Raw genomic sequence first — 57,671 nt, forward strand, 5'->3', positions numbered from 1 at the left:
ACCCAGGAATCTGGCGTGCCGGCGAGATGTTTGACGCATGTTTCCAAATGACGGCATTGCACGCATGTGCTCAACAAATGCCGAGGTGTTTACAATATGGCAATCAGGCAATAGGGGGCATTGCTGCCAATGCGTATGTGGGTTATCAGAAGCGGAGTGTATGGTTGATGTCGGGCATAGAAGCGTCATTTTTTATTTCTGTCATCATGCCTGCATATAACATGGCCCAATACATTGCGCGTGCAATTGATTCTGTGCAGGCGCAAACCCATGAGAACTGGGAGTTGCTGATCATTGATGACGGGTCGACCGATACGACAGTTGCAGTCGCACAGAGCTACGCCCAAAATGATGCACGCATTCGGATCATTTGCCAGGAAAACCAGGGCGTGGCGGCGGCCAGAAACACGGGGCTGGATCATGCCGCGGGCGACTATATCGCTTTCATTGACAGCGATGATTACTATGAACCCACGATTTTGGAAAAGCTGGCGGCCAGAATGGCGCAGGGAAACTGTGACCTGGTTTACTGCGGTACGCTGCATGAAAAGGAAAACAAGATTCAGGGGGCGCCTTATCCCGAGATGAATCTGCTGGAGTGTTATGCGTCGGGCCTGGTTGACTACATTGGCCTTTATTCGACGTTGACGAAAAAGTCATTTCTGGCCGAACATGGCATCCGCTTTACAGCGGGGTGTTCTGTGGGCGAAGACCAGGAATTCCTGATGCATTGTGGTATTTATGCGCGGGTCAAAAGCGTACCCGAAGTGCTTTACCATTACTGTTGGAATCAGGAATCCGTGATGAGCACGATGACGCCACAGAAAGTGCATATTGACCTGGCCAGCCGGCAGCGCTCAACCGCGCTGGTAGAGCGCGAATACGATGGCCCGCACAAAAAGAAAATCGTTCAGTTTCTGCAAAGCTGGGAAGACCGGATTGTGATTATCTTTACCAATCTGGTGGTCCAAAGAATCAAGCGTGGCGATCTGGCAGGCGCGGTGCAGGAGGTGCACGAATTCGGTGCTATTCCTTATTGTCTGCGCAGCCGGAATTTTAAGCACCTGAAAAGGGCACTGATTTTGAATTCAGGCAGTCAAAAACTGTGGCTGTTTTTCTGGGCCAAAAAGCGAGCATAAGGCGGGTATGCCCTTGGGAAGCATTACGCAGGGCCGGTACGGCTTAACAACTGGTCGCAGGCTTCAAAAATAGCTTCCGCCGGTATTTCCGAGAGTCTGTGGGTATAGTTTTTCAACTGGATGGCGTTCTTGTTATTCGGGCCAAAGGAGTTTTCCACCAGCAGCAGCTTGCCTTTGGGCCTGGTTCCGGCGCGCACGTTGGGCCCATCAAAAAATCGGGCCCGCGCTTCATCCACCTGCTCATGGTATTTTTCTTTGATATGGGTTTTAACGTCAGAAAGTGAGCGCGGCGTTCTGCGGCCCGATGCATACAACCCAACCAAAGGCTTCTGGAAAGCTGCGACCACGTGGATGATGGAGGTATCAGGGCTGATGACCAGATCCGCGCGTTGAATCAGCGGTACCACATCCAGTATGCTTTTTGAGTTGTAGTAAACCAGGCGCTCTATTTTGAGGGTGTCGATGAGTTTTTCCACACGTGTTTTGACACCGATAGCAATGAAATGCGCTTGAGGGTATTTGGACAAAAGCAGTTCAATGGACTGGCGGATCTGCTCATTGGTCATGTCGCGGCGCGGGTGGCCGGAAAAAGGGTTGAGCACAATGACTTTGCCGTGATCGGTGCGCAATGCGTCGATAAAGGAGCCGGCAGCGGCTTCAGCCGCCGGGTCAATGAAAAACTCGTAGGAAAGATCCGCATTGTGGATGTCTAAAAAGGCCAGAAACTTTTGAACCAGTGTGATGTAATGGCCGCGGCGGGTGTAGTGATTGATAGAGGCGTCATAGCATTTGAGCGCGCTTTTGTTCCAGCCCAGAGTGTATTTGCCGCCAAGGTAGTATGGCAGCATGATACGGTGCGGCGAGTGTTTGAAGTACACCGGGTAGCGCATGTCAATAATCAGGTCAAAGTGCTGCTCACGCACCTGTTGCTCAACCTGGCGCATTTCACCGGATGAGTAGTTGTCGCGCCAGACAAATGTGTGCGCGACATGCGGATTGTTTTGAATGATCTCCAAAGCGCTTTTTTGTGACATGACGCTGACCTGATAGCCATGCTGCGCCAGCACACGGATCAGAGCGGTGGTGATGACCATGTCGCCAATGCCATCGTTTCTAAGCAGCAGAATAGTTTTGATTGCAGTCTTGTCAATCTGCCGGCGCTGGTGTTTTCTCAGGCGCCAGTTGATCACGGCCTTGTCCAGCCACATGGAAACCTGGTAATCAATCCGTTTAAAAAAATAGAGCGCTTTATAAAGAAACATGGTCACTTTCGAAAATAAAAACGGGCGCTTTGATGTAAACCGGCTTTTATTGTAACTGTACTTGGTGGACCCATTTGAAATGTGCAGGCTGCCGATATGCGTTTGGCGTGTGCCAGACTGTTTTTCAGGATTGATGAAACTGAAAAGCGGTCTGAAGAACAGATCCAAATCTGTAGGCGTTACAAAAAAGCGGCATTCTACGGAAATATGTCACAAATTGCGTCATTAGCCAGGATGTTTATGGATAAAGTACGGCTTTTTATGATAAACATGAAGGGCCGGTAGGTATAGCAGCAATGCAGATTTTTATTTAGGGCAATAAAAATATTGACGCTTTATCTCCAAAAATTACATAGGTATCTCATGGCACATAAAAAAAGCAGCATTCATAAAAAATGTTTCAGGCTGACTCCCATCACAGCAGCCGTTATGTTTGGGGCATTGAATATAGGCGCACAGGCCGATGTCCTCATTGACGGGGCCGGCGTGATTGGCGTTTACGGGCAGGAGCCGGATTCTTTGGTGTCCACACCCACAGTCCTGTCCAATTCCGCAGACGATATTCACATTCAGAACACTTTGAATCAGGGGGCAAGCCGCGGTAGCTATGGTATCCGGCTGGATACGGCATCTTCCCAGGGCGGAATATTGACTTACAGCAAGGTGGGGGGCGTCATCACGGTTGACAGGTCAAGCGTTTACAGTTCTCTGGCTGGAACCATGGGCACGCCTTCTGTTTCTCCGCCTGGCTCAGGGACTTATTCGAGCACTGGCGCTTCTGCTGGTGTGTACGGGCTGAGTACCAATGGCGGATTGCTCAGGCTGAATATTGAAAATATCGACAGTATCAATTTGAATGCTTCCAATGCGATAGGTATTGGCGCATATGCCACAGGAAGCAATACCGGTGATATAGAGATCAATTTTTTAGGCGCAGACAGCAAAATCATTGCGCATGGATCTAAAACAGACGGGATCAATGCCCAAAATGATACGCCAAATGGCAACATTACGATTCGCCAGGAAGGCAGCATTTCGTTGACGCATCTGATACAGCATGGTGTGACAACTTCCTCACCGATGACAGGTATCAATGCGGTTACCAACAACAGTGCAGGCGGCAATGTGACGGTTTATGCCAGCGGGAGCATTACGGTTGATACCGGGGGCACAGATAACATACAGGGCGGCTCCGGCATTCTGGCAACCGCCAATGCAGGCAATGTGCTGGTGGAGTTTGACAATGCAAATGGGTCTATCATTGTAGGCGGTGCCAATGACCAGGGGCAGACGGGTATCAGGGTTTCCGCCAACAGTGCTGGCTATACGGCGGCCGTTAATATTGTGCGCGCGGATACGATTCATGTGTATGGCGATGGTACCAGTCTCAGTGCAATTGCCAGTCAGGCCGCAAATGGCGCGCATGCACAGATCCGTATCGGACAGGTCGATTTGATTCAGGTGACTTCCAATAATGCAAGTGCGACAAGCAACTTTGTCATCAGAGGCATTGCAACAGGAAGTGGCGGCAATGTCAGCATTGATTCAATGGCCAGAAAAATAGTTGCGCAAGGCGATAATTTGTTAGGTATTGATGCTTATAGTTCAACTGGGGCAATTGATGTGCGGGTTGGCGGGCAGGTTTTGGCCGAAGGTGCGAATTCGATTGCGATTCAGACATCCAGCTTCAGTGGCGCGAACCAGGTGCTGCTTTATTCCGACGCCGACATTAAAGGCGGGGCAGGTAGTGGATATGGTATTTATTTAAATAATCTCGTACAAGGCGGTCAGACTTTAACGTTATCAACAGGCTCCCAGGTTTCTTCTGCAAATGACTTTGCTGTTTATGCGCACAATGCATCCGGTTCCACCACCGTGAATAACGGCGGGGTCATTACAGGTTTTACACGTTTTGCAAGCCCTCAGGCTATCTTTAATAATCAGGCCGGTGGTACCTTGTCGTTGCAGGATTTCAGTTCCGGCAGTAAAGGCGTTGTGACCAGCATCTTTGGTACGGATGGGCAGTTCAATAATGATGGGCTCATCCGGTTTTCGGCAAAGAATGTGGATGGTACGGTGACGCATGCCGTATTCGACGGCATAGATACGTTCAATCACAATGCCAGCGGTTCGATTGATTTGTCCATGGGCGTCAATGACCTGGCCGGCAGTACACTGACGATTGGCAACAGTACCGGTACAACAGCCTACGTATCGAACGGGGGTTCTTTAATCCTGAATACGCAGTTGCATGATGGCGGCGTGAGTGACCGTCTGATTTTGGATCATGCATCTACAGGTTCTGGCGCCACCAGAATATATATTCAACCAACAGCCGGCAGCGTGGGAGGCGGGCTTTCGGGCGATGGCATCGAAGTTGTGACGGTAAATGGTACTTCCAGTCATGATGCTTTTGTGCTGGGTGCGCCTGTTACGGCAGGCGCCTACGAATATATTTTGGGGCAGGGCAGTCAGGTCAGCACCGAAAATAATTGGTATCTGCAAAGTAGTCTTGTGGTTGTTCCTCCGATCAACCCTGGCGACCCTGATTCACCCTCCATCCGTATCCCCATCTACAACCCCAACATCGGCTCCTACCTGGGCAACCAGTATGCAGCAGCCACCATGTTCAACCACAACATCCTGGATAGGCGCGACAACGTCCGCTCACCTGACCAGACCCTGTGGATCAGAACCAACCACACCGACGGCGAAACCAAACTACTGGGTGGCCTGCAACAGGCCGACATCAGCACCAGCCTGGTACAGATCGGGGCAGACCTCATCAAGCAGGGCGACATCGTTGCCGGCATCTATGGCGGCTATGGCACCAGCCGCATCAACAACCAGTCCAACCAGACCGGCACCACTGCCGATGGTAAGGTAGAAGGCTACAGCATCGGCATCTATGGCAGCTGGATGCCAGAGCAAAACAAAGGCCCCTATATTGACCTGTGGGGCCACTACGCCTGGTATGACAACCAACTCAGCGGAGCTGCACAAAGCCACACCAGCAAATACGACAGCAGCGGTTATGCACTCTCGGCAGAAATCGGCTATGGCATTGAAATCAACCGCCATGAAGACGGCAGCGCCTGGATACTTGAACCCCATGCCCAGGTCATCTACAGCCATCTGGAAGCCGACAACTTCTACGACAGCCATGGCACCTGGTACAGCAACAACCAGGCCAGTGGTTACCAGACCCGGCTGGGTGCCCGGTTGTACGGGCAACTCGCTACAGACCAGAAAGGTGTGGCACCGTTTATCGAACTCAACTGGCTGCACAACAACGTTGACAACGGCGTCCAGCTCAATGGTATGGCACTGAGCAGTGACATCGGCAGGAACGTCGGGGAAGTCAAGATCGGGGTGCAGGGAGAACTTACCGAGCGCCTGAGCACCTGGGGGCATATCGGGTTGCAGCATGGCAGTGAGAGCTTCAAGCGCTATGAGATACAGCTTGGCCTGGGCTGGCAGTGGTAAGGCCTGACGCTGCTTTATTTTTCCTTTAGCTACCGGATAGGCCAATGGTTGCACGATATGTCACTCACCAGTAGGTGACTGTGGGTGCTGAGCATCACTTGCTGCATAGAAACGGCAAAGAAATCCGGTCATTCAATGCACCAGCGTGCACAATGTCTGTATGTGTTTATACTTTGGTCCAACATATATCTAAAGGAGCAATGCATGATGCGTCGTTGGTTTGTCGGATTGGGAATTTTGGCATTGATGCTGGCTGGCTGCCAGTCTGAACCCCATGTCAGCGCAACCGTGAGCAATGTGCCGCTCAGTACACAAAAGGTCAATGCACAGTTGGGAGAGGTACTGGTTTCGATTGCACCTGTGAGCGAGCAGCAGGGATACATGCGGCCGGAGGTTCAGGCACTGGTTCCCATGTGGCGTGAGAGCGTGATGGACTCACTGACACGTTCCCAGGTGTTTACTGTGGGCGCAACCCAGAAAATGGATGTGCGGGTCAAAATTATCCAGCTCAGTCAGACACGTAACCCTGACCTGGGTGTTTCAACCACAGCAGTTGCCAGTTATGAAGTGATTGACTCTGCGACCGGTGAGGTGAAGTGGGTACGGGGCATTTCCAGCTCCAGCACAGTGTCTTATCAGCAGGAGCCGGTACAGAGCGCACGTGACCGCGTGTCTTTGAACCGTGCGATTCAGGCCAATATTGCCCAGTTTGTCCAGTTGTATGGGCATGTCGAGGTTGAGTATCAGCGTGTGCCGGAAGGGCAGTTGCGGATTCAGCAGTAAATAAAGAAGTGCTGTTGAGTTGGCTGTTGCAAAAGGACAAAAGGGACCGGCAGGTTCCTTTTGCTTTTTCCCCTCGTTTAGGGGGAGTTCATGCCCGGCAGGCGAGCGTTGTTTCAATAGAACAGGTGCTCACTGGCATTGGTACTTGATGGTGGAGCGCATGCGCAGGCATTTGCTCCCGTCCTGCAAGGCGCATCCCAATTCAGGTATGCCGATCATCTGAGCCTCGGTGTATCCCCACATTTGGCAACGCTCTGATGCCAGCTGGCCGGGCTGGTCAGGGGAGACCTGCGGGTCTTCTCTGGTTGTGTACTGAAACGAAAGCTCTATCAGCCCTGCATTTTTGTTGCCACCGGAAACCGTGTATTCCTTATTGACTGGCGTGGTACAGGCACCAAGGAATGCGAAAGATGCGCTCAATAAAAGGCTGAGGTAAAACCGGCTTGGCATAGGCGTGCTCACTTTTCTGTTTCAGATAAGGTATGGCTTTGATTTTACATAGGTAAACAGGTATGTGTCATTGAAATTTTATCTTCGGGGTTTGTATATAAACATACATTCATATAAAATTTGTCAGTATGTTGGAAGGCGGATAGCCTGCCAAAGTGGTTTTATTTATCATGAAATGCATGGACTTCGGGCATAATTGGTACCTGAAATGAATAAAAAATAAGCATGAACGCATGAAAAATGAATTTCAGTATCAACAGATCATTGAAGCTGTGATGAGGGAGATGTGGGCATGGACATAATATGGCCAACACTGCTGCTGGTTGGCGTGCTTGCTGCTTTGACAGCAGTGGTTTTATATGCGCGGTCTGTGCTGACTCAGGATAAAAAAGAGCGCCGTTCCTTTAATATGGATATGGTGCAGATGGCCAAATATATTAAAAAGACCAAGGCCAAAGAGCAGGAGGCATGGAGCAATGCCATGACACTGTTCTCTAATGATCATGAAGTTCTCAACACTATGTATGGGGATTATGATGACAAGCAGGATACTGGCAGAGGGGCAACCAAGAGCAACGCCAATACATCTGTGCAGTATATGCAACAGGCATTTTTTGCCTTTTGGAAAATTCCGGATTACCAGGTACCTAAAGCGCCTGATGAAGCCAATAAGTTCATTGAAACCTATAAAGAGCGTTTAAAAGCAGAAGGTTATATCCAGCGGGTTCGCCGGTGGAGCCGGCTGGAGTTGCTGATGGCCAGGTTTTGTGCTGAATTTGACGTTGAAAAGCTTGAAAGAAGAAGTTACGTCGTTGGCATCAACAAGCCCATTTTGATTGCTTTGCTGGAGCTTTCACTGCAAATGCTGGAGCAAAAGCAGGTGCATTGGAAAGATGTTTCCGGGGTGGATGCCTACCGCCTGATCGTTGCGCGGATACAAAAGGTGTATCCCAAGCTGAATTTGCTGGATTACCGGCTGAAGTGATTCTGGGTAACCAGCCAACGGGGCGAAACGGGGAGTTATCTGCCGAAATAGGCTAGGGCTGTATGGCTTTGGCCAGTTCCTGTTCCAGTTCTGCCTGATAAGCCGGGTGGTCGAGCTTGTCTCCTGAAATCAGGAATGTATCTTCAATCCGGTCTCCCAGTGTGAGGATTTTGGCCAGTTCGACATTGATGTGCCGGGCTGCCAGTACCCGTGCAATGGCATAAAGCAGGCCAACGCGGTCTCCGGCAACGATATTGAGCAGCCAGCGCTGCCGGCTTTCGTCGGGCACCAGCTCGATCAGCGGGGGCAGTGGGAAATATCTGGCCCGGCGGGATATGCGGCGCGATGGCCGGCTTTCCGGCAAAGGTGCGTTTTTCAGCAGGAGCTCGTGCAACTCGTGTGAAATGACATTGCTCAGATGTTCTTTGGGGATGGGCTGCTCGTCCATATCGGAAACAGGCAATAGCTGAAAAGTGTCAAGCGCCCAGCCGGGGCCGCCTTTGGTGGACATGGTGGTGTGGATGCGGGCATCCACAATGCTGAGTTCGGTAAAGCTGAAGTAACTGCAGATGCGGGCGAACAGGTCGGGCTGGTCTGATGCATAGACCAGAACCTGTATGCCTTCGTCATGCGGGCTCAGGCGCACGTCGACAATGGGGGCGGGGGATTCCACCTTGTCCCATAGCAGTTGTGTGTGCCAGGCGATTTCTGCCGGTTCATGGCGCATGAAATAGCTGACCCCCAGGGTAGACCATAGTTTTTGTTCGTTACCGGGGATGAACTGGGATTTTTTCAGAATGTCCAGCGCTGCGCGTTTGCGGGTGGCCACCAACGCGTCTGAATCGGAGATGTTGCCTCCGATCACGCTCAAAGAAATGCGGTACAAAGATTCGAGCAGTCGCCCTTTCCAGCTGTTCCAGACTTTGGGGCTGGTGCCCCGGATGTCGGCAACCGTGAGCAGGTATAACGCATGGAGATGCCGTTCGTCGCCAACAATGTTGACGAAGTGGTGGATGATGTCCGGGTCACCAAGGTCTTCTTTTTGCGCAATGCGTGACATGGTAAGGTGCTCGGCGACCAGAAATTCAATAAAACGGCTGTCTTCTGCCGGAATATTGTGTGCACGGGCAAAACGCCTGACTTCTTCGGCTCCTAATTCCGAGTGGTCGCCGCCGCGGCCTTTAGCAATGTCATGAAACAGCGCGGCGATATACAGCAGCCATGGCTTGTCAAAACTGGCGGCGATTTCCGAGCACAGCGGATACTCATGCGCATGCTCGGGCAAAAAGAAGCGGCGGATATTGCGCAGCACCATCAGAATATGCTGGTCTACGGTGTAGACATGGAACAGGTCGTGCTGCATTTGCCCGACAATGCGCCGGAACGTCCACAGGTAGCGGCCCAGTACACTGGTCTGGTTCATGAGTCTGAACGCGTGCGTGATACCCTGCGGCGATTTCAGGATGGCCATGAATGTCTGTGCATTGACCGGATCTTTGCGAAAAGAGGCGTTCATCAGGCTGCGGGCGTTGTACAGGGCCCGAAATGTCCGGGCGGAAAAGGTTTTGATGCCCGGGTGCTGAACATACACCAGAAATGTGCGCAGAATCTGATGCGGGTCCTGGGTGTAGATGTTGTCGTCAATGATGTCCAGTGTGCCATTCTGGTCTTGAAAGTAGCCATCCAGCGGGCGCGGCGGACGTGTGTGTTCACGCAACATGCGCTCGGCAATGCTGAGCATCAGAATCTGGTTGAGCTGCGAGATGGCTTTGGCCGTACGGTAATAACGGCGCATGAATACTTCGGAGGCACGGCGTTCACCATCGCTTTCATACCCCAGTGCCTGTGCCAGTTGTTCCTGCACGTCAAAAACCAGGCGGTCTTCATGCCGTTTGGCAATCAGGTGTAAACGGGCGCGTACCAGTTTGAGCCAGGCTTCGTTATGGTACAACTGGCGTTCTTCCCAGGCAGTTGCCAGCCCGTTTTGAGCCAGTTCAGTCCAGTTGGTTCCTAAATGCGCGGCTTTGGTAATCCATAAAATCACATGCAGATCACGCAGCCCGCCAGGGCTTTCTTTGCAGTTGGGCTCCAGCGCATAAGGCGTGTCTTCATATTTCTGGTGCCTGCGGCGCATTTCGCCCAGTTTGCCCTGAATGAAGGCGCGAACGTCCATCTGCTGCTCAAACTGCTGGCGAAATTCCTGGTAGAGGGTTTTATCGCCGGTCACCAGCCGCGATTCCAGTTGGGCGGTCTGCACGGTGATGTCATTGGCGGCCTCTTTCAGGCATTCTTCAATGGTGCGTACGCTGGAGCCGATGTGTAGCCCCAGGTCCCAGCAACTGCCAATGAAGTTTTCGACGGTTGTGCGGGTTGCCGTATCCTGCTCAAGGTCGGTACCCTGCGGCAGCAGAATCAGGACATCCACATCCGAAAAGGGAAACAGCTCGGCGCGGCCATAACCGCCTACGGCCACCAGCGCTGTACCGGCCGGAAGCTGGCTGGCCCGCCACTGAGCGGTCAGTGTCTGGTCGGTGGTGCGGGAAATCTGCGCCAGAAAATTGTGAATGATCCGTGTTGATGGTTTGGTCGCATCAAATTGCGCTACCAGTTGGCTGATCGCTTGTCGGTGGTGGTCGCGAAGCAGGGTACTGGCAGGGGCTTCTGTGTTCATATATCACGGATCATCGGGTTCATCAGCCTCTACGAGGATGAAGATGTTTCGGTGGCAGCACGGCTAAGCTCGGGTACAACCAGCTGGTTGGGGACAAAATGTTTGACAAAACCGGGCGGCGGTGGGCATTTGGCAGAAAAAGTCAGTACCTCGTAACCGGTTTCCGTGACCAGAATGGTGTGTTCCCACTGGGCTGACAGAGAATGGTCTTTGGTGACAATCGACCAGCCAAACGGGTCGTTGCCTTCCTTGATCTCTTTTTTACCTATATTGAGCATGGGCTCAATGGTAAAAATCATGCCGGGCTGCAAAATTTCGCGTGTGCCAGGGCGGCCATAGTGCAATACCTGCGGGTCTTCATGAAAACCCTGCCCGATACCGTGCCCGCAGAACTCACGCACCACTGAGTAGCCATTGCGTTCGGCATAAACCTGTATGGCGTGCCCGATATCTCCCAGATGGATATTTGGGCGCACCATGTCAATGCCCAGCCACATGGCTTCAAAAGTGACCTGGCACAGACGCGAGGCGGCAATTGAGCCTTTACCGGCTATGTACATGCGGCTGCTGTCGCCGTGCCAGCTATCCTTGATCGGGGTGACATCGATATTGACAATATCGCCCTTTTTCAGCGGGCGCTCATTGGGTACGCCGTGGCATACCTGATGATTGATTGAGGTACATATGGATTTTGGATACGGCTTATAACCTTGTGGGGCATAATTAAGGGGTGCCGGAATGGTGCCCTGAACGTTGACCATATATTCATAGGCAAGGCGGTCAATTTCTTCGGTGGTGACGCCTGGCTGGATAAAATCGGTCAGATAGTCAAGCAACTCGCCGGCAAGTTTGCCAGCGACACGCATTTTTTGGATTTCAGCTTCGGTTTTGATCTTAATAGTCATAGTATGACAGATTATGGCAGCAGCTTAGTAAAATTGCAGGCAAGCGGGGCATATGGGCCCATATTCTGTATGCACATATTTTATCATTTCAACCACATCAGCTTTTTATCGTGACATACCATCTTTTGAGTTTTCATGGTGCGAATGCCTTATCCGCCTTTCGTGCTCAGCAATTATTGCCATGTGTGCAGCAACTGGCGCCGGCAGTCAGTGCCATTCATGCCCGTTACGTGCACTGGGTAGCGCTTGAGCAACAGCCTGATGAGGCATTGCAAAAGACGTTACAGACGTTGCTGCACTATGGGGACTTTGAGTCGTATCTGGGCGGAGCTGATACGCCTGCGCAGATTGTGGTAATGCCGCGCCTGGGCACTGTTTCGCCCTGGGCATCCAAGGCAACCGATATTGCCCATAACTGTGGTATTGCGGTGCACCGCATCGAACGGGTGACGGCCTATGTGCTGGAATGTCAAAGCGGCTTGCTGGGCAAGCCGAAAACACTCACGGCAGAGCAGTTGCAGGGTATTGCCGCCTTGCTGCATGACCGTATGACGGAAAGTGTGGCGTTTGATGAAAATGCGCCAAAGGCCTTGTTTGAGGAGGTCAGCGCGGCGCCTTTGGCGCATATTGATATTCTGGGTGGCGGCAAGCAGGCTTTGGTGCAGGCCAATAAGCAGTTTGGTTTTGCGCTGTCAGACGATGAGATTGACTATCTGGTGCATGCATTTACCGGGCTGGAACGCAACCCGACCGATGTGGAACTGATGATGTTTGCGCAGGCCAACAGCGAACATTGCCGGCATAAGATTTTTAATGCCGAGTTTGTCATTGATGGTGTGGCGCAGGATAAATCGCTGTTTCAGATGATCCGCAACACGCACCAGTTGAATCCGCAAGGGACCGTCGTAGCGTATTCGGATAATGCAGCGATCATGGAAGGCGGGCAGGTGACAAGCTGGCTGCCCAGACAGGGGGATATGCCTTCGGCAGCGCTTTATGTGGCGCAGCCGCGTACAGAACATGTGCTGATGAAGGTGGAAACACACAACCACCCCACGGCGATTTCGCCTTTTCCGGGGGCGGCTACGGGGTCTGGCGGGGAAATTCGCGATGAAGGAGCCACCGGGCGTGGTTCCCGGCCTAAAGCCGGGTTGGTAGGGTTTTCGGTATCCAATCTGAATTTGCCTGATACCCAGGAGCCCTGGGAACAGCAGGCGTATGGCAAGCCGGATCATATTGCCAGCCCGTTGCAGATCATGATCGAGGGGCCGCTGGGCGGCGCTGCATTCAACAATGAGTTTGGCCGTCCGGCGCTGGCCGGGTACTTCCGGGTGTATGAGCAGGATGTGGCCGGACAGCGGCGCGGTTACCACAAGCCGATCATGATTGCCGGTGGCCTAGGCGCTATTGCGGCCGAGCAGGTGCACAAGGTGCAGTTTCCGGCAGGTACTTTGCTGGTGCAACTGGGCGGGCCGGGCATGCGCATCGGCATGGGGGGCGGTGCCGCCAGTTCCATGGCGGCAGGTGCCAATGCATCTGAACTGGACTTTGATTCGGTGCAGCGTGGTAACCCTGAAATTCAGCGCCGCGCACAGGAAGTGATCAATGCCTGCTGGGCGTTGGGGCAGGAAAACCCGATTCTGGCGATTCATGATGTGGGGGCCGGCGGCCTTTCCAATGCGTTCCCTGAACTGGTGAACGATGCCGGACGCGGCGCGCGGTTTGATTTGCGGGCCATTCAACTGGAAGAGTCCGGCATGTCACCGAAAGAGATCTGGAGCAATGAAAGCCAGGAACGTTATGTGATGGCAATTGCGCCGCAGTCGCTGGAAAAATTCAAAGCGATATGCGAACGTGAGCGCGCACCTTTTGCGGTGATTGGCCGTTCCACCGAAGAGCGCGAACTGATTGTGGAGGATTCGCAACATTCCGCTGCAACAGACATGCCGGTGGATATGCCGCTGGATGTACTGCTGGGCAAACCACCGAAAATGCAGCGTGATGTCAAGCGCACAACGCCTGTGGTGCAGCCAATAGATGTGACGGGCGTGACGCTGGAAGACGCATGTATCAATGTGCTGAAACATCCGACCGTGGCAAGCAAGCGCTTTCTGGTGACGATTGGTGACCGCACAGTCGGAGGGCTGAGCCACCGTGACCAGATGGTTGGCCCCTGGCAGGTTCCTGTGGCGGACTGTGCGGTAACGCTGGCCGATTATGCGGGCTTTAAAGGAGAGGCCATGAGCATGGGCGAACGCACGCCGTTGGCGGTTGTGAACGCTCCGGCGTCTGGCCGTATGGCGGTAGGTGAAGCCATTACCAACCTGCTGGCAGCCCCGGCTCAGTTAAAGCAGATCAAGCTGTCAGCCAACTGGATGGCGGCCTGCGGTGAGGCGGGTGAAGATGCCGCTTTGTATGAAACGGTCAAAACGGTGGGGATGGAATTGTGCCCGGCGCTGGGGATTTCGATCCCGGTGGGGAAAGATTCACTTTCCATGCGCACACGCTGGCAGGATGCCCAGGGCCAGACGAAGCAGGTCACCGCACCGGTATCGCTGATTGTGTCGGCGTTTGCCACGCTGGACGATGTTCGCCAGACCTGGACGCCTGAGTTGAAAGCGCTTGATAGCGATACGACTTTGATTCTGGTGGATCTGGGGCGCGGGCAGAATCGTTTGGGGGGCTCGATCCTGGCGCAAACGCTGAACCAGGTGGGGAATTCTGTGCCTGATTTGGACGACCCGAAACTGATCACTCAACTGGCGGCGGCATTGACGCAGTTGCGCCGGGAACAGCGGGTGCTGGCTTATCATGACCGCTCTGATGGCGGTTTGTGGGCTGCCGTGTGCGAAATGGCATTTGCTGCCCATACTGGGGTGGCGGTCAACGTGGATATGCTGATACTGGAAGGCGACGGTGTTACTGATGGCCGCATGGATAGCGGCGAAGCGAAAAACTGGTCAACGCAGGTGGGTGAACGCCGCAACGACCTGACGCTGCATGCGCTGTTTGCCGAAGAACTGGGCGTTGTATTGCAGGTGCGCACCGCTGAGCGTGATGCCGTGCTGAATGTGCTGAGAGCGCATGGGTTGTCTACATGCAGCCATGTGATCGGCAAACCTAACCAGAGCGACCGCATTGAAGTGTGGCGCGACGCCAAGGCAGTGTATGCCCAGCCGCGCGAGGCTTTGCATAAAGTATGGGATCAGGTGTCCTGGCGCATTAATATGCTGCGCGACAACCCGGTGTGCGCGCAGTCTGAGCATGAACTGGCAGGCGGCACAGATTCGGGCCTGCACTGGCATGTGACATTTGACGATCAGGAGGACGTGGCTGCACCGTTCCTGAATGTGGCAGCCCGGCCCAAAGTGGCTATTCTGCGTGAGCAGGGCGTGAACTCTCACGTGGAAATGGCATGGGCCATGGCGCAGGCCGGGTTTGATGCATACGATGTTCACATGACAGACCTGCAGGCTGGGCGTGCAAAGCTGGCAGATTTTGCCGGGCTGGTGGCTTGTGGCGGTTTCAGTTATGGTGATACGCTGGGGGCCGGTGAAGGCTGGGCACGTTCGGTGCTGTTTAATACGGCGCTGCATGACCAGTTTGCGCATTTCTTCCAGCGGGGCGACACGTTTGCACTGGGGGTTTGTAATGGCTGCCAGATGATGGCCGCGCTGTCCGGGATTATTCCGGGAACACAGTATTGGCCGCGTTTCACGCGCAACCTCAGTGAGCAGTACGAGGCACGGCTTTCGATGGTGGAGGTGCTGGATTCGCCTTCGGTGTTTTTTGCCGGTATGGCAGGCTCCCGCGTGCCGATTGTGGTGGCGCATGGCGAAGGCTATGCCAACTTTTCGCACCAGGGAGACGCGAGCCAGGTGATTCGCGCTATGCGTTACGTGGATGGCAGCGGGCAGGCCACCGAAGTATATCCGCTGAACCCGAACGGCAGTCCGGATGGGTTAACCGCTGTGACAACGGCTGATGGACGTTTCACGGTGATGATGCCGCACCCGGAGCGGGTCTACCGCAATATCCAGATGAGTTGGACAGCCGGTAATGCATCATCCATGAGTCCGTGGATGCGTATGTTCCGTAATGCCCGCCGTTGGATTGGATAAAGAAAAAGCCCGCTGTAAGTGGGCTTTTTGATTGATGAGTCAGGCGAAAACATTCAAGTTGGCCTGTCGAGTAAAAATTGCATCGAGAAGGAGTAAAAGAGTCATGGGTATCAAAACAGCTGTTCTTAACGGGGTTGCAAGTATAGAACTGGCACGGCCGAAAAAGAAGAATGCGTTGGATGCACAAATGTATCTGCAGATGACGGAAGTACTCAAGACTGCCGGAGATGATCCGCAGATTCGAGCTGTGCTGATTCATGGGCAACCCGAGGTATTTACTGCAGGCGCTGACCTGGAGGATTTTGTTGCCGGTAAAGTTCTGGAGGACGGCTCGCCGCTGCGTGTGTTCATGCACACACTGTGCCATTTTGAAAAGCCGGTGGTCGCAGCAGTGAACGGGCCTGCAATTGGTGTCGGAACCACCATGCTGGTGCACTGTGATCTGGTGTATGCGGGGGATACCGCGCATTTTGCATTGCCGTTTGTTTCTTTAGGGGTGGTGCCGGAGTTTGGCTCCAGCTATTTGCTGCCGCGCTTAGCTGGTAGGGCCAGAGCTTCTGAGAAACTGCTGCTGGCGCAACCCTTCAATGCGCAGGAGGCGTTGGAGATGGGGCTGATCAACGCAATTCTGCCGGCAAATGAAGTGGTGAACCATGCGCGCCGTATGGCTGAGCGCTTTAACAAGCTGGCGCCTGCTGCTGTGCGTGCGACCAAGCGCCTGTTGCAGGTGAGCTGGCGGCAGGAAGTGGATGTGGCCATTGAAGCAGAAGCCGATGCCTTTAATGCATGCGTGGGAAGCGCAGAGGTCAAAGAAGCATTAAGTGCTTTTTTTGAAAAACGCTGGCCGGATTTCTCCAAGTTTTAAGAGACATCCGTCAAGGTGTTGCCGGGCGTTTTACCGGAAACGTATTTTGTTGGGATGACACAAGCATGTTGTGTGATAGCTTGTATTACCTGAGCATGGCCGTGCGAAAAGAAAGTGCATTTCCCTGAGGTAACCTGGGCTGGCGAATAGGGGAGTTGTGAAAAGCAGACAATCTATAAAAGGAAATAAAACAACCCCCTCTATAATCCAGTTCCATTAAGTTATCAGAGGAGTTTCACGTGATATCTGTAGGCGTAGCGATTGGTATTCTTGCGGTCATTGCGATTATCTTGGGTGTGGTCTGGTTTATTTTGCTGCGTCAAACAAAACAGAAATTCGCCGGGTTTGTCGTGTTTGGTGTGATCGCGGCAGTTTGTTATTTATTCCTGCTTAACCATGTGTATGTGCTGGATGAGTCGGTGGAAGGGCGCTATTATGAACGCATTGCCTTGTTTTCATCCGAATTCACTTTTAAAAATGGTGAGTCTGCGACTGTGGTGCCGCAGTGGGGGTTTGGTAAACGCGCCATCATTTTGAATGATACGGAACAGCGCCGCACTTTTGAAATTGTGGTGTACAGTACGTCCGGGGGACGCTATGACCCGCAAAAAACACGCTTGCAGCCTTATTCCATGAATACAGTGAATTATTCTGTGGACTATATTTATAAAAATCCGCCAAGCAGCATTCGCGTTAAGGGCAACAGAGCCGAGCGTGGCTGGATTCACTGACGATTTCAGGTCACGAAGTGTCTGATGTCAAAAAGGCTTATTCAAATGAATAAGCCTTTTTTCATAAACAGCTTCGCCTTGTGCTCAGATCAGCAGGTGTTCGCCGGCATTGTCTCCGCCCAGAATCACATAATTGACTTTGCGGATGTCGCTGAGTTGTTTGCCGCCTGAATAGCTGATAGAGCTTTGCACGTCTTCCTGCATTTCCTGAAGCGTGTCGGCCAGCTTGCCTTTGATAGGTTCGAGAATGCGTTTGCCTTCCACATGCTTGCGCTCGCCCTTGTTAAAGTCTGAGGCGCTGCCAAAGTATTCTTTATAAAGGCGGCCATCGATCTCTACGGTTTTGCCGGGTGAGTCTTCATGTCCGGCAAACAGCGAGCCGATCATGATCATGGAAGCGCCGAACCGTATGCTTTTGGCAATGTCGCCATTTTCACGGATGCCGCCATCGGCAATGATGGGTTTGGTGGCCACACGCGCACACCATTTGAGCGCTGAAAGTTGCCAGCCGCCGGTGCCAAAGCCGGTTTTCATGCGGGTGATGCAGACTTTACCGGGGCCGATGCCGACTTTGGTTGCATCTGCTCCCCAGTTTTCCAGGTCAATGACAGCTTCCGGCGTGCCAACATTGCCAGCAATGATAAAAGTCTGCGGCAGTATTTTTTTGATGAACGCAATCATGCGCTGTACCGAGTCTGCATGTCCGTGGGCAATATCAATGGTGATGTAGTCAACGGGAATGTTTTCTGCGGCCAGACGCTCGACTACTTTGCAGTCGTGCGGTTTAACGCCCAGGCTGATGGATACAAACAGGCCTTTTTTGTGCATGCGTTTGGCAAAGGCGACGCTGTCCAGGTCAAACCGGTGCATCACATAAAAATATCCATTGGAAGCCAGGTATTCGCAAATACGCTCGTCCACCACGGTTTTCATGTTGGCGGGTACCACAGGCAGTTTGAATGTGCGGCCTCCAAAAACGACGGATGTGTCACATTGGGAACGGCTATCCACGCGGCATTTGCGCGGTAATAGAAGGATATTCTCGTAATCAAAGATTTCCATGAATTGGGCTCCAGTCCGAAAAGGCATGCCATATAGTTTGTCAGAGTAAATACTGCAAAACTACAGCAGGCTATACTGTCAAAATCGAAAATGAGCACTTGACCTGAAAGTTCGGTCTGCTGTTTCTGGAATGCGCATCTGGATGGTTATTTCAATGCACCTAAATCCGGAAACAAAAAACCGGACGCCAGTATTTGGGCCCGGTAGTTGATTGTACCTGCAATCCATGACACAGGCACAACCATTGGTGATGCACCCCTGCAGGAGTCAGTGTTTACCCTTATGCTTGCAAGAATGATAAAACAAGCCTTGAAAATGACCTGGCGCGACTGGCGTTCAGGAGAATTGCGTTTGCTGATGGTGGCTGTTTTTCTGGCCGTGGCGGCGCTGTGCGCGGTCGGTTTTTTTGCTGACCGCCTGAATGCCTCTTTGGTGCGCGATGCGCAGCAACTGATTGGCGGCGATGTGGTGATTGTCAGCGACCAACCGTTGCCCGCTGTATTTATGCAGCAGGCGCAGGGGCTGGAAACGACACAGATCGCATCTTTTCCCAGCATGGCAAGGGCGCCGGATGAACTGGGCGGCAGTACGCGGCTGGTGACGGTCAAGGCTGTCGATGGTGCTTATCCGCTGCGCGGTGAACTGCAGGTGCAAAGTCATCTGGAAGCCCCGCTGAAAGCGGTCACGCACGGGCCCGAGCCGGGCGAGGTCTGGATCAGCCCTGAACTGCTGGTTTCGCTGGGGTTACAACCAGGGGATACGTTGATGCTGGGGGATGCGGAATTGCCGGTGACTGCGTTGCTGGTGATTGAGCCGGACCGGGGGACGGGCGGCTTCATGAGTTTTTCTCCCCGCGTATTGATGAATGCGGCTGATTTGCCGGCCACCGGGCTGGTGCAGCCGGCCAGCCGTATCAATTACCGTTTTGCGCTGGCGTCTGATGACGTTGCCAGGGTCAAGGCCTATGAGCAATGGGCGGCAGACTATATTCAGCGTGCCGGTCATGTGGAGGATTCTGCCGTACCCTTGCGGGGTGTTCGCATGGAGCAGTTGGATACGGGGCAGCCGACGATGCAGAAAACGCTGGAGCGGGCTCAGAAATTTCTGAATCTGGTGGCTTTGCTCGCAGCACTTTTAAGCGCTGTAGCGGTCGCCATTGCTGCACGTGATTTTGCCCGCAGGCATCTGGATGATTGCGCGCTGCTGCGTGTGCTGGGGCAGCCACAACGGGCGATTGCCTGGGGCTATCTCGTTGAATTTGGCTTGGCCGGTATCATTGCTTCTGTTTTAGGTGTGGCTGCCGGTTTCGCGCTGCATTATGTGTTCATTGCGTTGCTGGCGCAGTTGCTGGGGCAAAGCCTGCCGCAGGCCAGTATGCTGCCTGTGTTTTTGGGGCTGGGGGTCGGGCTGACCTTGTTGGTGGCTTTTGGTTTACCGCCTGTATTGCAGTTGGCCCGTGTGCCACCGCTCAGGGTATTGCGCCGTGATATGGGCGAAATGCAGCCAGCGGCACTGGCCGTTTTGCTGGCCGGTGCGGTGGGCTTCATGATTTTACTGCTGGTGGTCAGTGGCGATGCTGCCTTGGGCATGATTACCGTGGGCGGTTTTGCGCTGGCCGTGGCGATATTTGCCTTGCTGGCGTATGGCATTGTATTACTGCTGCGCCCGTTACGAGATGCCGCAGCAGCACCATCGTGGCTGCGGTTGGCGGTGCGTTCGCTGACAGCACGCCCCATGGTGCTGGTCACGCAGGTGAGTGCGTTGGCGATTGGTTTATTGGCACTGATTTTGCTGGTGTTACTGCGTACCGATCTGATCAGCAGTTGGCAGCAGGCCACACCGCCGGATGCGCCGAACCGTTTTGTGATCAACATCATGCCTGATCAGGCGCAGGCGTTTCAGCAGCGGTTGCAGGAGGCGGGCGTCAAAGATTATGACTGGTACCCCATGATCCGGGGGCGGCTGGTGGCTGTCAATGACGAGCCGGTGAATCTGGATCATTATGCCGATGACCGGGCCAGACGGCTGGTGGATAGGGAGTTTAACCTGAGCTACGCATCACAACTGCCAGTGCATAACCAGGTTGTGGCAGGGCAATGGGTGGCAGATGAAGCGGATGGCGCATCGGTGGAGTCGGGGCTGATGGATACCCTGGGGCTCAAGCTGGGAGATACATTGCGTTTTGATGTGGCGGGCGTGCTGCTGGAGCGTCGTATTACCAGTGTGCGCCAGTTGGACTGGTCATCCATGCATGTGAACTTTTTTGTGATGTATCCTCAGGCACAGATGCCGCAGTACCCCGAGACCTATATCACGGCTTTCAGGGCACCGGATGATCTGCGTTTTGACGATCAGTTGTCACGGGATTTTCCCAACATCACCAATGTCAATATTTCAGCCATGCTGATGCAAATTCAGCAGGTGCTGGGTCAGGTGATTCGTGCGGTGGAGTTTTTGTTTGCTTTTTCGCTGCTGGCCGGTTTGATTGTGTTGTTTGCAGCGATTGCAGCCACACGCGAGCAGCGGGCGCATGATTTTGCCATCATGCGTGCATTGGGTGCCAGTAACAGGCTGCTGCAAAAGGTACAAAATGCCGAGCTCATGGGCACGGGTGCCATTGCCGGGCTGGTGGCTTCCCTGGTTGCGATGGTGATTGCCGGCGCACTTGCCCGGTATGCGTTTGATTTTGTCTGGACACCTCCATGGTGGGCGCCTGCCGGCGGATTGCTGGCCGGTATTGTGCTGGCATGGCTGGCCGGGTGGCTGAGTTTGCGTTCGGTGCTCAAGCGACCGGTTATTCAGACGTTGAGGACTGTTTTGGATTAAGCCGATCACGCAATGTTTTCGGGCGTGTTTAACGCCCTATGAAAGGGATCTGCCTGCCAGGTGTGCAGATGGATGCACGCGGCAGGTGCAGCGCCTGGCGGGAACCCGCAGGCAGAGAAGACCATGAGCGCCCAGTTGTGTTACGCCTTGCTCATGTAAATACACTACACTGCACTTGGTATGCCTTGCTGGTTATCTCCTGCTTATCTTTTGGCAGCACTTTAGGGCGTATGACATACCCTTTGGCTGAAAATCGGCGTTGTCTTTGCGATAATGGGCAGCTTAAGCAGATGTATGCCGTAGGTGCATGGTATCAAAATGGCATAAAAATGGCATATTTTGTCTCGGAGGGGTCATGAAATATATTCATTTGGCAGCGCTGGTGCTTGGGGTGGCTTTTGTCAGTTCTGCGGGTGCGCAGCCGTCGTGTCCGCCCGGTTCTTCTGCGCCTTATTGTGACCGCCAGCTGGAACCCGGTGATGGGCTGGACCATACGCTGGAATTACCGCCCTTGCTGGGAAATGATCTGCAGGCGCCGGTTCCGCCAGTGCGCCAAAGTGAGCAGCCCGCGCCGTATCGTACGGCTGTTCCTCAGGGAACACCAACCTGGGGTGCCGTGGCCAAAGATTACAGTGTGCCGGGTGTGATGGGCATGGGGGTGAGCAACAACAGGTTGTTTCAGGAGGATGCGGCCGCGGCCGCGCTGATTGCTTGTGAGCACAATGGCGGGCGTGAATGTATGGTTGAAACGACATATTCCAACCGCTGTCTGGCGATTGCGCTCAATGAAAAAGAGGTATATCAACTGCATGTGGATGTTACGCCTGATCTGGCCGGGCGTGGCGCCATACAGGCCTGTGCGGAGCGTGGCGCTTCGGCATGCAAGGTAATCTACATCGGGTGCAGCTATCCTGTACCATGATGACAGTATTGAACAAAAGAATACAGAAAGAAAGGCACGTGGGCAGGCATGGTTCAGATTGAGGAAAAACCGGCATATGATTCTTTGTTTGAATGGATCGGCGGAGAGGAAAGGATACAGGAACTGGTAGACCGGTTTTACGACCTGATGGATCTGGATTCGGTTTACACAGAACTGCGCGCCGCCCATGGCCCTACGCTGGAGCGTGCCCGGCAACACCTGTTCTGGTTTTTGTGCGGCTGGATGGGAGGCCCTGAGTATTTTGTGGAGCGTTTTGGACACCCCCGTTTGCGTGCGCGGCACCTGCCGTTTCGCATTGGTATCCCGGAACGTGATCAATGGGTTGCGTGTATGGATCAGGCGATGGGTGAAATTGGAGTTGACCCGCAACTGCAACAGCGTATGAAGCGCAGTTTTGCCCAGGTTGCCGATATGATGCGCAATGTGTGACCGCAACATGATTATTTGTGGGCTGGAAAACAGCGGCACCGTGTTTCGGGCCGTTGCGTTTGCTGTTTGCCGCAGGTAAGGGAAACGATGCAAGAGCCTGCTTTGTTTATATTTGGTGCTGTTTGCGTATTTGGCCTGATTGCGCTGGGCCTTTATTACATGCGCCTGGAGGCCAGGCTGAAAACGCTGGGCATTCGTGTGCAAGCCAGGGTGGTGGAGCGTGAGCAGTGGAACACAGGGCGAAAAGGGCGCATGATGCTGAAAGTGGCGTATGACTACCAGGGCCAGGTGTTCTCTGCCTATTGCCAGCCATTCAAAGGCTACCTGCAATATCAGCCGGGTGATGAAATGGAGGCAGCTTTTTTCCCCGATCACCCGGACATGGTTTATAAATGGGATGATGTCAGCCGCCGTGCCACTATCTGGCTGTCATGGCTGGCGGCTTTGGTGACGCTGGGGCTGCAGTTTTTTCTGACGCGCTGACTCCGGCTTTTCAGGTTTCAGGCACCGTAAAGGCGTTTGTGCATGTTTTCAATCTGCCCGCTTTCCAAACGCCGCTCTACCAGCCTGCGCCATGAGGGCGGCAAAGGCAGTTGGCTGAAAGCCTGCAATTCCGCCGTATTGATGGTTGTGGCAAATATCAATGTATTAACCCGTGTCAAAGGCCAGTCAGGCAGTGGGCGTTGCGTCAGACAGATGGCGTCTCCGGCATGGATGTCACCCGCCTTTAAAACGCGGTAATACCAGCCGTTTTTTCCGGTCTGCTGTACCCGCAGTGACATGTCTGCGGTGTCAAAGCGCAGGTTGAGTTTCCAGCAGGGCTGGCGCGACTGGCTGACTTCGAGCAAAGCGGTGCCGATCTGCAACTGATCGCCCAGGCAGATATCTGCCTCTGTCATGCCGGTGCTGGCGATGTTTTCGCCAAATGCGCCGGGAGCCTGTAAAACAGGCAGTTCACCAAGCTGCTCGCGCCAGTAGGCGTAGTGTTCTGAGGGGTACTGGTGTATGGCTTTATCAACACCGCCATGTACGCGCTGATCGGCCTGCTGGTCACCATTCAATCCGAGCGGGCCGGCATGAACAGGGCCGTGAATGGGCTGTTTGGCAATGGCGCTGAATGTTTCGGGCAGATGAAAAGGCTGTACGCTGCCGCACAGCAGGTGTGTGATATGGCCTAATGTTTGTGGCATTGCGCTCGGTGCTAAGAGGTGGTCAGCATATCGATATGTTCCATGCCGTCCTCGTCATAAGGTTCGCCACGTGCGTCAAATCCATGCTGTTTGTAAAAACCGGTCAGGCGGGACTGTGCCTGAATGCGTATCGGCTGCCCCGGGTAGAGTTGCCGCGCCTGCTTCAGGCCGGCTTCAACGAGCTGGTGCCCGAGTTTTTTACCGCGCTGGTCTGGCGCGACGATGATGCGGCCTATGGAAGGCTCGGGATATTTTGATTTGGGGGCGAGCAGACGCAGGCAGGCGGCCAGATGGCCTTCCGGTGTAAAACCGAGCAGATGCTGTGCAAGCTGATCGTTATCGTCCAGGTCAGCATAAATGCATTGCTGTTCAATGATAAATACCTGCTGGCGCAGATGCAGGTAGTCGTACAGTGCGCTGACGGGCAGCTCTTCAAATGTGTACCAGTGCCATTTCATTTCATCCATGGAAAGCAAGTATAGCGAGGTTATGGTGCTGCTGCATTGAGGTTGTTTTTAATTTATCCACAGCCTGTTTCAACCGCAGCGGTGTTGTTGAATAAGTCACAGGCTTTGTGGGTAAGTTTGTTGGGAATGCTTGAATAATGTTGCGGAAGGGTCTGTTTGATAAGGTTTCCAATAGAATGCTTAATAAATAGGCATTAACCTGTTGGCGATGCCAAGATCAAGCATTTAAAAAATACATTCTTGAATGTATGTAATGGGCGCCAGATTTATGCACAGGTGTGGATAAGATGCTTCTGGATAACATTTGCATTTGCAATGGCCTCGCATAAAAAGGTGATCGTGACGGTGAAACTGGCATGTGAAAAGTTAATCTGCATCAAACAGAGCGTGGTTATTGGCAAAACACTTTGTCAAGGCAGTGGTGAATTGGTCTACAATGGCAACTGCTCCGGGGCGCACCGTATGCATGGTGCTGAGATCGTCTGAGTTGGTCAGGCAGTCCCGCTGAACTTGATCCGGTTAATACCGGCGGAAGGAGAGCTGATTGAGCACATCTGATTTTTCCCGGCATTGTTTTGTCCAGTCTATGTTGATAGACCGGCAGTGCATTGCTGTGTCACATATCAGGCGCGCTTGTCCGGAGCATTCGTTCAATGGACAAGGAGAGCCGCCATGTTTGACACAGATTCCTCTAACCCCACCCCACCAGCATCTTCACAGGCCGCACCGGATTCGATGCAGCAGGTGTGCAAGCCGTTGCCTGCGTCGCAGAAGGTATACCAGAGCGGGCAGATTCATCCACAGTTGAAGGTGCCGATGCGGCAGGTGGAACTGACCAATGGTGAGCAGATTGCGCTGTACGATACATCAGGCCCTTATACCGACCCGGATGTGGCGATTGATGTGTTCAAGGGGCTGCCGGTTCAGGCGCGCAGTGCATGGGTAGATGCGCGTGCAGATACACAGGCGTATAGCGGGCGTGATGCCGCGGCGCTGGATGATGGTTTTAAAAATGAAGAGCGTCAGCAACCGTCGTTGATGGCCTTAAGGCAGCAGGCTCAGGCCCTGCAGCGCCAGCCCAGGTGCGCAACGCAAAAAGGCCAGGCTGTGACGCAGATGGCCTATGCCAGACGCGGCATCATTACACCGGAAATGGAGTATGTGGCGATTCGGGAAAATGGCAGGCGCGAGTGGATGCGTGAATACCTGGCCGATGCGCAGCGCGAGCAGCGTCTGGCGGGCAACTCATTGGGGGCAGCTATTCCGGCGGTGATCACGCCTGAGTTTGTGCGCGATGAAGTGGCGCGCGGGCGGGCCATCATTCCGGCCAATATCAACCACCCTGAACTGGAGCCGATGATCATCGGGCGTAATTTTCTGGTGAAGATCAATGCCAATATCGGCAATTCGGCGGTGACCTCGAGCATTGAGGAAGAGGTGGAAAAGCTGGTGTGGGCGATTCGCTGGGGGGCGGACACGGTAATGGACTTGTCTACCGGCAAAAATATCCATACCACGCGCGACTGGATCATTCGCAATTCGCCGGTGCCGATTGGTACGGTGCCGATTTATCAGGCGCTGGAAAAAGTGGGCGGCATTGCCGAAGACCTGACGTGGGAGATTTTCCGCGATACGCTGATTGAGCAGGCCGAGCAGGGCGTGGATTATTTCACGGTGCATGCCGGGGTGCGGCTGCCGTTTATTCCGCTTACCGCCAAACGGCGCACCGGCATTGTTTCGCGCGGCGGCTCCATTCTGGCGAAGTGGTGCATGGTGCATCACCGTGAAAACTTCATTTATACGCACTTTGAAGAAATCTGCGAAATCATGAAAGCGTATGACGTGAGTTTTTCGCTGGGTGATGGCTTGCGTCCTGGCTCGCTGTCAGACGCCAATGATGAAGCGCAGATGGCTGAACTGAAAACATTGGGTGAGTTGACGCAGGTGGCATGGCAGCACGATGTGCAGACGATCATTGAAGGCCCCGGGCATGTGCCTATGCACATGATCAAAGCGAATATGGATGAGCAATTGAGGCTGTGCCATGAAGCGCCTTTTTACACACTGGGCCCGTTGACGGTGGATATTTCACCCGGCTATGACCATATTGCAAGTGCCATTGGTGCGGCGATGATCGGTTGGTATGGCACTGCGATGCTGTGCTATGTGACGCCCAAGGAGCATTTGGGGTTGCCAGACCGGGAGGATGTGAAGCAGGGTATTGTGGCCTACAAAATTGCAGCCCATGCGGCAGACGTAGCCAAAGGGCACCCGGGGGCACGGGCGCGTGATGATGCACTGTCGCAGGCGCGGTTTGAATTCCGCTGGACTGATCAGTTCAATCTGGGGCTGGACCCGGAAACGGCACGTGAGATGCACGATGAAACCTTGCCGAAGGATTCGGCCAAGGTGGCGCATTTCTGCTCGATGTGTGGTCCTAAATTCTGCTCGATGAAGATCACGCAGGATGTGCGCGAATATGCTGCGCAGGTGGGAGTGAGCGAGGATGCCGCATTGCAGCAGGGCATGGCGCAGAAGGCGCAGGAGTTTCAGCGCGCTGGCGGTGAGATCTATCTGGTGCAGGAATAAATGCCACCCACGAGGTGCAGCCTGCAAGGTGTGATCTGTAAATCAACGCATGAACCAGAGCGCGTGAAGCGTGCTCTGGTATGAAAAATGAATTAATCTGGTTTTGAAATTATGGTGAATACAAAAAAAGTGGCTGTTGCCGGTGCTGGTCTGGTGGGGCGTTTGTTGGCGTTTCAACTGGTACAGCGCGGTTATGAAGTGCATGTTTACGATCCGGTGCCTGGGCCGCAAGACCCGTCGGTATATGAGCGCGAGCAGGTGGCATCGCCACCCCATGCGGCGGCATGGACGGCAGCGGGCATGCTCAGTCCGGTGTCGGAGCTGGAAAGTGGCGATGCAGGCGTGTATCAACTGGGCATGCGGTCGCTGGCGTTGTGGCCGCAGATTGTGGCGTCTTTGTCGTTGCCGGTGGTGCATGCGCAGCAGGGCTCGTTGATGCTGGCGCACCAGGGGGATGAAGGTTCGGCGCAGCGCATGACCGATCTGCTGGTATACAAGCTCCGGCAGGCCGGGCAGGCACAAAACGCCGAAGCATTGCAGCAGCGTATTAAGCGCATATCGATGGAAGAGCTTGCACAACTGGAGCCCTCGCTCAGTGGTGTGCAGCAGGCGTGGATGCTGCCGGGTGAAGGGCAAATTCATACCCGGCAGGCGATGGTGGCGCTGGCCGATGCGGCTGAAAAACAAGGCGTGCGCTGGCACTGGGGAGAGAGTGTTACCCGTATGGAAGCAGGTGCCCTGCACACAGAAAACGGGCAGCGTATAGAAGCGGACTGGGTATTTGATGCGCGCGGGCTGGAAGCCCGGCCCGAACTGCCGGTGCGCGGTGTGCGTGGCGAGGTGTTGTGGCTGCATGCACCGGGCGTGGTGCTGAACCGGCCTTTGCGCCTGTTGCACCCACGTTACCGTGTTTACATTGTGCCCAGGCCGGGAGAAGTGGTGTTTATTGGTGCCAGCGAAATTGAAAGCGAAGACCGTGGCCCGATGTCGGTGCGCAGTGCGGTTGAACTGATGGCTGCGGCTCACAGCATTCTGCCGGAGCTGGCAGAAGCGCGGATTGTGCATATGGAAACCAATTTAAGGCCGGCGCTGCCTGATAACCTGCCGCTGATCCGGACTGAAGATGGCATCAGCCGCATTAACGGGTTGTTCCGGCATGGCTGGCTGATGGCGCCAGCGATGGTGCAGGATGCGCTGCAAGCGTTTCAGGCGTTTGAAAGCCATTGATGCAACAGGAGAAAACAGGTATGGGAACAACGATCACGATCATGCTCAATGGTGAGCCGCAGCAGTTGCCTGCCATGACGCTCGCGGCATTTGTTTCTCTGATCGGGGAGCCAGCATCGCTCGCTACCGCCGTCAACGGAGAGTTTGTCGCGCGCGATGTACGTGCTGCGTATCAGCTGAAAGAGGGTGATGAGGTGATGACATTTCAGCCAATTACCGGTGGCTGATAGAACCCTTTAGGAAGGAATGATGATGAAATTTCGAATTGCAGATGTTGAACTGGAAAGCCGTTTTTTTCTGGGGACGGCCGGATACCCGTCGCCCGAAGTGTTGCGCCAGGCGATTACCGCTGCCGGTGTGCAGGTGGTGACGGTAGGGTTGAAGCGCCAGCTTGCGCATGGTGCGGGAGCGAATGGTTTTTATGACATCATTCGCGCTTCGGGTGCGCGTTTGCTGCCCAATACAGCAGGGTGCCGCAGTGCGCGTGAAGCGGTGACGCTGGCGCAGATGGCGCGTGAACTGTTTGATACCAACTGGATTAAGCTGGAGGTGGTGGGGGATGATTACACGCTGCAGCCTGATCCGTTTGAACTGGTCAAAGCGGCGCAAGAACTGGTGAATGCCGGGTTTGAGGTATTTCCATACTGTACCGATGACCTGGTGACCTGCCAGCGTTTGTTGGATGTGGGCTGCCGTATTTTGATGCCATGGGGTGCACCCATCGGTTCCGGGCAGGGGCTGGTGAATCCGTTTGCATTGCGTACACTCAGAGCCAGGTTGCCGGATGTGCCGCTGATTGTGGATGCCGGCATCGGCTCTCCGGCAGATGCGGTGCAGGCCATGCAACTGGGGTTTGACGCGGTGTTGCTGAATTCGGCAGTGGCGCAGGCCAGTGACCCGGTACAGATGGCAAGGGCGTTTAAACTGGCGGTTGAGGCAGGGCGCATTGCGTATCAGGCCGGCATCATTGCCAGGCAGGATATGGCGGTGGCAACCACCCCTGTCACCGGGCAACCCTTTACGCTGTAGTATATTTCTGTAACATATCGGCCTGTATATAAAATTGACCATGCAAAACTCCGAACAAGCAACCATGAGCAGCATTAAAAATTCATCAACAGCATTTCCTTCAGCCGCCCGCCCGGTGGTGTGGTCAATTGCAGGCTCCGACAGTGGCGGTGGCGCCGGTATTCAGGCTGATCTGCGTGCATTTAATCTGTTTGGCGTGCATGGGTGTACCGCGATTGCTGCGGTAACCGCGCAGAACTCTGTGGCGGTTGAACGCATTGAGGCGGTTTCTCCGCAAATGCTGGATGCGCAACTGAGTGCGCTGGCCAAAGATCTGCCGCCGGTAGCCATCAAGACCGGAATGCTGGCCAGTGCGGAAAATGTGGCAGTGGTTGCCAAGTGGGTAGACAGGCTGCGCGCCGATCATCCTGAGCGCCATATTGCACTGGTTGTGGACCCGATCCGCCGTGCCAGTACCGGGGCCGAGCTTGCCGGGGAAACCCTGCGTGAAGCCATGCTGCGTGAGTTGTTGCCGCGTGCGACGGTGGTTAAACCCAACCAGGCCGAGGCTTTGTGGCTGGTGACGGGAGAAGATGCAGGCAGCGCAGTATCCGCTGGCGTCAGTGTGCCGGAACTGGCGCAAGCCATTCGTGCTTTGGGCGCGCAGTCTGTGGTGGTGACCGGGGGCGATGTTGGGGGTGGGGTGGACGACCCGCTGACCCCGTGGGCCGATGACTGGATGGATACGCCGCAGGCTTGCGGATGGCTGGGGTTGCCGCGCGTGGTCAGCACCACCACCCATGGTACCGGGTGCACGTTTACGGCGAGCGTTACCGCAGCTATGGCGCTGGGGTTTTGTGCTGCCGATGCGATTATTCTGGCCAAAATGGCAACCACCAGCGCGGTAGCACATGGTTACCCGGCAGGCGGCGGAGCGGGCACGGTGTGTATTGCGCCAGACTTTACGTGGCAAAGCGACCTGATTCCATTTCTGCGCTCGTCGCAGGGGCAGGTTGTGCAGCCATTTCCTGCGCTGAGCGATAACTGGATGGGGCTTTACCCTGTGGTTGAAAGCGCGGAGTGGGTTGAACGGGTGGTTCAAGCGGGTGCTAAAACGGTACAGTTGCGTATCAAGTCGGACGACAAACGGCTGGAAAATGCAGGTTTTCTGGCCCAGGAAGTTAAGCGCAGTGTGGCTTGCACGCAGCAGGCAGGGGTTCAGTTTTTTGTCAATGACCATTGGAAGCTGGCCATTGAGCATGGTGCTTATGGTGTGCATCTGGGGCAGGAAGACCTGGAAACGGCTGATCTGGATGCCATTCGCGCAGCAGGTTTGCGGCTGGGGGTGTCTACCCACAGCATCTGGCAGGTATGCCGGGCGCGGGCGGTAGCGCCCAGTTACATTGCCTGCGGGCCGATTCATGCCACTTCAACCAAGGAAATGCCCTGGATTCCGCAAGGTGAGGGTAATCTGGCGTACTGGTGTAAGGTGCTGCGCGAGCCGGTAGTGGCAATTGCCGGGCTGAATGAAGCCCGCAGCCGGGAGGCGGTACGTTGCGGTGCGAAGGGTATTGCGGTGGTCAGCGCGGTTACCCAGGCCGCTAGTCCAGAGCAGGCTATTGCAGACCTGCAACAAGCCATATCCACAGGGAAAGAGCTGCCATCTTATCCTGTGCCTTGGCTGCCTCATAGTACCTTGCCCATGGACTGATCATTTTTAACGTTTATTTTCAATTGGTTAGGAAAATAATCCCAATATATGGGACGAATTGTTTTGCCTGATTTGGTGTGAATATGTTCACGAATAGGGAGCCAATCCGATAAACGGTAGATTTTCCCCGATGAGCGGCGAAACGCATACTTGAAGCCGTATGGTTGCGTCGATATGCTAAAGGCATAAAGAAAGCATAACCATGCCGTATATTTAAGGAAAATGATGAAACACGTTCATTGGGTGCATGATGAGGGAAGGCAACGCGGTTTTACTCTGATCGAGTTGATGGCCGTGCTTGCAATTGTTGCGATTATTGCGCTGTGGGGAGTGCCTTCCTATTTTGATTTTGTCAAAAAGCGCCAGACCAATTCAGCAGCAGTACAAATGGCTGCGAGCCTGCAACTGGCCAGGTCAGAGGCAATGACTGTGGGGCGGGAAGTCGCGGTTTGCGGAGCCAATGCTGCCGGATCAGCCTGCTCGACAAGCGGCAACGCTTTTGGTGATCGGTGGCTGGTCTATATACCACTTGGGGCAGAGGGGATCAGAGTCATTCAGGTTTATGAGAGTTCTGGCGTATCGGTGACATCTAGCTGCGGCGCTATCAAAGTGAGTGCCATGGGACGCTACCCTTCTTGCACTGTCAAAATCTTGCCCACCTCGAATGAAGCGAACCTGGGGAAAACCATCACGGTAACTCCAACCGGGTTGGCGGTGGCGGACGGTGCATCATAACCGGCTTAACTTAATATTTGCATATAGGCAGCAGAAAATGATGAACTTAAAAAGAAACAAAGCAAAGGGATTTTCTCTGTTGGAGGTTCTTGTGGCGATTGTGCTGATCACACTGGGCTTTTTATCAATGCTTGCATTGCAGGCCAGTTCCATGCAATACAGTTCAATGGCTTACTATCGGGGCATTGCTTCGCAGGTTGGCAATGGGCTGGCAGCAAGCATTCGGGCCAATCCGGATGGACTCTCTAGCTACAACTACACATATTCCGCTGGAGCTGCAGTGGGCACCCCTGGTTGCCAGAATTCATATAGCTGTGGTACTGCTCAGATTGCCGCATCTGATATCGCCTGGGCGCGGCAGAGTGCCCGTGCGCAGTTGCCGGAAGGTGATTTGCAGGTTAAAAGCGGTTCAGATTTTGTGGACGTGATCCTGGTGTGGCAAGAGCCTGCCAGCAAAGGTACTGTGGACTTGGGGTCGTGTGCTGGAACCGGGATAAGTGGGATAACTGCTAATACACAATGCCTGAGCATGAGGGTGAAAATATGAGATACATACAATTAAAACCTTCTGCTTTTTCTGTGGCGACATTGCGCAAGCAAAAAGGGATGACGATCATTGAAATCATGGTTGCCATGGTGATCATGCTGGTTGTTCTGGCTGCTATTTTGTTAAATGTATCCAGCTCAACCAAGAGCGGACGCTTGCAGCAAAGTCTTTCCCAGATGATGGAAGACGGGCAAATTGCACTGAACACCATTGCCAGAGGGGTGCGTAACGCGGGCTATGAAGAGTTTACCGAAGTGCCGGACCCCCTGAAAGATAGGCCACGCCTCAGAAATAGCGTTACTTTACTGGATAGTCCCTATCTGCTGGGGTGCCAGGGGGCAAATGTCTCAACCACAGCTTCTCCCAGCGTAGCTGACTGGGGGGCATCGTGTACTGGGGCTGGTAACAGTGATTCAATCGCACTGCGTTACCAGGGCGGGCAATTGCAACAAATACCGATTGGCTCCGTGTCTGCGACCGATCTGGATCCCCGGGACTGTTCCGGAGAAAAAGTGACAGGTTCTGCCAATGAGTTGACAAGGGCTGATGGTTCAACAATCACGATTGTTGATAACCGTTTTTATATCAGTGGCAACACCCTGATGTGCTGGGGCAATGGTAAGAACGCTCCAACTGAACTTGTTTCCAATATTGAGCAGATGAGGCTCTGGTATGGTGTTGCAGAGCGGGTGAAAGACAGCGGCGGTTTTGTCACCACAGCTAAAGTCACTTCTGGCTATATGACGGCATCTCAGGTGGTCAACAGTTTTCCTAATGAGACCGTTTCAGGTACAGAAGGGTATGACCGCTGGAACCGTGTCACGTCTGTTCGGGTATGCGTGCTGGTCCGCAGCCGGGAACCCGTTTCATCGGCTCCCAGCTTTACTTTCACTGATTGCGATGGTGTCGCCCAGCCAGACCCAGGGGATGGTTTCTTGCGCAGAGCAATGTTCACAACGGTGGAAATTCCCAACGTAGGTGCCGGGTTCTAACGACTTTAAACAGAGAGTTCTAAAATGAAAAAGACAATCCGTACCCATCAGCAAAAAGGCGTTATTCTGGTTATCGCTTTGGTTTTGATGGTTGTGATGGCCGTTACTGCTGTAGCAGCTATCCGTCTGTCAGGCGTAGATGAACTGGTCAATAACAATACCCGTGCCAGAGCCATGGCCACACAGGCTGCCGAGTCAGCCATGAATTTTTGCAAGGCGGGTGTTTTTGCCGGGACCTTAAGTGCAGCAAGTGCACCAGCAGGTGTAACGAATCTGAATACGTATACAGGAACCCGGTGGCAGACGATGAGCTATTGGGGAGGCGGGAACTCTGGCTACCATCAATTGGATCTGGCTGATCTGGGTGGCAGCATGACCGGTTATACAAATGCGGATACCCGGCCTGACTGCCTTATTGAAGATATCACTGCCTACGTGGAGTTCAATTCAACCTCCGAAGTTTCTGGCCGCCGTTCGGTTGCCTACAGAATTACAACACGTGGATATAGCCCCAATTTCACCCAGGATAACAATGGCCTTTCCAAAACAGGGGCCCAGGTCTGGATGCAGATTGTGGTTGGGCGTGTTGTCAGTTAAGCATGGGGTGGTGGGCTGAAATTTAGGCTTTTATCTCTTCCAGATAATCCGTTTTTAAGGAAAACAAAATGAAACAGGTAATTCAACAAAGAGCGAGAGGATTCACGCTGATTGAGTTGATGATAGTTGTGGCGGTTGTGGGAATTCTGGCTGCTTTTGCATATCCCTCTTTTGTGGAGTTTCTCAAGAGAGGCTACCGTACAGATGCACGTGCCGTGTTGATGGAGGCTGCTCATACCTTGCAGCGTTCCTACAGCGTTAAAAATACCTATGCAGGCGTTGCATTACCTGCCAACTTAACAAGATCACCGGAAAATGGTACACAACGCTATACCATCAGTATTACAAGCCAGACGGCGACAGACTTTCAGGTTCAGGCCGTGCCCAATTTTGCTGATGATTGCGGTACTTTAACCCTGACGGCTGCGGGCGTACGCGGTGCCGCAGGGGATGTTGACAAGTGCTGGAAATAGCCGCTATATAACAGGCATACACATCATATAAAAAATAAATTCAATTCATTTTCATTGTGAAATGGAAGGTTTAGGGCATGAAAAATTCTAATCGTATTCTTTCATCTGCACAGATGAGGATAAAGGCTGGGAAAGCCGCATTGGCACTGCTTGTCAGTGCGCAAATGATCACAATGCCTGTTGCATCATACGCGCAAGCGGTGGTTGCAACTGAGCCGGCGCAAGCGCCTTTGATTGTTTCGCGGACCATGGCTTCCCCCAATATCATGTTGTCTTTTGATACATCGACATCCATGGTGGCACTGTCTATGCCTGATGGGCTCAGCAGTGCTTATGCCACGAGTCAAACCCAGGGCTCTTTTCACCCGGATGATTACAGCACGACTTATGCCAGTTACCGGGGTTATGTTCCGGTTACAACTTATGTCTATGTGGGTGGTGATGGTCTGGACGACAATGGCGTCCCCAATAACATTGCCAATATGAGAATGCGTTCGCCGCAGATCAACAAAATCTATTACAACCCGACCATTGCATATAAGCCGTGGGCCAGGGCGGATGGTTCCTTAATGGCCACCCCTTCGCCAGAAGCGGCACCGATTCTGGCAGGCACTGCTGGTAGTCCGACGGTGAATTTACGCGGGAAGAATATTGAGTATAAATTTGGGGCCAGAAATGTGACCGGAGGCATTCCTTTTGCGCGCTATTATTGCCGAGGATCGACGGACACAACTTATAACGATGTGTGTAATAGCACCTATGGCACCGGAACGTTTAAATTTACGCCGGCGGTTTATTATATCTACACACCTGCAGAGAATAATCCGGATTATGTTTCTTCAAATACAACCGCAGAGAGAACACTGAGTAATTACAGGGTCGTTATTCTTGAAGATATTCCTGCATCGGGTATTACACAGGCATCAACCCGGACTGATTGCGCAAGAGAGAATGCCGATGGAACCCGGCAGTGTACCAAGGAGGAAGAGTTTCAGAACTTTACCAACTGGTATGTATTTTATCGTGGTCGGGTGCGCACAGCCATTGGGGCAATGACGCACGTATTCGCCAAAGACTATGATATGAAGTACCGTTTGGGCTGGGGGACTTTTACCAGTTATGTCGCCCAGCAGGTGCGCCTGTATGAGGGTACGCATCGGACAGCACTGTATACATGGTTGTATGGCCTGGAGCAGGGGATGAATACCAATACCCCAACGTTGCAGGCGCTGAACGCTATCGGGACATATTATACGGATAGATCCGATGGTGGCCCCTGGAGTGCAGAGCCTGGCAATGTGAATAACAAAACAGAACATCTGGCATGCCGGAAGAGTTTTACCATTCTGATGACTGACGGGGGCTGGAACGGAGCCAGAATCTATCCTACTTATGGCGTCAATGTGAATGGCCCAACGCACAGCAAGCCAGATGGCACCACATATGCCTATACGCCGGAGTATCCTTATCAGAACCCGAATGTTACCGGTATGCTGGCCGATGTGGCCCACTATTATTGGGTTACAGACTTGCGGCCAGATCTTGAGAACATGGTGCCTACCTCAGGTCCGAGCAGTGTATCGCGCACCGGGGACCCTGCTTTCTGGCAGCACATGGTGACGCACACAGTAGGGTATGGTACCAGTGGATCGCTGAAAGATTCTGATTGGGATGCACTGGTCGCCGGCACCACCAAATGGGGAGCTGCCGTCGCAAACGATAACTGGCATGCCGGGGTGACCGGACGCGGCTCATATTCGTCTGCTAATAATGTGGACAATCTGATTACCAGTCTTGGAACGGTGATGGAAAGTATTTCTGTGACCAATCAGCCAGCACCTCATGTGGTTTTGGCGAGTGGCTACCTGACAGCAGGCAATCAGGTTTATGGCTCAACTTATGTCACCGGGCAGTGGACCGGGGAGTTTTCTGCCTATGCGCTGGGAAACAACGGTAGCGTGGGGGCTGAAGTATGGAAAGCATCGAATGGTATTCCTGCTTATGCAGACCGCAATATCTGGATAGGCACCGGCTCTGCCAATAAGGTGGTTGAATTCAAATGGGGGGCGTTATCGCCGTCCATGCAGACAGCTTTGAGCAACGAAAACCTTGTGAATTACTTGCGTGGCGATAGCAGCAAGGCAACAGGCGGGGCAGCGATTTACCGTGAACGCAGTAGCGTGCTGGGTGATATTGTGAACTCCAATCCGCTTGTGGTAAAAGATGCGACCAGTTTGGGATATGGATCATTCTCTCACACGTCAGGCGGCAGTGTGTATTCAGAGTACCACAGTAACAAAGCGAACCGGGCCGGTATGGTGTTTATTGGTGCCAATGACGGCATGCTGCATGCCTTTGCGACCGACGGGGTGGATGCGGGCAAGGAAGTGTTTGCCTTCATTCCGAATGCGCTCTTATCCAAACTGCCAAATTTGGCTTCGTTATACTATGAGAAGAACCATCAGTACTATGTGGATGGTTATCTGACGCTGACAGACGCCAACCTGAATAAGTGTAATGCGGTATCGTGCTGGCGTAATATTCTGCTGGGGTCAGCCGGGGCTGGTGGCAAAACCATATTTGCACTGGATGTGACTGATCCGAATGCTTATGCCAAAACAAGCACGAACACTCCCAGTACAGGGAGTATCAGGAATACGGTATTGTGGGAGCTGACGCCAGATACCGCAGGCAGTGAGATGGGGTATGTGATGCAGTCGATTCAGGCCGGGTATACCAAAACCGGTGACTGGGTAGCCGTTTTTGGCAATGGACCCTACAGTGATTCAGGCCAGGCCTACCTGTATGTGGTGAACCTGAAGAACGGTGACATCATTCAGAAAATCGCTACAGATTCCACTATCGGTAATGGCTTGATGGGAGTAACGTTGGTTAAAGACTCCAGCCAGATCATTATCGGCGCATATGCAGGAGACCTGAAAGGGCGGATATGGTATTTTGACCTTTCCAGCCAGATCAGTGCCAGCAACTGGGGTTCGCGCAAGGTATTTACCACACAGAACAACCGGCCGATCACACAGGCACCGGCACTGTATCCGCATCCCAATGGTGGCAGAATGGTGCTGTTTGGTACCGGGAAGTTCTATGACACCGCCGACACGGGAGACACCGGGACAGATGCCATCTATGGTGTTTGGGACCGCTCCCATCTCACACCCAAACCCGCAGCAGTGACTTATAGCGATTTGCTGCACAGGACATGGACACAGTCAGGCCAGTATTTTACGGTGACGGATGCGACGATCAACTGGTCAACGCAGAGGGGCTGGGATTTGCCGCTGACGATGGAAAACGGGCAGCGCAGCTTGTATACACCGCAGTTGATCGGGACCGATGTGGTATTTGATACTACATTGACAACAATGAATACCGATACCGGCAGTCTGGCGGAAAGCTGTGATGTTGGGGGGGTAAAAGGAATCACGATCGTTGCCAATCTGTTTAGCGGTGGTTTGCCATCACTGAAGTGGGATACCAATGGAGACGGGGTGATTGATGATCAGGATGGGTATTACATTGGTTACCGCACCAACACGAGCGGTCCATCCTACATCGGATATAACCCAGGACTGGGTAGTTCTGGAAATGATCCGCTTGCTATTGCATGTGAAAACGGATATGTGGGGGCAAGTGTGGGTGGGGTCGCCAGCTGTAAAAGAGCGTTTGACACCAGCACCTGGACCCAGATGTTCTGACACACGGCTGTAACAGGCTTGAGCGAAAAAGGGCTGCCGTTCTGGCAGCCTTTTTCATTTTTGTTTGCAAATGTCTGTTTAGACCAAGGGGGCGTAATGGTTTTCTGATTCCAGCAAAATGCCGGCTTATATGAAGTGTTGTTATGTTTTAAGGTGTGACATGATAATTTGACAGATGGTCGTATTTTCCCGATAAACGGTTGTAATCAGGGTTGAGCCTGCAGATCGTAGAAGTTATCCTTTTGTTATATACCAAAGATATAAATTCATATTTTATTGAATGCTCAGGTGCAGGCGACAGAGTAGTAAAAGCACCTTTGAACTTACTCAAAAGGGAGTTCGGTTATGAAAACCATCAATCAGTTTTTTCCGTCTATTCAGACCAGGAGAAAAGCCACTAAAACGACACTGGCATTGCTGATCAGCGCCCAAATGATCACCATGCCTTTTGCCTCATATGCTCAGACGACATCCGAGGCAGAACCAGCACAAACGCCCCTGGTTGCTTCGCGTACCATGGCTTCGCCCAACATCATGCTGATTTTTGATGATTCCGGGTCGATGGGGGCTGTGGCAGTTCCGGATTCGCTGGCATCCACCTTGTTTACAAACAATACCACTGCGATGATGTATAACGCGATGCTGCACCCGGATGACCGCGCATCAAACGGAAGTGGGTTGTTGTCAACCTCGACGGCACGATATGTGCTTTCGACGGCGACCAATGATTATTTTGCGGCTATGGGGCGATCTCCGCAGGTGAATAAGTTGTACTACAATCCTGCATCAACTTACAGCCCCTGGCTTTATGCAGACGGCACACCCATGCCAACCTATTCTGCATCTGCGGCGCCGATTTATGCCGTAACGACCGCAGGAGCTGCGGCGGAGACAGTGAACAACACCACCATACCGCGTATTGACCTGACTTTTAAAAATACAAATTATACGTTTTCAACAAACTATTACTGTGGCCTTTATGGTGGAAGCTACGGGTGTACACGTGGATCAGGAAGGGTAATGCCTTTCACGCCGGCCATTTATTTTATATACAAGGGGCCCGATGCACATAACGATAATTTCACTTATTCCACGACCAATACCAACATCAGAAATATCAATAACTATAACCATGTTATTGTGGCCGATATCCCTTCATCGGGATTGAATATCTCCCAGATGTATCGGGATGCCGGGTATAACACCAGCGATCCGTCACAAAGCAATTACATTGAAATCAAACGAACGGATTGCACCCAAAGCGGGGGAGACTATACCTGCAGCAAGGAACAGGAGTTCCAGAATTTTGCCAACTGGTATGTTTATTATCGCGGCAGAGCCCGTACAGCTATTGGCGCATTGAGCCATGTGTTTGCCAGAGATTATGGTATGCGCTTTCGACTGGGCTGGGCTAACCTGGCAGCCAGTTCCAGAAACATTGACAGCGTAGGTACCTACTCTTACGTCAAGCAGGGGGTCAGGCCTTTTGAGGATGCGTTCCGCAATACATTTTACAAATGGCTGTTTGCTTTTGAACGAGGAACCAGTAACAGCACGCCAACGCTTTCTGCACTGTATGAAGTTGGGACGTATTACTCTCAGGCGGACAACAGAGGGCCATGGGGCGCTGAACCCGGATCAAATAACAATACTCCTCATCTGGCATGCCGCAAGAGTTATACCCTGATGGTGACGGACGGCGGTTGGAATGAATCGGCTTTAACCTCAAAAGTGGGCAATGCGGATAATACCAACGGCTTGCCGATTGAAGGGCCGGATGGCAGAACTTACCAATACATTGCTACAGCGCCTGAAAACAGAATTTACCGTGACGCGACGAATAGCGGTTCTATGGCAGACGTTGCCATGTATTTCTGGAACCGGGATTTGCGACCAACCCTGGCCAATGAGGTGCCAACCTCTGATTCTGACCCGGCATGGTGGCAACACATGACGACTTATACGATCGGCTTTGGGGTGAAGGGCGATATTACAGAGGACGATCTGGCATTGATTGCAGCCGGAAGCAAAACCTGGCCCAGTGTGGGGAGTGATTCGGCAAGTATCGGGCGTATTGACGACTTGTACCATGCCGCTATCAATGGGCATGGGGAATATGCGTCTGCCAGTGACGTTAACCTGCTGATCGACAGCCTGGCTGCCATGATGGAAAGCATGGCTGTATCGAGCCAGCCTTCACCGCACATTGTGTTATCCAGTGATTATCTGGAGGCAGGCAATACGGCTTTTGCACCCAGCTATGTCACAGGGACATGGACCGGCGACCTGTCTGCTTATAAATTGGCCAGTGGCGGAGGCCTGGGGGCACTCCTGTGGAATGCCAGCAGCAATATACCGACTTATGCAAACCGCAATATCTGGATCGGTACAGGAGGGGCAGACAGAGCGGTCGAATTCCAGTGGAGTTCGCTGTCTTCCAGCATGCGGACTGCTTTACAGGCACAGACACTCAATTCAGCAGAAGACCTGGTGAAATTCCTGCGTGGAGATAATACCTATGCCAATAATGTGACATTCCGCCAGCGCAGCAGTGTGTTGGGTGACATTGTGAATTCCAACCCGCTGTATGTGAAAGATGCTGTCAGCCTGGGATATGGGTCACTTTCCCATACGTCAGGCGGGAGTGTGTATTCAGAGTACCACAGCGAAAAAGCGAACCGGGCCGGTATAGTGTTCATTGGCGCTAATGACGGCATGCTGCATGCCTTTGCGACCGACGGGGTGGATGCGGGCAAGGAAGTGTTTGCTTTTATTCCCAATGGGCTTTTGTCTAAACTGGGACAGTTGGCATCGCTGAACTATGATAAAAACCACAGATATTATGTGGATGGTTACCTGACGCTGACCGATGCCAACCTGAATGGTTGCAGCGCAGTATCATGCTGGCGCAATGTTTTGCTGGGGTCAGCCGGAGCTGGCGGCAAAACCATATTTGCACTGGATGTGACCGATCCGAATGCTTATGCCAAAACAAGCACGAACACCCCCAGTACGGGGAGCGTTAAGAATACGGTATTGTGGGAGCTGACGCCGGATACCGCAGGCAGTGAAATGGGATTTGTGATGCAGCCAATTCAGGCCGGGTATACCCGAACCGGTGATTGGGTAGGCATATTCGGCAATGGGCCCTATAGTGATTCAGGTCAGGCCTACCTGTATGTGGTGAACCTGAAGAACGGCAGCATCATTCAGAAAATTGCCACAGACGCTACTGTTGGCAATGGCCTGATGGGGGTGACGCTGGTTAGGAACTCCAGTCAGATCATTACAGGGGCGTATGCCGGCGACTTGAAAGGGCGGATATGGTATTTTGATCTTTCCAGTCAGATCAGTGCCAGTAACTGGAGTTCGCGCAAGGTATTCACCACGCAGAACAATCGGCCAATCACACAGGCCCCGGCGCTATATCCACACCCGAATGGCGGCAGAATGGTGCTGTTTGGTACCGGGAAATTCTATGACACGGCCGATACGGGAGACACCGGGACAGATGCCATCTATGGTGTTTGGGACCGTTCTCACATCACACCGACACCATCAGCGGTAACATATAACGAACTGCTGCACAGAAGCTGGGTACAATCAGGCTCGTACTATACAGTGACTGATGCGACGATCAACTGGACAACGCAGAGAGGCTGGGATTTGCCGCTGACGATGGAAGATGGGCAGCGCAGCCTGTATACACCGACTGTCATCGGAACCGATGTGGTGTTTGATACATCGTTGACAACGATGGATACCGATACCGGCAGTCTGGCGGAAAGCTGCGAGATTGGTGGCATCAAGGGTATTTCCATCATTGTTAACCTGTTCAGCGGCGGCTTGCCGTCGATTCGGTGGGATACCAATGGAGACGGCGTGATTAATGATGACGACGGGTACTACATTGGCTACCGTACGGATTCCAGTGGCCCTTCCTACATCGGGTACAACCCGGGGCTGGGCAGTGGAACGGGAGGTGATGCGCTTGGTGTTGGATGTCCCAATGGCTATGTGGGAATGAGTGTGGGCGGTGTTGCCAGCTGTAAAAAAGCATTTGACACCAGCACCTGGACTCAGATGTTCTGATACAAAGCTGTAACAGGCTTGAGCAAAGAAGGGCTGCCGTTTTGGCAGCCCTTTTGTCATGAAAGTGAGTATGGCAGCTGATATGCGTTTGCATGTATCATGGCTTATGCCCGTATTACAATAACTGCCAGTGGCGGGTTATGGTAAAGGCAATAGGAGTATGAATTGAATAAGGCTTTTGTCAAAGAATCAGATGCGGAAGATGACGATGCTGAGCCGCAACAGGTGTTGCTGCCAAAGGGCAGTAAAAATTACATCACACCAGCTGGTTATGCCCGTTTGCAACTGGAATTGAAAACGCTGGTTGAGAGTGAGCGCCCTAAAGTTGTGGATATTGTCAGTTGGGCGGCATCTAATGGGGACCGTTCAGAAAATGGCGATTATCTGTACGGGAAAAAGCGCCTGCGTGAGATTGACCGGCGGATTCGTTTTTTGACCAAGCGGTTGGAGATTGCGCAGGTGGTTGATCCCAGTGTGCACCATGGCAAGGAGCAGGTTTTTTTTGGCGCAACTGTCACTTATGTGAGAGGTGATGGTTCTGAACAGACCATTACCATTATGGGCGTTGATGAGGCTGATCCGCTGCAAGGGCAGGTCAGCTGGGTTGCTCCAGTCGCCAGAGCATTGCTGAAATCCAGCGTAGGTGATGAAATCCGCTTGATGACGCCTGCCGGTATTGAAATGATTGAAGTGGTTGATGTGTCGTATCCTGCACCCTCATCTGACCACTCTGCATCAAATTAAACACATATATCAAATGACGACAGCCAGCAGACTGCCGTGCATATAGTTTTGTGTGTTGTGTACGGATTTTAAGGGGTCAGGCAGCCAGGGCCGGGGGTTTAATGCGCCCGGCTTTAAGCACCAGGGCTTCGCGCCGCAGTGTTTTAAGTGCAGAAGCCAGATGGATACGGTTACGAACACTGAGCACCATGCGGAATGTGTCAGGTGCATCCAGTGGGCCTTCACCCATGTCAATGCGTACAATGTCAGCGCCAATCGCGGCCAGCAAGGCGCTGATGCGTACCAGCAAACCTTGACGCGTTTTGACCGTAACCCATACTCCCACTTCAAACATGCGTTTGGTTTCGTCGGCCCATGCAACATTTAACCAGCGCTCGCTGTCTCTTTGGTGGAGCTGGTGTGCAATGCTGCAGTCGGCGGTGTGGATGGTCAGGCCTTCGCCATGCCCCAGGTAACCGACAATTTCATCCCCCGGAATTGGAAAGCAGCAGCGCGCATATTGGATCAAGATGTCTTCTGTACCATCCAGTAACAAAGAGGATTGCTGAATGGCATCGTCACTGCCGGAATAGCGGCCCATGCTCAGCAACACCATGTCTGGCCGGGCACCTTTTTCGGTCAGCAGCGTGACCAGGTGTTTGGCTACAAGGTGGGAGACGCGTTTGCCTAAACCAATGTCTGAAAGCAGTTCGTTGCGTGATGTGTTGCCGGTAATGCGCGCCAGTTTTTCCCAAATAGCGGTATTCTCGTTGTCATTGGGGGGCAGGGCCGGGTAGCCTTCTGCACGCAATGACTGCGCCAGCATTTTTTCACCAATATTGACGGCGGCATCCTGGGCCAGTGTTTTCAGGTGCGCGCGGATTTTGGCTCTGGCCCGGCCAGTACGCACAAACGTCAGCCATGCCGGGTTGGGATGTGAGACAGGGGATGTGATGATTTCCACCACATCGCCATTGCTGAGTACGGTACGCAAAGGTACTTGTTCGCCATTGACCTTGGCTGCAATGCAATGGTCTCCTACATCACTGTGGATGGCATAGGCAAAATCGACAGTGGTTGCGCCTTGCGGCAGCGTTGTGATGCGGGATTGCGGCGTAAAGACATAAATGGCATCTGGATGCAGGTCGACTTTGACGTTTTCCAGAAATTCATTGGCGTCGCGTGTTTCACTTTGAATATCCAGCAGCGACTGCATCCACTTGGCATTGGCGTATTCGTCATTACCATCACTGTGGGTGGCCTTATACAGCCAATGGGTGGTGACACCCCATTCCGCAACATGATCCATGAAATCGGTCCGGATCTGAAATTCGATGACGGCACTTGCGGGGCCGATCAGTGTGGTATGCAGCGATTGGTACCCGTTGACTTTGGGAATGGCAATGTAGTCTTTAAAGCGGCTGGTTAAAGGGCGATAAAGCTGATGTAGAGCCCCCATGACGGCGTAACATTGTTCGACTGACTTGGCGATGATGCGAAAGTTGAACTGGTCTGTTACCTGGGCAAAACTCTGCTGCTTGTCGTCCATTTTGCGGTACAGAGAGTAAAGGTTTTTTTTCCAGCCAATAATCTGTACCGGCAGGTTAGCGTTTTTCAGCATCTGGCTGATCTCAGCGCTGATGCGCTGCATCATATCGCTGCGCATGCTGAATGCATTGTTGACCGCTTTTTCCAGTGTTTTGGAACGCCAGGGCCAGATGCTTTTCAGCGACAGGTCCTGCAGTTCGCGATACAAGCGGTTGATGCCCAGCCGGTTGGCAATGGGGGCATAAATGTCCATGGTTTCGCGGCCAATACGGCGCTGCTTGTCTGGCCGCAGTCCGCCCAGTGTGCGCATGTTATGCAGCCGGTCAGCCAGTTTGACCAGAATGACACGTACGTCCCGTGACATGGCCAGCAGCATTTTGCGAAAGGATTCTGCCTGTCCTTCCTCACGGGTATTGAACTGCATTTTGTCCAGCTTGGTGACGCCATCGACAATGTCTGCAGTGGCAATGCCGAACCGCTCCATGATCTCTTCTTTGCTGATACCGCAGTCTTCAATGCTGTCGTGCAGCAGGGCAGCCATCAGGGTATTGACATCGAGTTTCCATTCGGCGCAAATGCCGGCTACTGCAATGGGGTGGGTGACATAAGGTTCACCACTTGAGCGGAACTGCCCCTGGTGCACACGGTCGGCAAAGTTGTAGGCAGAGCGTAACAGGCCTGCATCAGCGGCACTTAAATAGCCTACTTTTTGCACCAGAACAGCAAAAGCAGCGGCTGAAATATCGTTATTGACGGAGGAGGGTTGTTCTGATGATGCCCGCAAATCCAATCCTTATCCTTATTTTTTAGGCTTGACTAGTATAAGTATCTATTGTTTTAAAGATTTTCGCTCGTATAAACTGAAATATTTGACACATTCACGCAACGCTTTATTCCGTGTACTACAGCACAGCGTCTGCCAGCCGGGCCAGGTTGCAGGCTATTTTCCGGATGCGCGGGCGGCGCTGCCAGTCAGCAAAATTCAGGCGCGAACTCTGCTCAATGTAGGTATTTTGTATGGTTTTGACCTGGTTGGTCAGTTGGCGGTCATAAATAACCAGGCTGATTTCGGCATTCAGGGCGAATGAGCGCACGTCAATGTTGGGAGAGCCAATCAGCGCGACCTGGTCATCAAAGGTCATGTGCTTGGCATGCAGCAGCCCCGGCCGGTAAAGGTAGATTTCAACATTGGCCTGTAGCAACTGGTCAAAATAGGATTGTTGCGCCAGGTTGGTGATCAAATGGTTGGAATGCTGCGGGAAAATGAGTTGTACCTGTACGCCGCGTCGCGCAGCCACGATCAATGCGGTTAAAAAAGGCTCATCCGGAATGAAATAGGGGGTGACAATGCAGATGGATTTCTGGACGGCATAGATAAAAGCCATCATGACATCACGGTTATTTTCATGTCCATACCCAGGACCACTGGGAACAACCTGGGCTGCGCTGCCGGATGCAGGCGTTTCAGGCTTGAGCAGGGTAAACAGGTTTTGCGTTTGGCTGTCGTCAAGCGCCTGGCGGGTTTCGGTATACCAGTCAGCCAGAAATACCGCCTGCAATTGGGAAACCACAGGGCCGGTTACGCGCACATTCAGCTCTTCATTGGGAAAACCTGGTACAAACGATGGGTCTACCAGATTTTGTGAACCCATATGGGCAATCTGCCCGTCTATCACCGCGATTTTGCGGTGGTTGCGCAAATCAAACCGGGCTACATTTTTGCGCCACAGGCTGACCGGCAACGCGCCATACACTTCAGCGCCGGCAGCACGCAGTTGGGGTGCCTGGTGCTTCAGGCCATGCCGTGCCCCTACGGCATCGAGCAGGATGCGGACGCTGATACCACGGCGGGCGGCTGCACACAAGGCATCGGTAAAGCGCTGGCCGGTTTGGTCATTGCCATAGATGTAATACAGCAGATGGATTGAATGTTGTGCCGCTTCAATATCCTGCAACAGGCGATCAAGCAGAATGTCATAGCCTGAGAGGACTTCAATCCGGTTGTTTTCTGTTGCAGGAAACTCTCCCAAAGCGGTCGCCAGATCGATATGGTGCTGTAACTGGGGGTCCGGTGAGCGGTAAGGCGTAAAGCCGCCGGGGGTGCTGTGAATCAGTTGTTCCCCTGCTTCCTGTATGTGCAGTTCAGCCTCACGGGCAAGCTGCAGCCGTTGTTGGGGGACATAGATACGGCCAATCCAGGCGTATAAAAGCAGACCCGGTACCGGCAAAAAGAAAATCAGCAGCAGCCACGCACGTGCTGCGTTGGGGGTGCGTTGCTGGGGGACATAGATCAGCATGGAGATGCGAATCAGCCATTCTGTCAGCAGGTAAATGGTTGACCATGACCAGTCCATCAGTAACAACTTTCCTCCAGGCTGCAGGCTTTATGCAAAGTCAGATAGCTTTAAACAAAATGGCGCCTTGAATGACGCCATTTTATGGATTAGGAAACACCGCATTCTCTGAGCGTACAACGGCATCAGTGCAGGTGCGAATGCCGTATGGACTCTATGATCAGGTCGGTGCCTTTTTCAGCATTTCAACTCCAACTTCGCCGGCAGCAATTTCGCGTAAAGCTGTAACTTCAGGTTTGTTTTTGCTTTCGATTTTGGGCGCATGTCCCTGAGAAAGCATGCGGGCACGGTAAGTTGCTGCAAGCACCAGTTGGAAACGGTTCGGGATTTTTTTGATGCTGTCTTCAACAGTAATACGGGCCATGTTTTTACCTTGATATGCAATGGAAAAGTGAAATTTTCAGGCGCGTTAACTAATTTCCAACTGCCGGAATACTTCGGCATAACGGTGTTTTTGGCACATGTAGCGCAGGCGCTGTGAGTGCACAACCGTTTTCAGATCAAATAACGCGGTTTCAAAAAGACTGTTTATTATAACAAAATCAAACTCTTTTGCCTTGGACATCTCAATACGGGCGTTATTGAGCCGGGTTTGAATGACCTGCGGGCTGTCTTCCCCACGCCGTTCGAGCCTGGCGCGCAATTCATCCATGGATGGGGGCAGAATAAAAATCAGGACGGCAGCAGGGAATATTTTTCTGATCTGCAACGCACCCTGCCAGTCAATTTCCAATATAACATCTCGTCCTTCTTTGAGACGGGTTTCAATTTCATGGCGGGATGTTCCGTAACAGTTTTCATGAACATTGGCCCACTCGACAAATTCTTCCCGCTGGATCATGTCCTGGAAGGTTTGGTGTTCAACAAACCAGTATTCACGGCCATTTTTTTCCTGCCCCCGAGGCGGCCGCGTGGTATGAGAAACCGAAAGGGTCAAGCCTGAGTCCAGTTCCAGCAGCGCTTTAACCAGGCTGGATTTTCCAGCCCCGCTGGGGGCCGCAATGACATACAGGTTGCCGGGGATGGTTGATGGGGCAGGGGTTACGGATGTCATGAAAAATAAAAAATCTGATCAGATGAGACAGAACCGCATATCAACATAAAAAGCATGGCAGGATAGGGGCCCTGATGATCTGTGCCATTATAACGGGCTCCGCGATGATTGAGGGGCAGAGCATCCGTTTATTTGAGATCATGGTTGTGCCATTTGTGCAGTTGCCGTGAGGATGCAAAGGGAGAATGGCGCCGAATCTACCTCAGATCAGGTGCCCGTCACGCCCCAGTACCTGGTCAATCCGATGAATCAGGGCTTCATATTCTGCGTTGGGTTCAGGGGCTGTTGCAGGCTCCAGTGGGAGTGTCAGCGCCATTTCATCAGGGGCGTTGCTTTTCTGGCTGAGCATGACGGCCAGATTCAGGGCGGCGAGCACGGCAATGCGTTCGCGTGCACGCAATTTACCGCCATCGCGGATGGTGCACATTTCGCGGTCAACTTTGGCAACGGCTTCCAGCAATTCCTGTTCTGCCCCTTCGGCGCAACCCAGCAGATAGCTTTGTCCCATAATACGCACTTCAATTTGTCTCATGCTTATTCTCCAGATATCTGCGGAAATTCGGCCACCGAGCGGTCGGTACTTTCTGCAGCAGGGATACGAGACAACAGCGTATCAATGCGCGTACGCGCAGCGTTCAGGCGAAGCTCCAGTTGATGACGCTCCTGCTGCAAATCAGCAACCTGCTGCTCAAGGAGCCGGTTGGTGCGTTGCAGTTCTTCGTATCGTAATAGCAGGTGTTCAACCCGTTGAGTCAGGTCTTGCAACTGAGACATCCGTGCGCTTCTCCCGTAATATGACCAATGGGCTGCAAAGCCATTATCAAGCCTGATCATGCAGCCGCGGTTCATTGACCATTTTAGTGTAAGTTGTTGAATAAAGGCGATACCCCGCCAATTTCGTGCAATTAGACCTTGATACCGTGTCAAGAGTACAAGCGGGTGGGGTCGTTGTCAATATGTCTCTGACGCAGCGATGGCCACGTAATGAGGTTGCATTTCATCTGTGACCGTGGCACCATCTTCACCTTATGAACCATAACAACCCTGATGCCGACAAGCATTTTGATTATGTCGGCCTGATGATTCTTGTGCTGCCGCCCTTGTTCTGGGCGGGTAATTTTGTGGTGGCACGTGCGGTGCGCGAGTCGATGCCACCGGTATCATTGGCATTTGGCCGTTGGGTCATTGCACTGGTTTTTCTGCTGCCGTTTGCCTGGAAGGCAATGCGAAAAGACATGCCTCTGTATTGGCAGTATCGCTGGCGTGTGCTGGGCGTGGCGCTGGCCGGGGTGACGGCGTTCAACTCACTGGTCTATGCCGGTTTGCAGACAACAACGGCAACCAATGGCATTTTGCTGAATTCTTTCATCCCGATTCTGATTGTGTTTTTTGGGGCGCTGTTCTATGGGCACCGTTTGCGCGTGATTCAACTGTGCGGGTTGTTGCTGTCATTTACTGGGGTGCTGGTTATTATTGTGCATGGCCGCTGGGATAATTTGCTGTCGTTGTCTTTTTCCCGGGGAGATCTGATTATTTTTTCGGCCATGGTCTGCTGGGCGTTTTATACCCTGTGGCTGCGGGTGATTCCGCCGCAGGTTGACCGGGTGGGGTTGACCGCCATTCAGATTGTGATTGCCGTCGTTGTCTTATTGCCGTTTTTCCTGTGGGAGTGGTCAACCGGTGCCAGGCCGCATTGGAACACGGGCTCGATTGCTGCTTTGGCCTATGTCGGTATATTTCCCTCTGTGCTGGCTTATGTGTTGTATAACATCGGGGTCGCACGTGTCGGGGCAGCAAGGGCAGGTGTGTTCATTCACCTGATGCCGGTATTTGGCGCACTGCTTTCGGTTCTGTTTTTACACGAGCAACTGCACTTGTATCACCTGATTGGCATTGGCGCCATTTTCATGGGCATTGGGCTTTCGGGGCGGCAAAAGTAAGGAGGCCACCCCGGGCGCTTATTTGCCGTCAAAGCGGAACGTGTAAATGAGATCGACAGCGGTATTTTCACCGCTTTCACCGCGCAAGGTCAGCCGGCGCGAAATTTCATAAAACGCGTAGAAAGTGCCCATGGCTCCTGTCAGGCTGTGCTCGTATGAGACATAAAAATTGTCCGACAGGCGTTTGCTCAGTGTAATTGTGGCATTGGCCAGCGTGTCATCTTCGTTACCGCTGCTGGCTGTGCTGTTGCTGCTGCCAAATGAAATTTCATCCAGCCCAAGCGTATTGGCCAATTGTTCTGTGACGCCTGTGCCGCCACCACCACTGAGCAGTGCCAGCGCAGCCTGCTGCAAAATAGCCGCTTCTTTGCCATCGGCAGAGGCCGGGCGGCCCAGTACCAGCCATGACAGGATTTCACTGTCCGGCAGACCCGAAGCAGAATACAACTGGATGCTGGGCTGCATGGCGGTGCCGGTAACTTTGACGCCAACGGTTTCTGAGAGGTTGGGGCGTATGGCCAGTATATTCAGTGTCGGGTTGTTATAAGTGCCCGAAAAACGGATGATACCGGTTTCAATGTTCAGGTTCTGCGCATAAGCACGGAAACGGCCATTGAAGGTTTCAATGTCGCCAATCAGGCGGGGCGTAAAGCCCTGGTTGCCAACGGCCAGTTCTCCGCGCAAATAGGTTTGCAGGCCATAGCCCTGTACCCTGAAATTGCGCCCCATATTGAAGGTGAGTGCAATGTGCGGAACAATGCCGGGCGTCGCGGCAGTGCGCGAGGCATCGGTATCTTTGCTTTCAGTGCGCTGCGCCTGTGCCCGGGGGTCAATGATGACGACATCGTCATCAAGAGTGGGGGCGCCGCTGTCGCCCAGAATGATCAGTGCCTGGTCGACGCCGACATTGCCGGTGACGTTCAACTGGTTGTCTTTCAGGTTAATATTGACCTGGCCGGATGCTGTCAACTGGCGGTCATTTCGGATACTGGCACGCAGTTTATCAATCACAATTTTGAGGCTGGCCAATGGTGTTTGACCTGACCAGTCAAACTCACCCTGGGCTTTGACAATGCCGCCATCTGTTCCGCCGCCTTGGATGGAAAAGTCGTTCAGCTTTACATGGTCACCATCAAAAGTCATCTGTACGGTGCCATCGGTAAACTCCACCCCGTCAAGGACAGAGCGCAGCGAGATTCCCATGGCAGTCAGGCGGCCCTTGAGTTGCGGGCGTGAGAGTGTGCCGCTGAACTGTGAATCTAAGATTGCAGCGCCGCTAAAACGCCAGCCCGTGGGGGCCAGGGCGGAGGCAATACCGATCTGCTGCAACTGAATGACGGCCTCGCCGGAAAGGGGGGCATCCTCAGAGATGCTCCACTGGCCGTTGACCTGCTGCATGACCGTGGTGGCTTTCAGTTGAATCACGCTGGCATTTTCACTGTCCCAGATCAATTCAGCATGGACATTGCGCCCTTCATTGTAAAGTTTGATGCGTGCATCTCTGATGCCCGCCTGCAGCCTTTCGGTACTGGTTGTGAAGAAGGCATTGCTGTCGGGCTCCAGGGTCAGGTCGCCACCGCTGCGGGCAATTTCTATGGAAAAGTCCAGTGCACTGCCCATGCGGATTTGCCAGGAGCCTTCAAACATCAGGTCACCGCTCAGGTTGAGGTCAGATAGCCCTGTTGGTGCCAGCGATGTCAGCCATGTCACGGGGAATGCCGCCAGTTTGCCGCTGGAGATGATTTCGCCAGCCTGCCAGGAGCTTTTTTCCCAGGCCAGCGAAGGCGTGATATCGGTATGCTCTGCAATCTGCAGGTTCAGTGTACCCGGGCTGACTTCAAGACGCTGGTTATCTGTCTGCCAACTGACCTGGAAAGGTTGCGCGCTGTTCAAACTCAACAGCGGTTTGACTTGTGGTGATGCGTTTTGGCGCGGTACGAGTTTGGCCAGTCCGGCACCCAGTTCATTGACATGAATCATGATCTGGTTGTTCTGCTGCCCGCCCTGGGCCTGCAGTTGAAGCTGTACCTGCTGTTGTTCAAGTGCCGCGGTAATTTGCGCTTCCAGTGTGGCCTGGTTGAGGTTTCCCTTCAGGCTCAGGAGAGTGTCTTGCAGGTGCACCAGCTCTTTTGTTGTGGCTCTGGGCTGGGGGCCTTTTTGCGATAACAGCAGATCAGCGACATTGATCTGTGCATCCAGCAGTGGATTTTGCCAGCCGTTTTCAGCTTTGAACTGCACATTGGCATTGCCTTTGGCATCCAAGGCATGAACGCTTTCCGGCAGTAACGGGATGGTGGCCTGTATCCAGGCCAGTGTTTTCTGTGCATCGCTGAGTTCCAGGTTAGCCTGTGCGGCACCTGACGTAGCGTTCAACTGGTCGGCCTGTGCATGTAAAAGCAGGCCGGGTGCTGTCAAGTCCAGTTTGCCATTGGCGGCATGGTTTTGCAGGATATATGTGCCTTGCCCGTTGATCGTGGCTTCGGCAAGTTTGAGCGCAGCATCAAATGTGATGTCCTGGGGCTGCTGCCTGGCTTGCAAGGTACCATAAATCTGCTCTGAGCCTAACTGGCTATGAATCGACTGCAGCGGAATGGGGCTGATGTCAGCCTGGATTTGCCATGTCAGAGGGGTGGATGCGGTACTTTTGGGTTGTGCCTCAGAAGCGTTTTCCGGAATGGCGGTGTTTTCCTGTGCCGGGAGCTGGAGCTGGCCTTGTGCCGTGATGGCGCCCTGGCCAATGCCGATATGCAGTTGATCGATTGTAATGGTCTGCCCCTGCCATGCAGCCTGGGCCTCTAGCCCGGAAACCGGCAGCAGCCCCTGATCCAATACGCCTGGAACGCTGTTGTTGATCTGGGCCTGTAGTTGCCAGATATCCTGCTGCGTAGTTTCGTTGCGCGTGGTGGTCACATGGGCGGCACCTGACAGGGCCGTATGTGGCGCTTGCGGCCAGAAAGCGCTGGCATCAAATGTGTGCAGCGTCAGATCAGCCTGCGGCAAAATCATGGGCTGCCAGGGGGTGACCGTGGCCTGCAAATGGATTGCATTTTGTTCACTGGCCGGCTGGCTGTCAGATGCAGGCAGGGCTGTTGGCGTTTGTGCCTGCGTGCTGTTTTCAGGCGTTTCTTCTGCCTGGCCTTCTGTTGACGCTGCCTCTGAATTGGCAGCTGGATTTTCGGCCGATACCACAGGAATGACCGTGGCCTGTGCATCTGCCTGGATATACAGCTCTGTCAACAGGCCATTGATGTTGACTGCCGCATTGACCTGTGCCTGTTGTTCGCTGCCAGGCACGGCAGATATCAACTGACCCAGCAACTGGGCGTCCAGTTTGGGGTTGGCTGCGCTCAAGGTGACCTGTGCCTGGTAGTTGCCTTGCGCAAAATGCAGGCTGTCGAGTCCCAGGTGGTGGGCGTTGCCGTCAAAACGGTAATTGACGGCAATATTGGAAACAACCAGTCCCTGCGCTTCTTCTCCAAAAATAAAGGTATTGACTTTCAGTTCGCCCAACTCAATTTGGATGGGCAAGCCAACATCAGCAGGGGGGGCAGAGGGTGATGAGGGTTCTGTTTTTTCTACCGGATGGGTAATGACTTGCAGCTTGTCGGCTGTAATATGGTTGACCAGCAGTTTGCCTGTAAACAATGCGGAAGATTGCCAGGCCAGATCGAGTTCGGTCAGTTGAATGTCAATGGCTTCTTGTTGCCAGCGCAAATGGCCGATATGCCCGCCATGGCGGATGGAGCCCTGTACATTTTCTGCCTGCAAGGATTGGCCGACGACAGGAACATAGCGTTGCGCCAGGGTAATGGCCTGGGCGAGCGAGCCTTCACGCCCGCTCCAGATCCATAGTGCAGCCAGGGCCAGCACGATCAGAATCAGCAATATCAGAAAAAAGCCGCCAATCCAGCGCAGCCAGCGTCTTTTCTTTTTGCCCGCAGGAGGCCCTGACGGAGCGGATGTGGAGGCAGATGAGCGCGCCACAGGTGCGTGAGCCGATGCGGCCTGGGCAGCAGTGCTGTGCTGCAGGCTGGGTTCTGTGTGGCGGTCGGATGGCTGGCTCATCTGTTTTTCAAAATTTGTTTTTTGCCAGGGTTCAGTCGGTTGGGTCTGAACTCAGGCTGGATAAATTATGGCATAGAAGTCATAGGGTGGAATGGATGGGGTACTCTGTCAAAAAGGTGGTCAAAATCATTTTAAAGTGTCGATATGCCTTTCATAGCAGAAGGCTGATCGTGCCCTTAGAAAACAAATCCTACGTTAAAGTGCAGCCGAATCTGTTCTGTTTTCAAGCCGTAAGCGAGGTCAAATTTAAGTGGTCCGACCGGGCTGCGCCAGCGTACGCCTGCTCCTACGCCGGTGTACAGGTTAAGGTCCTGCATGCGGTTGCTGACCGCACCTGTATCGACAAAGACAGCCCAGTCAAATGCGGTAGGGCGGTCATTGATAAAAATCGGGCGCTGATATTCTACGCTGCCAATGACCATGTATTTACCGGAGGAGGTGACACGGTTTTCTTCGTTGACGCCGATGTAGCGAAAAGCATAACCACGCACGGTGGTATCGCCGCCGGTACGAAACATCAGCGTGGAAGGAATCAGTGCACCTTCTTTAATAAAAACCCCGCCAAACTCACCGCGCAATTCAAATCGCCCGTTACGCCAGCTTTCCATCGGAAGATAACCCAGCATGCGGGTGCGGACACGGATAAACGGGTTGGTTTCCGAGCCGAACGTACTGCCAACGCCAAGTTCAACCCCCAGCCCCCAGCCACGTGTCGGCATGATGAAGTTGTTGAAGTTTCTTAAGGTCCAGGCCCCGTTGAGGGTGACTGACTGGAGGTCATTGATGCCGTTCAGGTTTTCTGTGCGTGCCTTGTCATACTGAACAAAGTAGCTTTTGTCGATCGGGTCGCTGGTAAATGAGTTTCCGAAGCGGGCCTGGGCACTGGTGGTTTTTTCGTCGCTGTTTTCCAGGTGCTCGAGTTTGCCGTAAGCCACCAGGCGCCAGTAATCATCATCGGGAATGGCCGACAGGGTGGTTTCTGCCTTCTGGTTGTCCTGGTCTACTTTCAGCGCGGTGACGGATTGCCAGCCCAGCAGGGGGACTTCGTTGTTGCGGTATTCAAAGGTCAGGCGCGGCCCATTATCGGTGCTGTAGCCCGGCCCGATGGTCATGGACTGGTAGTAGGCCTCGCGCACAATGATGTTGATTTTGGCAGCTTCAGGATTGGGGTCGGTCGGATCAACGTATAAAAAGACGCCATCAAAGTAACCGCTTTCAGCCAGCCGTCGCTGCGCTTTGGTCAGGTTGTCCAGCAGGAAGTCATCTCCGGCGCGCAGACGGGTGAAATTGCGTACCATGCGCTCGCTGTAGCGCTCAAGCCCCAGAATATAGTGTTCTCCCAGATAAAACCGTGGGCCGGAATCCAGCGTGACTGAGAGTGCTGCCGTGTTGTCCTGCGGGTTGATGGCAGCCTGGCTGGCACTGATTTTGCCGGCCGGATAGTATTGCGACGTCAGGCGCTGCAGCATATTGGATTTGGCGCTGGACCAGTTACTTTGTGTAAAAGGATCATCCTCGCGCATGGCCCAGCTCCATTGCAGCCGGCGGCGCTGCGATGAAATCAGTAGATCGGTCTGACGGTTCTGTATATCGCCTTCAAACTGCAGGCGCATTTCTTTCACCGTTGTAATCGGGCCTGGCTCTGCCTGGATTTGAATCAGCGGCAATTCACTGGCGGGATCGCGCTGGTCTGCCGGAATGACGGTAATTTTGATTTCAGGTGAAAAATAGCCCAGGGTACTGGTCAGGGAGCGGATGTTGTTTTCGGTATGCTCGAGCAGGCGGCGCAATTCCAGCGAAGTCAGGTCGGAAAGCATGCGGTAGCGATAAAGCTCCAGGTATTTTTCCAGCATGGATTGGATCTCTTTATTGCTGGATTCGACAGTGATATCGAAATTGGGTTTGTCTGATGTTGCAGAGTCTGCCCAGTCGATATTGGACTGGTTTTGATCCTGATCTTGGTCTGTTGTGGTTTGTTCGTCTTCGGACTGCTCTGCTGGTGATGTATCTGTTTGATCTGAGGCCTCTGCCGCGTTTTCCGGTGTTACAGACGCTGGCGGCGGGGTGTTCGGCACACTTTCCTGCGCCATGGCATGGTGGCTGCCTATGCTGATGACCACCATGATGCATAGCTGGGCCAATTGATTCAGGTGCCGGGTCATTTTGGGCAGATTGGCGAATAGGCGTTGTATATAAGTGCGCATGGGGCCGTTCTACACAAACTCAGATAAAGCAAAAGCAATCAAACATGGAAGTGGATGCATACAAAAAGGGCTATTCGCACTATTATGACAAAATGGCTGCTGCCAGAATAACCATACTGGTAATTGCCCCATTATCTGCTCATGAGATCCCGGAAATGCGCCTTGACCTCCGGCCACTCGCCTGCGGTGATGCTGTACATGACCGTATCGCGAATGGTACCGTCGCGCCGCATGGCGTGGCCTCGTAAAACACCGTCCAGCTTGGCACCCAAGCGCTCAATGGCTCTTCTGGATGCATGGTTGAAAATATCGGTGCGAAAGCCAACGACATTGGCATGCAGGGTTTCAAAAGCATGTGTGAGCAACAGGAATTTGCATGCAGTGTTGAGGAACGTTTTCTGCATGCGTTTGGCATACCAGGTATAGCCGATTTCCAGGCGTTTGAGCTCAGGGACAATGTCATGGTACCCGGTTGTGCCTACAATCTCGCCGGTGCTTTGGTTGATGACGGCAAAAGCAAAACGGTTGCCCTGTTCGCGCATGGCGAGTGCCCGTTCAATATAGCTCCTGGTATCGTCAGGTTCGGGAACAGAGGTGATCCTGATGTTCCACAACTGACCATCGGCTGCCGCTGCCGCCAGCGCCTGCTGGTGCTCCAGACTTAAAGGTTGGAGACATACGCCATAGCCCTCAAGCGTAACGGGAAGAACAAAATGTTTTTTTTCCATATACGATGTTCTGTTTTTTTCCCCCGAATGCGATCCGAGCATCCGGGGTTGTATGCCAGATCATACCGGGAAATGCGTTACAGCAGGAGTTGTCGTGCTAAAAAGCCAGCCAGCGAAGGTGGATGCCCTTTTGGTTTCAGGGGAAGTCTCAAGGGCGCCTGGTAGCTCTTTGCCGTACGCAGTCGATATAGCTGTGCCCGTCGGGCGGCAGGCCGCTGCGCTGTGACTCCCAGATCATCTTGCCCAGACATTCCATGATTTCATGGTGTGCTTCATGCAGGCTGCCTAATTTTTGGCTGAGTTTTTCTGCGGCATCACGAATGCCAATGGGCTGGTCGATGCTGACCTGCTCGGTAATGCTCAGGTGCATGGACAGGTGCAGGAAGGGGTTCACTCGGCCTTCTTCAACTGTAAAAACGGCTGCCAGCGCTGCATTTTCATCAGCCAGATCGGCATGGTACTCAGGATGCTGTTCCACCCATTGTGCAGCCAGGGCTTCCATAGGCGTTAATGGAATATGGTGTGTCAGTTTCCGGTATGTTTCACAAAAGAAGTGACGCACATCGTTTTGGCTGGGTGTAAACATGGTGGCAGGGCGGCAAGAATAATCATATGCAGGCCCAGAGGGCCTGATTTTGAGACAACTGAATGAGGCTATTTTCTCATACCCCTGGTTCTGGCACGTGCGCTGGGGCTAAAAGGGGGATGGGCCTGTATATATAAAGTGTATAAAGCCTGCCATACAGGTTCATTTGCATGGCAGGGGAGGAAAGTGGGTTTTCGTATTAATCAGTCATCAATGGATGCGCATACCGGGAGTGGCGCCTTCCCATGGCTCAAGCAGATAAAGCCCCGGATTGGCTTTTCTGTCAGCGTGTGATGCCGACAGGACCATGCCCTCGCTGATGCCAAACTGCATTTGCCTTGGCGCCAGGTTGGCGACAAGCACAGTCAGTTTGCCGATCAGTTGTTCCGGCTTGTATGCCGAAGCGATACCGGAAAACACGTTACGCAGGCGGCCTTCACCCACGTCCAGACTCAGTTGCAACAGTT

The 57,671-nt window shown here is 53.2% G+C and carries 43 protein-coding genes and 1 riboswitch (1 of these 44 cut by a window edge); of the genes, 25 read left to right on the forward strand and 18 right to left on the reverse strand.

Translation table 11 applies throughout. The annotated features are described in order from the left end of the window. The first annotated feature begins 77 nt into the window (after nt 1-77). Nucleotides 78-1,139, forward strand: coding sequence for a glycosyltransferase family 2 protein (locus CUZ56_RS12185; RefSeq protein ID WP_162615342.1), 1,062 nt, complete (start codon nt 78-80; stop codon nt 1,137-1,139). Nucleotides 1,140-1,162: 23 nt separating this feature from the next. Here the strand turns inward: CUZ56_RS12185 and CUZ56_RS12190 are convergent, their stop codons facing one another. After that, nucleotides 1,163-2,401 (reverse strand): glycosyltransferase family 9 protein, encoded by a 1,239-nt coding sequence (locus tag CUZ56_RS12190; RefSeq protein ID WP_126980681.1) that lies wholly within the window; start codon nt 2,399-2,401, stop codon nt 1,163-1,165. 429 nt (nt 2,402-2,830) lie between these two features. On the opposite strand from CUZ56_RS12190, the gene CUZ56_RS12195 reads away from it, so the two are divergent. Both CUZ56_RS12195 and CUZ56_RS12200 read left to right on the forward strand, forming a co-directional pair. Beyond that, nucleotides 2,831-5,887 carry an autotransporter family protein gene (locus tag CUZ56_RS12195; protein WP_162615343.1) on the forward strand — a complete coding sequence of 1,019 codons (3,057 nt, stop codon included), beginning with the start codon at nt 2,831-2,833 and terminating at the stop codon, nt 5,885-5,887. A 204-nt stretch (nt 5,888-6,091) separates the two neighbouring features. After that, the gene (locus tag CUZ56_RS12200; RefSeq protein WP_126980683.1) at nt 6,092-6,670 is read left to right on the forward strand and encodes a hypothetical protein; all 579 of its coding nucleotides are present in this window, start codon (nt 6,092-6,094) and stop codon (nt 6,668-6,670) included. Between the two features lie 129 nt (nt 6,671-6,799). On the opposite strand, the gene yecR is transcribed toward CUZ56_RS12200, so the two are convergent. After that, on the reverse strand, nt 6,800-7,120 hold the full coding sequence (gene yecR, locus CUZ56_RS12205; protein ID WP_126980684.1) for a YecR family lipoprotein: 321 nt from the start codon (nt 7,118-7,120) through the stop codon (nt 6,800-6,802). Between the two features lie 292 nt (nt 7,121-7,412). Between yecR and CUZ56_RS12210 the strand changes: the two genes are divergently transcribed. Continuing rightward, a complete protein-coding gene (locus tag CUZ56_RS12210; protein WP_126980685.1) occupies nt 7,413-8,105 on the forward strand; it encodes a hypothetical protein in 693 nt (230 codons plus the stop codon). A gap of 52 nt (nt 8,106-8,157) precedes the next feature. Here CUZ56_RS12210 and CUZ56_RS12215 read toward each other — a convergent pair whose 3' ends face one another. Together CUZ56_RS12215 and map are read right to left on the reverse strand one after the other, a co-directional pair. Then, nucleotides 8,158-10,776 (reverse strand): [protein-PII] uridylyltransferase, encoded by a 2,619-nt coding sequence (locus tag CUZ56_RS12215; protein ID WP_126980686.1) that lies wholly within the window; start codon nt 10,774-10,776, stop codon nt 8,158-8,160. Between the two features lie 29 nt (nt 10,777-10,805). Beyond that, nucleotides 10,806-11,681 (reverse strand): type I methionyl aminopeptidase, encoded by an 876-nt coding sequence (gene map, locus CUZ56_RS12220; protein WP_126980687.1) that lies wholly within the window; start codon nt 11,679-11,681, stop codon nt 10,806-10,808. Between the two features lie 110 nt (nt 11,682-11,791). Here map and purL point away from each other — a divergent pair, with 110 nt between their 5' ends. The 3 genes from purL (at nt 11,792) to CUZ56_RS12235 (ending at nt 17,398) form a co-directional block, all read left to right on the forward strand. Beyond that, entirely contained in the window at nt 11,792-15,802 is a 4,011-nt protein-coding gene (purL, locus tag CUZ56_RS12225; RefSeq protein ID WP_126980688.1) for a phosphoribosylformylglycinamidine synthase, read from the forward strand. Between the two features lie 103 nt (nt 15,803-15,905). Beyond that, on the forward strand, nt 15,906-16,667 hold the full coding sequence (locus CUZ56_RS12230; protein ID WP_126980689.1) for an enoyl-CoA hydratase: 762 nt from the start codon (nt 15,906-15,908) through the stop codon (nt 16,665-16,667). A 239-nt stretch (nt 16,668-16,906) separates the two neighbouring features. After that, on the forward strand, nt 16,907-17,398 hold the full coding sequence (locus CUZ56_RS12235; RefSeq protein WP_126980690.1) for a hypothetical protein: 492 nt from the start codon (nt 16,907-16,909) through the stop codon (nt 17,396-17,398). A gap of 84 nt (nt 17,399-17,482) precedes the next feature. Here CUZ56_RS12235 and CUZ56_RS12240 read toward each other — a convergent pair whose 3' ends face one another. Further along, entirely contained in the window at nt 17,483-18,460 is a 978-nt protein-coding gene (locus tag CUZ56_RS12240; protein WP_126980691.1) for a GMP reductase, read from the reverse strand. Nucleotides 18,461-18,775: 315 nt separating this feature from the next. Here CUZ56_RS12240 and CUZ56_RS12245 point away from each other — a divergent pair, with 315 nt between their 5' ends. The 4 genes from CUZ56_RS12245 (at nt 18,776) to CUZ56_RS12260 (ending at nt 23,141) form a co-directional block, all read left to right on the forward strand. Continuing rightward, nucleotides 18,776-21,286 (forward strand): ABC transporter permease, encoded by a 2,511-nt coding sequence (locus tag CUZ56_RS12245; protein WP_239442485.1) that lies wholly within the window; start codon nt 18,776-18,778, stop codon nt 21,284-21,286. A 355-nt stretch (nt 21,287-21,641) separates the two neighbouring features. Then, on the forward strand, nt 21,642-22,208 hold the full coding sequence (locus tag CUZ56_RS12250) for a DUF4189 domain-containing protein (RefSeq protein WP_162615344.1): 567 nt from the start codon (nt 21,642-21,644) through the stop codon (nt 22,206-22,208). A 48-nt stretch (nt 22,209-22,256) separates the two neighbouring features. Further along, nucleotides 22,257-22,658 carry a group II truncated hemoglobin gene (locus tag CUZ56_RS12255; protein WP_126980694.1) on the forward strand — a complete coding sequence of 134 codons (402 nt, stop codon included), beginning with the start codon at nt 22,257-22,259 and terminating at the stop codon, nt 22,656-22,658. A gap of 87 nt (nt 22,659-22,745) precedes the next feature. Next, the gene (locus tag CUZ56_RS12260) at nt 22,746-23,141 is read left to right on the forward strand and encodes a DUF3592 domain-containing protein (RefSeq protein WP_126980695.1); all 396 of its coding nucleotides are present in this window, start codon (nt 22,746-22,748) and stop codon (nt 23,139-23,141) included. 17 nt (nt 23,142-23,158) lie between these two features. Here CUZ56_RS12260 and CUZ56_RS12265 read toward each other — a convergent pair whose 3' ends face one another. Both CUZ56_RS12265 and CUZ56_RS12270 read right to left on the reverse strand, forming a co-directional pair. Then, entirely contained in the window at nt 23,159-23,848 is a 690-nt protein-coding gene (locus tag CUZ56_RS12265) for an MOSC domain-containing protein (RefSeq protein WP_126980696.1), read from the reverse strand. A gap of 11 nt (nt 23,849-23,859) precedes the next feature. Further along, nucleotides 23,860-24,315: a GNAT family N-acetyltransferase gene (locus CUZ56_RS12270; protein ID WP_126980697.1), complete on the reverse strand. Its 456-nt coding sequence runs from the start codon at nt 24,313-24,315 to the stop codon at nt 23,860-23,862. 439 nt (nt 24,316-24,754) lie between these two features. Then, a riboswitch (TPP riboswitch) is annotated at nt 24,755-24,869 on the forward strand. A 181-nt stretch (nt 24,870-25,050) separates the two neighbouring features. Here CUZ56_RS12270 and thiC point away from each other — a divergent pair. From thiC to greB, 13 genes are all read left to right on the forward strand, one after another. Then, a complete protein-coding gene (thiC, locus tag CUZ56_RS12275; RefSeq protein ID WP_204250898.1) occupies nt 25,051-26,904 on the forward strand; it encodes a phosphomethylpyrimidine synthase ThiC in 1,854 nt (617 codons plus the stop codon). A gap of 111 nt (nt 26,905-27,015) precedes the next feature. Further along, the gene (locus CUZ56_RS12280) at nt 27,016-28,131 is read left to right on the forward strand and encodes an FAD-dependent oxidoreductase (RefSeq protein WP_126980699.1); all 1,116 of its coding nucleotides are present in this window, start codon (nt 27,016-27,018) and stop codon (nt 28,129-28,131) included. Between the two features lie 20 nt (nt 28,132-28,151). Next, nucleotides 28,152-28,358, forward strand: coding sequence for a sulfur carrier protein ThiS (gene thiS / locus CUZ56_RS12285; RefSeq protein ID WP_204250895.1), 207 nt, complete (start codon nt 28,152-28,154; stop codon nt 28,356-28,358). Nucleotides 28,359-28,383: 25 nt separating this feature from the next. Then, nucleotides 28,384-29,160 (forward strand): thiazole synthase, encoded by a 777-nt coding sequence (locus tag CUZ56_RS12290; protein ID WP_404948043.1) that lies wholly within the window; start codon nt 28,384-28,386, stop codon nt 29,158-29,160. 64 nt (nt 29,161-29,224) lie between these two features. Next, on the forward strand, nt 29,225-30,850 hold the full coding sequence (gene thiD / locus CUZ56_RS12295; protein ID WP_162615345.1) for a bifunctional hydroxymethylpyrimidine kinase/phosphomethylpyrimidine kinase: 1,626 nt from the start codon (nt 29,225-29,227) through the stop codon (nt 30,848-30,850). 222 nt (nt 30,851-31,072) lie between these two features. Next, nucleotides 31,073-31,585 carry a GspH/FimT family pseudopilin gene (locus CUZ56_RS12300; RefSeq protein WP_126980738.1) on the forward strand — a complete coding sequence of 171 codons (513 nt, stop codon included), beginning with the start codon at nt 31,073-31,075 and terminating at the stop codon, nt 31,583-31,585. A 40-nt stretch (nt 31,586-31,625) separates the two neighbouring features. Continuing rightward, nucleotides 31,626-32,132, forward strand: coding sequence for a type IV pilus modification protein PilV (gene pilV, locus CUZ56_RS12305; protein WP_275427145.1), 507 nt, complete (start codon nt 31,626-31,628; stop codon nt 32,130-32,132). Then, nucleotides 32,129-33,124, forward strand: a complete 996-nt coding sequence (locus CUZ56_RS12310; RefSeq protein WP_162615346.1) for a PilW family protein — start codon at nt 32,129-32,131, stop codon at nt 33,122-33,124. Before pilV ends, CUZ56_RS12310 begins: the two co-directional genes overlap by 4 nt. A 24-nt stretch (nt 33,125-33,148) precedes the next feature. Beyond that, on the forward strand, nt 33,149-33,721 hold the full coding sequence (locus CUZ56_RS12315) for a pilus assembly PilX family protein (RefSeq protein WP_126980704.1): 573 nt from the start codon (nt 33,149-33,151) through the stop codon (nt 33,719-33,721). 68 nt (nt 33,722-33,789) lie between these two features. Beyond that, nucleotides 33,790-34,194, forward strand: coding sequence for a type IV pilin protein (locus CUZ56_RS12320; RefSeq protein ID WP_126980705.1), 405 nt, complete (start codon nt 33,790-33,792; stop codon nt 34,192-34,194). A gap of 77 nt (nt 34,195-34,271) precedes the next feature. Continuing rightward, nucleotides 34,272-37,910, forward strand: a complete 3,639-nt coding sequence (locus tag CUZ56_RS12325; RefSeq protein ID WP_126980706.1) for a pilus assembly protein — start codon at nt 34,272-34,274, stop codon at nt 37,908-37,910. 345 nt (nt 37,911-38,255) lie between these two features. Further along, the gene (locus CUZ56_RS12330) at nt 38,256-42,002 is read left to right on the forward strand and encodes a pilus assembly protein (protein WP_126980707.1); all 3,747 of its coding nucleotides are present in this window, start codon (nt 38,256-38,258) and stop codon (nt 42,000-42,002) included. A gap of 165 nt (nt 42,003-42,167) precedes the next feature. After that, entirely contained in the window at nt 42,168-42,746 is a 579-nt protein-coding gene (greB, locus tag CUZ56_RS12335; protein WP_126980708.1) for a transcription elongation factor GreB, read from the forward strand. A 76-nt stretch (nt 42,747-42,822) separates the two neighbouring features. On the opposite strand, the gene CUZ56_RS12340 is transcribed toward greB, so the two are convergent. The 6 genes from CUZ56_RS12340 to CUZ56_RS12365 form a co-directional block, all read right to left on the reverse strand. Then, nucleotides 42,823-45,057, reverse strand: a complete 2,235-nt coding sequence (locus CUZ56_RS12340) for a RelA/SpoT family protein (protein WP_239442459.1) — start codon at nt 45,055-45,057, stop codon at nt 42,823-42,825. A 118-nt stretch (nt 45,058-45,175) separates the two neighbouring features. Continuing rightward, nucleotides 45,176-46,627: a cardiolipin synthase gene (cls, locus tag CUZ56_RS12345; protein ID WP_126980710.1), complete on the reverse strand. Its 1,452-nt coding sequence runs from the start codon at nt 46,625-46,627 to the stop codon at nt 45,176-45,178. Nucleotides 46,628-46,787: 160 nt separating this feature from the next. Beyond that, nucleotides 46,788-46,991, reverse strand: coding sequence for a DNA-directed RNA polymerase subunit omega (gene rpoZ, locus CUZ56_RS12350; protein WP_126980711.1), 204 nt, complete (start codon nt 46,989-46,991; stop codon nt 46,788-46,790). A gap of 45 nt (nt 46,992-47,036) precedes the next feature. After that, entirely contained in the window at nt 47,037-47,681 is a 645-nt protein-coding gene (gene gmk / locus CUZ56_RS12355) for a guanylate kinase (protein ID WP_126980712.1), read from the reverse strand. Between the two features lie 202 nt (nt 47,682-47,883). After that, nucleotides 47,884-48,213, reverse strand: a complete 330-nt coding sequence (locus CUZ56_RS12360; protein WP_126980713.1) for a cell division protein ZapA — start codon at nt 48,211-48,213, stop codon at nt 47,884-47,886. Between the two features lie 2 nt (nt 48,214-48,215). Beyond that, on the reverse strand, nt 48,216-48,455 hold the full coding sequence (locus CUZ56_RS12365; protein ID WP_126980714.1) for a DUF904 domain-containing protein: 240 nt from the start codon (nt 48,453-48,455) through the stop codon (nt 48,216-48,218). 254 nt (nt 48,456-48,709) lie between these two features. On the opposite strand from CUZ56_RS12365, the gene CUZ56_RS12370 reads away from it, so the two are divergent. Next, a complete protein-coding gene (locus CUZ56_RS12370; protein WP_126980715.1) occupies nt 48,710-49,621 on the forward strand; it encodes a DMT family transporter in 912 nt (303 codons plus the stop codon). An 18-nt stretch (nt 49,622-49,639) separates the two neighbouring features. Here CUZ56_RS12370 and CUZ56_RS12375 read toward each other — a convergent pair whose 3' ends face one another. From CUZ56_RS12375 to metG, 5 genes are all read right to left on the reverse strand, one after another. After that, on the reverse strand, nt 49,640-53,686 hold the full coding sequence (locus CUZ56_RS12375; RefSeq protein ID WP_126980716.1) for a translocation/assembly module TamB domain-containing protein: 4,047 nt from the start codon (nt 53,684-53,686) through the stop codon (nt 49,640-49,642). Nucleotides 53,687-53,862: 176 nt separating this feature from the next. After that, nucleotides 53,863-55,890, reverse strand: a complete 2,028-nt coding sequence (locus tag CUZ56_RS12380) for an autotransporter assembly complex protein TamA (RefSeq protein WP_126980717.1) — start codon at nt 55,888-55,890, stop codon at nt 53,863-53,865. Between the two features lie 131 nt (nt 55,891-56,021). Further along, nucleotides 56,022-56,618: a GNAT family N-acetyltransferase gene (locus CUZ56_RS12385; RefSeq protein ID WP_126980718.1), complete on the reverse strand. Its 597-nt coding sequence runs from the start codon at nt 56,616-56,618 to the stop codon at nt 56,022-56,024. 148 nt (nt 56,619-56,766) lie between these two features. Continuing rightward, entirely contained in the window at nt 56,767-57,204 is a 438-nt protein-coding gene (locus CUZ56_RS12390; RefSeq protein ID WP_126980719.1) for a DUF1841 family protein, read from the reverse strand. Between the two features lie 210 nt (nt 57,205-57,414). After that, nucleotides 57,415-57,671, reverse strand: the final stretch of a protein-coding gene (gene metG / locus CUZ56_RS12395) for a methionine--tRNA ligase (RefSeq protein ID WP_126980720.1). The gene runs 1,846 nt beyond the window's last position; 257 of the gene's 2,103 nt are visible here — the last part of the coding sequence; its start codon lies off the right edge, out of view; it ends in the stop codon at nt 57,415-57,417.

This window comes from Saezia sanguinis, assembly GCF_003991585.1.
In the GTDB taxonomy this organism is placed as follows: domain Bacteria; phylum Pseudomonadota; class Gammaproteobacteria; order Burkholderiales; family Burkholderiaceae_C; genus Saezia; species Saezia sanguinis.

What these genes read in the sequence shown, in the direction of transcription:
- CUZ56_RS12185 (WP_162615342.1), top strand. Translation starts at nt 78, where the DNA reads ATGCCGAGGTGTTTACAATATGGCAATCAGGCAATAGGGGGCATTGCT.
- CUZ56_RS12190 (WP_126980681.1), bottom strand. Translation starts at nt 2,401, where the DNA reads ATGTTTCTTTATAAAGCGCTCTATTTTTTTAAACGGATTGATTACCAG.
- CUZ56_RS12195 (WP_162615343.1), top strand. Translation starts at nt 2,831, where the DNA reads ATGTTTGGGGCATTGAATATAGGCGCACAGGCCGATGTCCTCATTGAC.
- CUZ56_RS12200 (WP_126980683.1), top strand. Translation starts at nt 6,092, where the DNA reads ATGATGCGTCGTTGGTTTGTCGGATTGGGAATTTTGGCATTGATGCTG.
- yecR (WP_126980684.1), bottom strand. Translation starts at nt 7,120, where the DNA reads ATGCCAAGCCGGTTTTACCTCAGCCTTTTATTGAGCGCATCTTTCGCA.
- CUZ56_RS12210 (WP_126980685.1), top strand. Translation starts at nt 7,413, where the DNA reads ATGGACATAATATGGCCAACACTGCTGCTGGTTGGCGTGCTTGCTGCT.
- CUZ56_RS12215 (WP_126980686.1), bottom strand. Translation starts at nt 10,776, where the DNA reads ATGAACACAGAAGCCCCTGCCAGTACCCTGCTTCGCGACCACCACCGA.
- map (WP_126980687.1), bottom strand. Translation starts at nt 11,681, where the DNA reads ATGACTATTAAGATCAAAACCGAAGCTGAAATCCAAAAAATGCGTGTC.
- CUZ56_RS12230 (WP_126980689.1), top strand. Translation starts at nt 15,906, where the DNA reads ATGGGTATCAAAACAGCTGTTCTTAACGGGGTTGCAAGTATAGAACTG.
- CUZ56_RS12240 (WP_126980691.1), bottom strand. Translation starts at nt 18,460, where the DNA reads ATGGAAATCTTTGATTACGAGAATATCCTTCTATTACCGCGCAAATGC.
- CUZ56_RS12245 (WP_239442485.1), top strand. Translation starts at nt 18,776, where the DNA reads ATGACCTGGCGCGACTGGCGTTCAGGAGAATTGCGTTTGCTGATGGTG.
- CUZ56_RS12250 (WP_162615344.1), top strand. Translation starts at nt 21,642, where the DNA reads ATGAAATATATTCATTTGGCAGCGCTGGTGCTTGGGGTGGCTTTTGTC.
- CUZ56_RS12255 (WP_126980694.1), top strand. Translation starts at nt 22,257, where the DNA reads ATGGTTCAGATTGAGGAAAAACCGGCATATGATTCTTTGTTTGAATGG.
- CUZ56_RS12260 (WP_126980695.1), top strand. Translation starts at nt 22,746, where the DNA reads ATGCAAGAGCCTGCTTTGTTTATATTTGGTGCTGTTTGCGTATTTGGC.
- CUZ56_RS12265 (WP_126980696.1), bottom strand. Translation starts at nt 23,848, where the DNA reads ATGCCACAAACATTAGGCCATATCACACACCTGCTGTGCGGCAGCGTA.
- CUZ56_RS12270 (WP_126980697.1), bottom strand. Translation starts at nt 24,315, where the DNA reads ATGGATGAAATGAAATGGCACTGGTACACATTTGAAGAGCTGCCCGTC.
- thiC (WP_204250898.1), top strand. Translation starts at nt 25,051, where the DNA reads ATGCAGCAGGTGTGCAAGCCGTTGCCTGCGTCGCAGAAGGTATACCAG.
- CUZ56_RS12280 (WP_126980699.1), top strand. Translation starts at nt 27,016, where the DNA reads ATGGTGAATACAAAAAAAGTGGCTGTTGCCGGTGCTGGTCTGGTGGGG.
- thiS (WP_204250895.1), top strand. Translation starts at nt 28,152, where the DNA reads ATGGGAACAACGATCACGATCATGCTCAATGGTGAGCCGCAGCAGTTG.
- CUZ56_RS12290 (WP_404948043.1), top strand. Translation starts at nt 28,384, where the DNA reads ATGAAATTTCGAATTGCAGATGTTGAACTGGAAAGCCGTTTTTTTCTG.
- thiD (WP_162615345.1), top strand. Translation starts at nt 29,225, where the DNA reads ATGAGCAGCATTAAAAATTCATCAACAGCATTTCCTTCAGCCGCCCGC.
- CUZ56_RS12300 (WP_126980738.1), top strand. Translation starts at nt 31,073, where the DNA reads ATGATGAAACACGTTCATTGGGTGCATGATGAGGGAAGGCAACGCGGT.
- pilV (WP_275427145.1), top strand. Translation starts at nt 31,626, where the DNA reads ATGAACTTAAAAAGAAACAAAGCAAAGGGATTTTCTCTGTTGGAGGTT.
- CUZ56_RS12310 (WP_162615346.1), top strand. Translation starts at nt 32,129, where the DNA reads ATGAGATACATACAATTAAAACCTTCTGCTTTTTCTGTGGCGACATTG.
- CUZ56_RS12315 (WP_126980704.1), top strand. Translation starts at nt 33,149, where the DNA reads ATGAAAAAGACAATCCGTACCCATCAGCAAAAAGGCGTTATTCTGGTT.
- CUZ56_RS12320 (WP_126980705.1), top strand. Translation starts at nt 33,790, where the DNA reads ATGAAACAGGTAATTCAACAAAGAGCGAGAGGATTCACGCTGATTGAG.
- CUZ56_RS12325 (WP_126980706.1), top strand. Translation starts at nt 34,272, where the DNA reads ATGAAAAATTCTAATCGTATTCTTTCATCTGCACAGATGAGGATAAAG.
- CUZ56_RS12330 (WP_126980707.1), top strand. Translation starts at nt 38,256, where the DNA reads ATGAAAACCATCAATCAGTTTTTTCCGTCTATTCAGACCAGGAGAAAA.
- cls (WP_126980710.1), bottom strand. Translation starts at nt 46,627, where the DNA reads ATGGACTGGTCATGGTCAACCATTTACCTGCTGACAGAATGGCTGATT.
- rpoZ (WP_126980711.1), bottom strand. Translation starts at nt 46,991, where the DNA reads ATGGCCCGTATTACTGTTGAAGACAGCATCAAAAAAATCCCGAACCGT.
- gmk (WP_126980712.1), bottom strand. Translation starts at nt 47,681, where the DNA reads ATGACATCCGTAACCCCTGCCCCATCAACCATCCCCGGCAACCTGTAT.
- CUZ56_RS12360 (WP_126980713.1), bottom strand. Translation starts at nt 48,213, where the DNA reads ATGAGACAAATTGAAGTGCGTATTATGGGACAAAGCTATCTGCTGGGT.
- CUZ56_RS12365 (WP_126980714.1), bottom strand. Translation starts at nt 48,455, where the DNA reads ATGTCTCAGTTGCAAGACCTGACTCAACGGGTTGAACACCTGCTATTA.
- CUZ56_RS12370 (WP_126980715.1), top strand. Translation starts at nt 48,710, where the DNA reads ATGAACCATAACAACCCTGATGCCGACAAGCATTTTGATTATGTCGGC.
- CUZ56_RS12375 (WP_126980716.1), bottom strand. Translation starts at nt 53,686, where the DNA reads ATGAGCCAGCCATCCGACCGCCACACAGAACCCAGCCTGCAGCACAGC.
- CUZ56_RS12380 (WP_126980717.1), bottom strand. Translation starts at nt 55,890, where the DNA reads ATGCGCACTTATATACAACGCCTATTCGCCAATCTGCCCAAAATGACC.
- CUZ56_RS12385 (WP_126980718.1), bottom strand. Translation starts at nt 56,618, where the DNA reads ATGGAAAAAAAACATTTTGTTCTTCCCGTTACGCTTGAGGGCTATGGC.
- CUZ56_RS12390 (WP_126980719.1), bottom strand. Translation starts at nt 57,204, where the DNA reads ATGTTTACACCCAGCCAAAACGATGTGCGTCACTTCTTTTGTGAAACA.